Source organism: Pseudomonas sp. Leaf48 (assembly GCF_001421885.1).
In the GTDB taxonomy this organism is placed as follows: domain Bacteria; phylum Pseudomonadota; class Gammaproteobacteria; order Pseudomonadales; family Pseudomonadaceae; genus Aquipseudomonas.
In genome coordinates this window covers 1-53,986 of record NZ_LMLH01000007.1, presented here as the reverse complement: position 1 = coordinate 53,986, position 53,986 = coordinate 1, and the positions used below count along the sequence as shown (strand labels likewise).

Below are 53,986 nucleotides of genomic sequence, written 5' to 3'. Positions count from 1 at the left end.
GGCACCGGTGTCACCGATGAGTTCTGGACGCCCGGTGAAGAGGTCAGCGAATGGCATGAGGTGATGGTGGAGATCACCGGCCCGCTGGTCCTCGACTGGCAGTTGTTGTTCGACCGGCAGTGGATCGCCAACCGCCATCGCCGCGCGTGGAAACCGGCGTCGCATTTCGGCTTGCCGCGTCTGCCGCGAGTGCCGTCGGCGGGTGAGGGCATGGGCCGGGTGACCTATGCCGATGCCCGCCAGCACCGGGACATTCTGCAATCTTTGATTCGCGCGCTGAACAGCGGCCAGCAACGGATCTGGCTGGCCACACCGTATTTCCTGCCGACCTGGAAGGTTCGGCGCTCATTGCGCCGGGCCGCTTCCCGTGGCGTCGACGTGCGCCTGCTGCTGACCGGGCCGCGCACCGATCATCCGTCAGTGCGCTACGCCGGGCATCGTTATTACCCACGACTGCTTAAAGCCGGCGTGCAGATCTTCGAATACCAGCCGTGTTTCCTGCATTTGAAAATGGTCCTGATCGATGACTGGGTCAGCATTGGTTCGTGCAATTTCGATCACTGGAATCTGCGTTTCAACCTGGAGGCCAATCTTGAGGCACTGGACCCCGGGTTGACCCGGGCGGTGGCGGCAAGCTTCGAACGGGACTTTGCCTTGAGTCAGCAAGTCAGCCTGGAGGCATGGCAACGCCGGCCATTGTGGCGGCGGGTCAAGCAGCGGATGTGGGGGTGGGTGGATCGGCTGGTGGTCAATCTGCTGGATCGGCGCGGCTAGCGGGTACCCCGAAAACCAATGTGGGAGCGGGCTTGCTCGCGAAGACGGCCTGACATTCAACATCTTAGTTGACTGTCAGGCCGTCTTCGCGAGCAAGCCCGCTCCCACAGGTTTTAGCGGCGTTTGATTGATTACAGCAGCTCAAAGCTCTGCTGCGTCACGTCCTGGGAATCCAGGCCGATCTGCACGTTGAACTTGCCCGGCTCCGCGCCGTACTTGAGCTGGGTGTTGTAGAACTTCAGGTCATCTTCGGTGATGGTGAAGTGCACGACTTTCTGTTCGCCGGCCTTGATCATCACTTTCTGGAAGTTCTTCAGTTCCTTGATCGGACGGATCATCGAACCGGTCACGTCCTGGATGTACAGTTGCACCACGGTCTCGCCGTCACGCTTGCCGGTGTTTTTCACCGTGACGCTGGCGTCGAGCTTGCCGGTCTTGTTCAGGGTGGTCGACGACAGGGCCATGCCGCTCAGGCTGAAGTCGGTGTAGCTCAGGCCGTAACCGAACGGAAACAGCGGGCCGGTGGTGTCATCGAAATACTGCGAGGTGTAGTTGCCCGGTTTGCCCGGCGTGAACGGCCGGCCAATGCTCAGGTGGTTGTAGTAGGTCGGAATCTGCCCCACCGAACGCGGGAAGGTGATCGGCAGCTTGCCTGACGGGTTGTAGTCGCCGAACAGGACATCGGCGATGGCGTTGCCGCCTTCGGTGCCGCTGAACCAGGTTTCCAGGATCGCGTCAGCCTGTTCCTTCTCTTCGAGGATCGACAGCGGACGGCCGTTCATCAGCACCAGTACCAGCGGTTTGCCGGTGGCCTTCAGGGCGCGGATCAGCTCGCGCTGGTTTTGCGGGATGTTCAGGTCGGTGCGGCTCGACGACTCGTGGGACATGCCACGGGATTCGCCGACAGCAGCCACCACCACATCGGCATCCTTGGCGGCTTTCACCGCTTCGTCGATCAGCACGTTCGCCGGACGCGGGTCATCCACTACTTCCGGGGCGTCGAAGTTGAGGAAGTTCAGGTAACCGAGGATTTTCGGGTCGCTGGTGATGTTGGCGCCACGGGCGTAGATCAGTGTCGATTTGTCGCCCAAGGCGTTGGTCATGCCGTCGAACAGGGTCACCGATTGCGCAGGACGACCGGCGGCGGCCCAACTGCCCATCATGTCGATCGGTGCCTTGGCCAGCGGGCCGACCAGGGCGATTTTCGCGTTTTTCTTCAGTGGCAGGGTTTCGTTCTGGTTTTTCAGCAATACCAGGCTGCGGCGTGCAACATCCCGGGCCTCGGCGCGATGCAGGCGGCTGTCGGCGTAAGTGTCGACCGGATCATCCTCGGCCTTGCCGATGCGCAGGTACGGGTCCTTGAACAGGCCCATGTCGTACTTGGCGTCCAATACCGCACGCACGGCGTTATCGATGTCGCTCTGCTGGATCTCGCCAGCCTTGAGCAACCCCGGCAATTCCTTGCCGTACAGGGTGTCGTTCATGCTCATGTGGATGCCGGCCTTGATCGCCAGCTTCGCCGCTTCACGACCATCGGCGGCGACGCCATGCTTGATCAGTTCGAAAATCGCGCCGTGGTCGCTGACGGCCAGGCCCTTGAAGCCCCAATCCTTGCGCAACAGGTCGTTCATCAGCCAGGTGTTGGCCGTGGCAGGCACGCCATTGACCGAGTTCAACGCGACCATCACACCGCCGGCACCGGCGTCGATGGCGGCGCGGTACGGCGGCAGGTAGTCCTGGTACATCTTGACCGGGCTCATGTCGACCACGTTGTAGTCGCGCCCGCCCTCGACCGCGCCGTACAAGGCAAAGTGCTTGACGCTGGCCATGATGCTGTCGGCTGCGTTTGCGCCGCTGCCCTGGAAAGCCTTGACCATTACGCCGGCAATGCGCGACACCAGGTAGGTGTCTTCACCGAAGCCTTCGGAGGTGCGGCCCCAACGTGGGTCACGGGAGATGTCGACCATGGGCGCGAAGGTGATGTCGAGGCTGTCGGCCGCGGCTTCTTTGGCGGCGATGCGCCCGGACAGGCCAATGGCGTCCATGTCCCAGCTCGACGCCAGGGCCAGCGGGATCGGGAAAATGGTGCGGTGGCCGTGGATCACGTCGTAGGCGAAGAACATCGGGATCTTCAGGCGGCTGCGCATGGCCGCGTCCTGCATCGGACGGTTTTCCGGGCGGGTGATCGAGTTGAATGTGCCGCCGATGTTGCCCGCCGCGATTTCCTTGCGGATCATCTCCCGGGGCATTTCCGGGCCGATGCTGATCAGGCGCAACTGGCCGATTTTTTCATCGAGGGTCATTTGCTTCATCAGGTTGCTGACGAAGGCGTCCTTGTTTTCCAGGGGTGCGGGCGTCGTAGCGGCCAATACGTTATGACTGGCCAGGCTGACAAGCAGGCCCAGCAAACACAGCTTCTTCATGAATGTTTTTCTCAAGGGCTCAAACGGCGATACACACGCCGGCCAGCCAAAATTTAGGGAGCGACTATTGTTGTTCGGGTGCTGCTTGAAAAAACGACAGCCGAAACCCGCAGGCGTTTTCACGCAGGGCCTCTTTTTAGCCCATTGGCCCGTTGCAATCCAGAGGCGCGGCCGATTATGCCCCAAGAGCCGGTCGAGAGGGTCGCCGGTTGGTTTTTCCATGAAACAAGCAAGGGAGCGTCACTCAGATGAATCTACGAAAGTCCTACCGGTCGAGCCTGCAAGTTGCTGCGTTGCTGATGCTGGCCACGTTTCTGAGCGCCTGCGGCATCAACAACATCCCGACGCTCGATGAGCAGGCCAAGGCCGCCTGGGGTCAGGTACAGAATCAGTATCAGCGTCGCGCCGACCTTATTCCCAACCTGGTGGAAACCGTCAAGGGCTACGCCGCCCATGAGAAGGAAACCCTGACTGCCGTGATCGAGGCCAGGGCCAAGGCCACTTCGATCCAGGTGGACGCCTCGACCCTGGATAACCCGGAAAAGCTCAAGCAGTACCAGCAGGCCCAGGATCAGCTCAGCGGCGCCTTGAGTCGATTGATGGTGGTGTCCGAGCGTTACCCGGACCTCAAGGCCAACCAGAACTTCCTCGCCCTGCAATCGCAGCTTGAAGGTACCGAAAACCGCATCAGTGTTGCCCGGCGCGATTTCATCCTGGCGGTGCAGAAGTACAACACCGAGATTCGCACATTCCCCGGCCGCCTGTGGCACAGCGTGATGTACAGCAACCTGCCGGTGCGCGAGACCTTCGAGGCCACCCCGGGTTCGGAAAAGGCCCCTGAGGTCAAATTCTGAATCAACAGCTAACCAAGGAGCTGCCGCAGGGGGCGAAACCAGTGCACAGACGAGGTTGCCAATGCGAGCGTTGAAGATAGGCCTGGTGCTGTTGCTCTGGGCATTTACCCTGGCGGCCCGGGCCGAGCTGGTCTTCCCGGCGCTGACCGGGCGAGTGGTGGACAACGCCCAGATGATTGAGCCGGCGCTGCGCGAGCAGCTGACTCAACAGTTACAGGCCCATGAAGCGGCCACCGGTGAGCAACTGGTGGTGGTCACGGTGCCGGACCTGCAAGGTAGCGACATCGCCGACTTCGGTTATCAACTCGGCCGGCACTGGGGCATCGGGCAGAAGGACAAGAACAACGGCGCACTGCTGATCATTGCCCGTGACGAGCGAAAATTGCGCATCGAGGTCGGTTATGGCCTGGAAGATCGCCTGACCGATGCCCAGAGTTCAGTGATCATCCATCAGGTCATCACCCCGGCATTCAAGGCAGGTCAATACGGCAAAGGCATCAGCGACGGGGTGGCGGCGATGCTGGTGGTATTGGGTGGCAACTCCCTGGATGAGCCGTCGACTGTCTACGAGTCCAGCGGTGATCCAGGTGACGATTTCATTTCACGCCATCCCGGCCTGTTCGTGTTTTTGCTGCTGCTGTTCATCCTGACCGTTTTTGTTGGCCAGATGCTCGGTATTCTTCCTGCCGGCCGCGGCGGTTCCGGTGGTTCCGGCGGCGGGTTTGGTGGTGGAGGTTTCGGCGGCGGGGGAGGCGGTGGTTTCAGTGGTGGCGGGGGCAGTTTCGGGGGCGGTGGTTCGTCGGGCGGCTGGTGATGAAAAACAATAGCGCACAGGCATTTTCAAGACATGGCATTACTCACTGAACACGAGCAACGCAAAGTGGCCGAGGCCATCACCCGGGTCGAGCGCGATACCGACGCGGAACTGGTGACCGTACTGGCGGCCCGGGCCGACGACTATGCGTACATCCCGCTGCTGTGGGCCAGCCTCCTGGCGCTGGTAGTGCCGGGTGTCGTGCATTACCTGACGGGCTGGCTGACCCTGCACAGCTTGCTGCTGGTGCAGTGGGTCAGCTTCATCGTGCTGTGCCTGGTGTTTCGCTTGCCGAAAATCACCACCCATCTTGTCCCGCGTTCGGTGCGTCACTGGCGCGCTTCCAATCTCGCGCGTCGGCAATTCCTCGAGCAGAACCTGCACCATACGAAAGGCAGCACTGGCATGCTGATTTTCGTCTGTGAAGCCGAGCGCTATGTGGAAATTCTGGTGGATGAGGGCATCTCCAGTCGCCTGGACAACAAAAACTGGGACGAAATCGTCGCGGCGTTCACCCGGCAAGTGCGCCAGGGGCAGACATTGCAGGGCTTTGTCAGCTGCATCGAGGCATGCGGCGAGTTGCTCAAGGTGCATGTGCCGGTCACGCACGCGCGCAACGAGTTGCCCAATCGCCTGGTAGTGCTTGGGTAGGCCATTTCAGCGAATCTTTTGTAGCATTCGCCGGGACAACCCCCGCCGATTGTCCGGGCTCGGGCTTGTCTGCAACATCTCTCTCCAACAGCGAACGCTCTGCTACGGGCGTTCTGACGAGAGGGATAGCCTATGTCAAAGCATCAAACAATCGACGCTTCAGATGATGCCCCCGGCAATGCGGACACGCTGCCGGCGCAGCTGACCGCAAAAGAGACACAAACCTTGATGTGGTGTTCCAAGGGCAAAACTTCCTGGGAGATTGCCCGGATCCAGAATTGCTCGGAGTCCACGGTCAATTTCCATTTCTCCAATATCCGTCGCAAATTCGCCGTCAGGTCTCGCAGCGCGGCGTTGCTCAAAGCCATCGAGTCGGGAGCCATAAGCGTGGATCTCACGGAATCGCGAGGTACCGATGAGCCTGACTGATTCGGCCTACAACAGTATCAGCGGTCTCTTGTTGGGGCTGGGTATCGCGACACTACCCTCGATTGATGGCGAGGTCCTGTTCGGTGCATCGCTCGGGGCGTGGTTGGTAACCACAACCCGTAGCAATTTCAAGGCGTGGCAGCGTATCGGCTCCTGGTTGATGTCGGCGAGCGTAGGTTACCTCTTCACTCCGGTCGCTCAGCCGCTGGCTCCATTCCTGACGGCAGGGGTAACGGCATTTCTCTGTGCGCTCGTGGTTATTCCCATCAGCATCAAGCTGATGCAATGGATGGACGGTGCCGCCCTGGGTGACATCATTCGACATTTGAGAGGGCGAGGATGATGGGCAATCAAGCGTTTGCACTTGTCTTCATCACCGCTATTGCTCACTTGTTGAGTGCGTTCAGGTTGGCCTGTTATCAGCGCGACGAATTGCGTCATTGTTGGCGGGACAGGTTGCTGACCAGCCTGTGCGGAGGACTTTTTTGTGTTGCCGGCATGGATGTACTTCTGACATCTGTGCCGGTAAGTCCATGGCATTCAGTAGTGAGCATTTTGTTGTGCGTACTGATTATTCGAAATGACGGAAACATTGCTGTGCTGTGGCGTGCCCCGAAGTAACGTAATTCAGTTTAAATATGACTTCATATTTCTTTCGACTGTTTAAGTGTCGACAGAATTGATGCCATTTCTGACAGTTGCCGCTCCATGTCACGCAAGCGCCGTTTTTCCTCCAGAACATTTTGAATGGCACAGCGATCGTCTTCATCGAGCAATCGCCACATCGCGAGAATTGTGTTTTCTCGAGTTGCACTTTCCTGACTGTCCTCGACTGACTGGGCAGCAACAGGGCGCAAAACAGGGCCTTCACCGAGTAGCAGCCAGTCAAGAGAAACACCACGCGCTTGCGCAATGTCTACGCATAATGAGTATGGCGTGCTATCCCGACCTTTCCAGCTACTGAGGGTCTGTGGGCTGATCTGTAGCGCAGAGGATAAAGATGCGTCGCTTTTTGTGCCAGTAATTTGCTTTAAACGCGCCAAGACAGCTTGTGATTTTTTGCTACGCAATTTGAGCCTCTTCCTTTTGACATATGCTTTTTGAGTGCCTAACGTATGCGTAATGAGTACTTTTTTTCTTATGAGTAATCAATCATCAACTATGAGTCAGAAGAATACGATGTTGAAACTTCCTAATGGTAGCAGGGTGATTTCCTACGAGTTTGGTTCTTGCCTGACAGCTCTCTGCCCATTGCACTTGCGCTTGTCCGGCAAGCGTCATTCGCAAGGGCTGACCCTGTCGATCAACGCGTCAAGCAGTATTGCGTTTGATAATGTCGATTACCACCAGATCACCCGCAGGCACCCGGCATGAGCACTTACAAAATGGTGTGTCCGCACTGCCTGAGCCGGATGCGTATTCGAACCAGCGAAGGTCGCCATATTTTTCTTCGGGTGGCCTATTTGCAATGCACGTCGGAGCCTTGCGGCTGGTCGGTGCGCGCCGAGTTCGAAATGACCCATGAACTGTCTCCCAGTGGAATGCCCAACCCGGCCGTGCATTTACCCTGCGCCGGGCCAGACTTGCGACGTGCCGCCCGGCCTGTCAGCGAGTCATCGACTGATACGCAACAGGAGTCGTGAACATGATGGAGGTCGATGAAGGTCTGGAGATGAACGAGGACATGCTGGCCATGGCTCAGACATTTCTGGCTCGTCACGAGAGCGACGCTCTGCTCGATGACCAGGTGTTGTTCTGTCGTGCCGTAAAGCATTTGCAGAGTGTCGATGTACCCCTGCATGTCGCGGAAAGGCTGGTCAGCCATGCCTATGGAGTTCTCAAGTCAAGCAATGACCGTCGGCGTCTGGACGTCGCCGCGAGCTCTGAAACCGTTGCCGTGGTGACGGATCCGGTCAACGGACTTACCTGGGCGGTGCCAGTCGGTTTGATCGTCAAATACGTGATCAACTCGCCGAGCAATCGTAAACTTCGACTGGTAGAGCAGTGAAGTTTCAGCGCCTTTCTCAGGTCTTGGCCAGAGGCGCCAGGACCTGCCCAAAAATATCCCCGTGCCCAAAACTCCCGTCCAGCCTAAAATACCCGGCAATTCCTGATGCGCATTGCCCGAGGCCGTTTCTCCATGTCCGTTATCGCCACACCCGCCAGCCTCGCGCCGGATCACCACAGCCAGTTCATCGGCCTGCTGCAGTCGAGCCTTGAGCAACAGGCCTTCATTAAACTGGTGCTGGCCAAATACGTCGGTGATGAAGCGGATCTGCAGCGGATCATCATCAAGCCGGTGATCGTCAAGGCGCAGCCCTGCCTATCTTTCGTCTACCGCTACAAGACCCGCGACATTACCAAGAACCTGGCGCTGGCCGAAGGTGTGGCGAGCATTGCCGCGCTGTTGCCAGCGTCGTTCAAAAATGCGCATTTACTGGCGCTGACCGATGAAGCCCAGCTCGAATACAGCAAAAAGGGCAAGTCATCGCTATTCAAGAGCAAACCCCAGCAATTGCGTGAGGTGCCGTCAGCCGAACATAACCGCGAGAAAAACCGCTTTCTCGACCTGACCCGGCCGTTTCTGGCTGACCTTGGCGTGACCAACAAGCAGCATGAGCTGATCCCGGCCATGTCGCGCAAATGGAAACAGATCAACAAGTTCATCGAAGTCTTCAGCCATGCGCTGACCTCGTCGCCCCTGGCGCTGGACAAACCGGTACGCGTGGCGGACTTCGGTTCAGGCAAGGGTTACCTGACCTTCGCCATTCACGACTACCTGCGCAATACCCTGAAAGCCGAGGGTGAAGTGACCGGTGTCGAGCTGCGTGAAGATATGGTCACTCTCTGTAATGGTGCCGCCGCCAGGCTTGAGCATCCAGGGTTGGTGTTCAAGTGTGGCGACGTGCGCAGCGTGGCACCCAGCGAGCTGGAAGTGATGATCGCCCTGCACGCCTGCGATATTGCCACCGATTACGCGATTCACACCGGCATTCGTTCCGGCGCTTCGATCATCATGTGCTCACCGTGCTGCCACAAACAGATTCGCCTGCAGATACAGAGCCCGGCGTTGCTCAAGCCCATGCTGCAATACGGTTTGCACCTGGGGCAGCAGGCGGAGATGGTCACTGACAGTTTGCGTGCATTGTTCCTCGAAGCGTGCGGCTATGAGACCAAGGTGTTCGAGTTCATCTCGCTCGATCACACCAACAAGAACAAGATGATCCTGGCGGTCAAGCGCGCCGAGCCAGTGGACCCGGCTCAGCTGCTGGTGAAGATTGAGCAGTTGAAGGCGTTCTACCACATCAGCGAGCACTGCCTGGAAACCCTGCTGCGTTCCGACGGTTACCTGTGATTTTGTGGGAGCGAGCCTGCTCGCGATGGTGGCGGCACATTCAGCATAAATGTTGAATGTTATGGCCCCTTCGCGAGCAGGCTCACTCCCTCATGGGGTTTGACCGCCGTCTTGCGCCCAAGCATCACCGTCACAATCACCCCGCCAGCAAACAGCCAGGTAATCGGCTCGACGTGTTCGCCAAAGAACAACGCTGAAAAGGCAATGGTGAAGAAGATCTGCAGCAACTGGATCTGACTGACCCGGGCAATGCCGCCCATGGCCAGCCCGGCATACCAGGCGAAGAAACCAATGAACTGTGAAAACAGCGAGACGTAACCAAAGGCCCACCAGGTCCTGTTGGAAATTTCGCCCTGATGTTGCAGGGCCAGATACACCACGGGTCCGATCAGCAGTGGAGTCGACAGTACCAGCGCCCAGCAGATTACCTGCCAGCCGCCCATTTCCCTGGCCAGCCGACCGCCTTCGGCATAGCCAAGGCCGCCCACCGCAATGGCACCGAGCATTAGCAAATCACCGGCTTGAATGCTGCCGGCACCGCTGATCAGCGCATAGCCAAGTACCAGTGCACTGCCGAGGGCGGCGCAGGCCCAGAAGGCTTTCGATGGACGTTCGTGGGACAACCAGGCGGCATACAGCGCCACGCACAGCGGCTGCAATCCATTGACCAGTGCACCATGGGAAGCCGGCAAGGTTTGCATGGCCCAGGCTGACAACACCGGGAAGCCGAGTATCACCCCGGCAATCACCAGGGTCAGGCCCTTGATCTGCTTCCATGTGGGCCATTTTTCCCGTCGCCACAGCAATAGCAGCGCTGCCGGAATCGCAGCGAACAGCGCCCGGCCCAGGCCATTGAGTAATGGATGGATTTCCTGCACGACAATCCGCGTGAAGGGCAGGGTGAGGCTGAAGATCACAACACCAAGCAGGCCGAGGGCCATGCCGGTGTTTTCGCGCGAGGACATGATGGCAACCAGAATCGCAGGGGGAGAGATGTCGTCATCTAGCCATAAACCCGGGGCTTTGGCGCGTACAGCTGGCTACAGAAATATCCGTACAGTTTGAGGCTACCGTTCCTATGGCTGGCGCAAAACCTGTGGGAGCGTGGCTTGCCCGCGATGAACGATAACGCGGTCCATCAGGTAGTAGCCGGTTGTTACCCACCCCGCCGGATAAGGACTACCTTGAATACTCTTGCAGCCCACGCAATTCCCAGAGGAGTCCTCCCCATGGCGGCGAAAAAAATTCTCATGCTGGTCGGCGATTACGTTGAAGACTATGAAGTGATGGTACCGTTCCAGGCACTGTTGATGGTCGGCCATACGGTGCACGCCGTGTGCCCGGACAAAACCGCTGGTCAGACCGTGCGCACAGCGATCCATGACTTCGAAGGCGACCAGACCTACAGCGAAAAGCCCGGTCACCTGTTTGCCCTGAACTTCGACTTTGCCAAGGTCAAGTCCGCCGACTACGACGCCGTGCTGATCCCGGGTGGTCGTGCGCCGGAGTACCTGCGACTCAACGAAAAGGTCCTGGAACTGGTGCGTGAGTTCGACAAGGCCGGCAAGCCGATAGCCGCCGTATGCCATGGCGCGCAATTGCTCGCGGCGGCGGGGATTCTGGAAGGCCGCGAATGCAGCGCCTATCCGGCCTGCGCACCGGAAGTTCGTCTGGCGGGCGGGACGTTTATCGACATCCCGGTGACGGACGGCCATGTTCAGGGCAATCTGGCCACGGCACCGGCCTGGCCTGCGCACCCGAACTGGCTAGCCGGCTTCCTCGGGTTGCTGGGCACCAAAATCACGCTGTAACGAGGGATCTGTCCATGTGCGAGCTGTACGTCAAAGCCGACCCGATCCTCTACGAATCGCGCTCTCGCTCGCTGCGCATCCGCGGGGTGGTCACCACCCTGCGCCTGGAGAATCAGTTCTGGGACATCCTCAGCGAAATCGCCGAGGTCGACGGCATGAGCACCAACCAGTTGATCGCCAGGTTGTATGAAGAGGTGATGGATTATCGTGGTGAGGTGGTGAACTTCGCCTCGTTTCTAAGGGTGAGTTGTACGCGCTATTTGAGTCAGCGGCGGGGGCAGGCACCTGGGCTTTCGGTGGTTCGCGCAGCGGCGAAGTAGGCAAGTTTGTGTGGTCTGTGCCGGCCTCTTCGCGGGCTAGTCGAATCGGGGGATCACATCGAACCTGTGGGAGCGGCGGTGCGACGATTCGACTTGCCCGCGAAGAGGCCGGTACAGGCGACAAAAATCCTGGCCTGGTCTTTACTCTCAAGCGCGCAACTTCTCAATCGCCCAGGAGTAAGAGTATGTCCGGATGGTATGAAGTGAGTAAAAGCAGCAGTGGCCAGTTCAGGTTTGTCCTCAAGGCCGCCAACGCCGAAACCATTCTGACCAGCGAGCTGTACACCAGCCGCGCTGCCGCCGACAAAGGCATTGTCTCGGTCCAGGCCAACAGCCCGCTGGAAGAACGCTACGAGAAAAAAACCACCAAGGACGGCCATCCTTATTTCAATCTCAAGGCCGGCAACCACGAGATCATCGGTAGCAGCGAGGCCTACTCCTCAGAAGCGGCCATGGACAAAGGCATAGCCAGTGTGAAGGCCAACGGACCGAGCAAGGTGATCAAGGACAAGACGCTGCCGGTGCTCTGACCCCACGCCCACAGCTCATATCCCATACACACCCTTGTGGGAGCGAGCCTGCTCGCTCCCACAAGGGCGCCCGGTACACTCGGGGTAACGAAGTTGGCAGCGGACCCCGCAGCACTACACTTCGACCGGGACCGTCAGTTTCGGGCTACCCAGCGCATGGGTCTTCGAATCAAAGAACCGCAACTCGATCCCGGTCCCCTCAAACACCTTCGCGTAATGCCGCTTCTGGTGCTGGATGAACGCCTTGCTGCGCGGATAAATCGAGATCGCGACGAGCTGCGGTTTCGCCATGCGCAAGGCATGGATGATGTGACTGTCCTGCTCGCCCAGCGCATGGCCGAAGATGCACAAGCCGTCACCGTGGCCAAGTAACTGGTCGTAGCAGAACGACAGGTAATCCGAACTGCGAATGGTCTTGAGCTTGTCGGCACTCGGGCCCTCATTGACGAACAATGGCACGTCGTCGAGGGTCTTGATCGTGTTGTTGATGGCGAAGCTACCCAGCAGCGTGCCCTCGGTCGACAGCAGCTTGCGCGCCGTGCCGTCCTGATTGCGCACCAGGTGCAGACCACCATGCAGATACAGCAGGCGGGTTTTGTCGGTGGCGGTGGCGCTCAGGTCAAAACCCGGTTCGGCACCCTGGAACAGGTCGGTGATGGCCTCGGGCCGGTGCTGCACCGCCCAGTAGTTGAGCAGGTCGTAGTTGGTGGTAAACACCGTGCGATATTGGCCCAGTTCCTGATTGATCGTCGCCAGCGTCAAAGGCACTACCAGCCGCCACGGGATGTGCACTGCATGCACAGTGTTGATCAGCGCTTCCTTGATCGCGTAATAGCGATTGCGTGGAGCCGCAGAGCTGACAGCCAGGGCCTTGTTGACCCTGCTGGTGGTTTTCAGCGCACCGAGGACCTGCTCGAAACTGCGTGTCTGCAGCGCATCGAACACGCTCAGTTCGGATTGGCTCAGGGGCTTTTCTTCGACCGTGCGAGCGTTCTCGAACAGCGAGTCGTAGCCGAAGTCGTCCCACACTGCGCGGCTGGCGCCGTTACCCACCAGCAAGCCGCTGAACGACGCGCTGCTGCGCAAGGCGTTCCAGTCTTCAAGTTGGGCATCGACATCCTGGAAATCGGTCATTGCGTTTTTCATCTCACAGCAAAAGGTCCATGGGCGGCGACTTTATCACGAGGCGACGCCGGGACCACGGCACGGCTTGGGACGAAGAGCGGGGAGGGGATATGGCTCTGATGTCTGGATAACGATCAGAGCTTACCAAGCGCTGGGTGGAAGGCGCCGGGTATGAAAAATTCGCAGCACTTGCAGCCGACCTTGGCGGACTCGATAGGGAATCAGATAGGGGCGGTCGGGCATTGCCCATTCTCTAGTACCTGGTATGCGCCCTTCGCGGCCAGTTGCTGGAAAGCGAGCCAGGTGATCGACGCTGGCGAGAACGGCCTGGACGAAGTCAGCGGCCGGTCCGGGATTCTCCATCGAGATGCAAGCGGCTTCGTCATCCAGGTTTTTTAATGCGGTACGCAGCCACTCAACGCGCATTGGTCGTCCACTTGTCAGCGACGGCATTGACCTCCTCGGCGCTCGCAAAATCTCCTTCATCGGCTTCGATCAATGCTTTCTGTAACTCCTCGATTTGCCAGGCTTCCCTTGCCAGGTACTCACGTAATGCATCTACGGCGAGAAACGATTTGCTGCGGCCTGTGGCTTTGGAAAGGCTGGCGAGCGTATTGGCCATTTCGTCTGGCAGGCGCAAGGACATGACGGACATGATGATCTCGAAGTAGTGGTGTGTAATACAACATACTACAACGTATTAAGTGGTGCGGTCAGCCGCTGGTCCGGGGTTTGGGCCAGCAGCCCCGGAACTGGTGGCTGCACCGATGAAGTTTTCGGTGACCACGCAGTCGCCACCCGAAGACCTGAGATAGACTGGCGCCCATTCATCCGTCAACCGAACAGGAGTTCCCATGACCCCGTCGCTATTAATGGCCGTACTCGCCTCAGGCTTCATCTACGGGATCACCCCGGGACCTGGTGTGCTGGCGGTGTTCGGGATAGGCGCAGCCCACGGGCGGCGGGCCGGGGCGGGGTTTCTCTGCGGGCATTTGCTGGGGGATGTGGTGTGGTGCAGCACTGCGCTGATCGCAATCGTTGGCGCGCGGGAAATCGGCAGCACGGCCTTCGATGTGCTTGGCCTGCTCAGCGGGCTCTATCTATTCTGGCTCGGATTGCGTGCAGTGCGCGCACGACGCAGCAGTGCCCAGACGCCACAAGGCCCGGCGCGGCAGCCGTTCTGGCACGGCATCCTGTTCGGCCTGACCAACCCGAAGGCATATCCCGTTGCAGTGGCGACCTTCACCGCGTTGCTGTCCAGCCGTGCGGAACTGCTGCATTGGTCGATGTTGCCATGGTTGATCGTACTGAGTTTTATTGGTGGCCTTTTGGCATACGCTATTCTCATCGGTATAGTCGGGGCGCGGCAGGTGCGCACCTTGTATCAACGCCATGAACTGGCTATCACCCGCCTGTGCGGGATAATGTTCATCGGTTTCGCCATCAATGCCCTGGTGCATGCCTTGCCGGGGTTGGTCAGCAACAAGGCTTGACGCTGATTCAGGATGCATCAGCGCAACCGTCAACGCATGGGCGTTTGCGCGGTCAGGGATGGATTGGGTCGCTGTACTGTCCGGAATCGCTCACTGCACCATGGCAATCAGAAACTCCGCGCCGCTGGCGAGCTACATCGACCTCCTGCTGGACGCCGTCTGTGCGGTGGACAAACAAGGTCGCTTCGTCTTTGTCAGTGCGGCCTGCGAACGCATTTTCGGTTACAGCCCTGACGAACTGGTGGGCCAGCCGATGATAGAGCTGGTGCACCCGGCCGATCGCCAGCGCACCCTGGACGCCGCTGGGGAAATCATGGGTGGCGAGCCCAAGTTCAATTTCGAGAACCGCTACCTGCGCAAGGATGGTCGGGTCGTGCACATCCTCTGGTCCGCACGCTGGTCGGAAGTCGATCAGTTGCGCATTGCGGTTGCCCGCGACATCACCGAGCGCAAGCAGGCCGAGTCAAGGCAGGTGGCGCTGTTTGCGATTTCCGAAGCGGCCCACGCGGCAGAGGATCTGCTGGCATTGTTCAAACGAATCCACATGATCATCGGTGAGTGGCTGCCAGCACTGAATTTTTCCGTGGCGCTGTATGACGAGCACTGCGCGCAGCTGAATTTCCCCTATCACGTCGATGACCACGAGCCACAACCGGAGCACCCGGGGTCCATCACCGGGCGACTGTGTGCCGAGGTCATCCGGCGCGGCCAGCCGATCCTGCTGACCCCGGACCAGGAACAATTGCCTGTGGGATTCGAAATGATCGTGACCGGCCATGAATCACCCTGTTGGCTGGGCGTGCCGCTCAATTCGCAAAACGGCACCATCGGCGCGCTGATCGTCAAAAGCATGCCGGGCGGCGAGCGCTACACCGAACAGGACAAAGAATTGCTGCAATATGTTTGCGCCCAGGTCGCCACTGCGATCGAGCGCCAGCAATTACACGCGCGTCTGCAGCACATGGCGCAATACGACCAACTGACCCAACTACCCAACCGCGAACTGCTGCGTGACCGGCTCAATGCCTCGCTGGAAGTGGCGCGGGAGAACGGCGGGCGCATGGCGCTGCTGTACGTCGACCTCGACCGCTTCAAGCAAGTCAACGATACCCACGGCCATGCGGTCGGCGACCTGCTGCTGCAAGCAGTGGCCAACCGGCTCAAGGGCTGCGTACGCGAAACCGATACCGTGGCGCGCATTGGCGGCGATGAGTTCGTGGTGTTGCTGCACAGCATTCACGCCGCCGACGACACCGACATCGTGGTCGGGAAAATCCGTCAGGTTCTGGTCCAGCCCCTGCGGCTGGACGGGCACAGCCTGAATATCCAGCCGAGTATCGGCGTCGCCCGATACCCCGATCACGGCACCGAAGAAAAGCAGCTGTTCAGGCACGCCGACGAGGCCATGTATAGCGCTAAACGCGAACAGCACCTGCGACGGGTCTGAATCCAGGTCGCCGTTCGTCGCGGTGCGAAACTATTTTTCTAAACCTTTTGCATCGCACAAATTCAGATTCTATGCGGGCGCAAGTTCGCCGCGATCATCAAAAAGAGGAAGAGAATCATGCCTAACTCAAGAAACTCGAACTCGGGAAATTTCGCCAACGATCGAACCAAGGCGTCTGAAGCAGGTCGCAAAGGTGGGAAAACTACCACCACGACTGTCGATAAAGAGCCTGCGAAACCCGATATGGGCCGCAAAGGTGGCCAAAAATCCAAGTAGTGGTGAACGTAGTTTTGATTGAGAAGCGGGGGCGAAAGCTCCCGTTTAAATTTACTCGAGGAGGGCGCGACCATGCACCGGATGGCCACCCGAATACGATGTACCAGTTTTGCCACGTTACTGGGCCTGTGTGCCAGCAGTGCCTTCGCCCAGTCCCCCGTCGAATTCATCGATGATGCCTCGGCCAAAGGCATCGCGGATATCGAAGCCAGTCGCCTGGCGCACCAGAAGTCCGAATCCAAAGAGGTGAAGGACTACACCATTGTCGTCATCAACGACCGCACCACCGCCAACCAGCACCTGGCGAAAATTGCCAGACAACTGGATTTGCCGGTGGCCCCACGGGAACAAGTGGTGGAAAAGGCCAAGACCCTGATGCCCGAAGTCATGGAAGGCTCGAACTTCGATCAGGCCTATGCGGCCAGCCAGGTCAAGACCACCCAGGAAGCCATCGAGCAGCTTGAGCAAACGGCGCAAACCACCGATGTGCCGCAGATCAAAGCCTTTGCCGAGGAAACCCTGCCAAAGTTGCAAAATCACCTGCAAATGGCCAAGGCACTCCAGGCCAGTCGTTGATCGTCAGCGGGTGGCCCGGGGGCCACCCGCAAATCGCGATCAGCAGTTATTCAGGTCCTGCTTGCCTTCTTCCTGGACAACCATGCCGCCCACGGAAACGGTCTGGCCTTCACCCAGTTTGCGATACTGCTTTCTCAAGGCTTCGAGCTGCTTGAGGTCAAGCGCTTCCAGCCCCAGCATCGCGTTCTGCGCCTCCTTGGTCACCCGCAGTAACTCGTCGACCTTCAAGTGCAAGATGTCGGTATCGCGGTTTTGCGTGTTCTGAATCAGGAACACCATCAGGAAGGTAATGATGGTGGTCGAGGTGTTGATGATCAGTTGCCAGGTATCGTTGAAATCAAATATCGGACCGCTCAGGCCCCATAGAAAAATCAACAGGATCGCCCCCAGGAACGTCTTGGGACTGCCAGCCCACAGGGCGAGTTTTTGTGCGACTTTTGCGAACTTCATGGCCGTGTTTCCTTATGAGAGGGCGCCTGAAATTCAGACACTGGCGGCGGGATGAAAATTCGACTGTTTGTTACTGACTGTTGCATGGTCGCTTTTCGAAACCTTTGGCGGTGCCCGTAACGGTATCGTAGGGGTCCGCTGACATGGCATCGAAAAGGAGAACGCAATGAGTTGGTCCGCCAGACAATACGTCGCTTTTGAAGATGAGCGCACCCGTCCCGCCCGCGACTTGCTGGCGGCCATCCCGGCCGCGGACGTGCGCTCGGCCATCGACATCGGTTGCGGCCCGGGTAACTCGACCGAGTTGCTGGTGGAGCGCTTTGCCAACGCCACGGTGCGCGGTCTGGACAGTTCCACCGACATGATCGAGGCCGCCCGCAAGCGTTTGCCGCAATTGCAGTTCGATATCGCAGACATCGACACCTGGAGCGACAGCGGCCCGTTCGACGTCATTTTCGCCAACGCGGTATTGCAGTGGGTACCCGATCACGCAACGTTGTTGCCTGCGCTGGTGAGCAAGCTTGCACCGGGCGGCAGCCTGGCGATCCAGATGCCGGACAACCTCAATCAGCCTTCCCACCGCTTGATGCGTGAGGTGGCGGCTGATGGCCCTTGGGCCGCAAAACTGGCAAGCGCTGCCGGGCAACGCACGGAAATGGCCGATGCAGCAGGCTACTATTCGATGCTGAAATCTCACTGCAGTCGAGTCGATGTATGGCGCACCACCTACCACCATCCGCTCGCCGACGGAGCCTCGGGAGTGGTGGAGTGGTTCAAGGGCAGCGGCCTGCGGCCGTTTCTCGAGCCGCTGGATGAGGTGGAGCGGGCTGAGTATCTGAAACAGTATCAGGCGGCCATCGAGCGGGCTTATCCGGCACTGGCCGATGGCTCGGTGCTGTTGCCGTTTCCGCGGTTGTTCATCGTCGCGACCCGCTAATACCTGAAGGGGTAGGGCACGCCGAGCGTCGTCTGCCCCCTTGCCTCATCCATCAGCGCTGAACACTGAGCAACATCATCATGGGTCGCTCACGTTCTTCGGCCAGTGCCGGTTGCGCTGCTACCTCGGCATCCGTCGGTCCCCATTCGTCCACTCGCAGGATGTTGAAGCCCGCGCCAATCAGCAGGTTGAGCAAGGTGCCGAGGGTCCGGTGCTGCTTGATCACGCCGTCCGCCAGCCAGTTGGTCACGCGCTCACCTTCCAGTTGATAGCTATCCACGGGCCAGCTCTTGCGGCCCTCGGTATCGATGATCCAGCCTGGATTGCGCGGCGCCATGAAGATCGGATGCTCGATGGAGAACACGAAGCGCGAACCGGGCTTGAGGGCTGCGTGGATATTCGCCAATAGGCTCGGCAAGTCCTTGATGTAGTGCAGTGCCAAAGAGCTGTAGGCCAGGTCGAAACTGGCGGCCGGCAGATCGAGGTGCTCCATGTCCGCACGTTCGTAGCGCACGCTTGATGCCGAGGTGGTCTTGCGTGCCTGCTCCAGCATCTTTTGCGAAACGTCCAGGCCGAGTACGCTGCCGGCGCCTTGCTCGCTGGCCCAGCGACAGAACCAACCGTAGCCGCAGCCCAGATCCACGACCTTCAGGCCTTGCATGGGTGGCAACATCGCTCTGAGTGCAGGCCATTCGGGTGCTGCATCCAGGCCGCCGATGGAGCGGGCCATCTGGCTGTAGCCGTGGAAGAAATCGGGGTTGTCGTAGATGTTTTGAGTCATGCAAAAGTCCATGTTCCGGGAAACGAGGCAGGCCCGAACATAGTAGTGGATCAAGCCTTTGGCAGAGGTTCGTGCATGAGGTTAAGCCTTGGGCCTGAGTTACGTTGGTGAAATGTGAAAATCATTGCTTAGTGGGCGCTTCTGATTTTTTGGCCTGCCAGGATCGTTTCATCCACGAACTGCGTTGTTGTTAAATCACTCCATCGGGCGGTCACTCGTTCAGGGCGATTCAGTAGTGCCTCCTGATCTTCCGCAGCATGTGCATTGTGCACCGCAGGTTCGGGAGTCTGAGGAGCGCGTGTAGTTGCGTGAGTGGGAGCAATAGAGGGTTGAGCCATCGGTGACCTGTTAACTGTAACTGGTGGCGTGCTCAGGTTCGATCTTAGGAGTGATGAACGGGAAAGTGTAGAGGTATCGACAAGTGAAGCTACCGACGCACCCCGTAGGGTTACTCTTGCTGTTTCTGCTAATGCCCCCCTCAAGGCAAACGTCAAGCTGGCTGTCCCTGCTGCCACACTCGCAGCTGCCAGAACGGGGGAGGAAGTTGCAACCGCTGCCGTAGCGAGAAGCACGCCGGCTCCCCCCGACCCAAGCGCCAAAGCTCTCGCCCCGTTTAAATGAGCAAAGTTTTTCACTGAATTAGCTATGCCCATGAGCGAGAAATATCCACCTGCGGTCCCCGCAAGGTGAATCGCAATGGCCGGAACAGCGACGCGTCCTGTTGGATCGCGACGATTTATGGGGTCTGCGCCACAGTACATGTAGGGGTTTACTCCACCCGCCCCGAATGGGCTCAACCTGTCGGGACTGTGGAAACGCATCAGCGCCGGGTTATAGGCCCGATAGCCATTGCCCAGCATGTACCAGCTAGTACGAGATTCCCGCAACTCACCATTGAAACCCAGCTGGGTCGAAACTGGGCGGCCAGCTGAGAGGTGCCCGTAGGCGGTGTATGTTATCGCGTGTGCGTCACCCTGACTCACTTCTGCCTGAACGGATTGACTCTGGTTGGTGGCGAGTAGGATCGTATGTCGGCTTTTTATCGATTTGGGTGACATCATAGGGTTTGCACCTACGTGTTAAAGAGGATGGTGTGGTTGTTCTACAGTAATTGCTCTGACGTCTGTACTAGCAGAACTGATAGTGCTGGGTCCTGTAATGAGCTTTCCTGTTCGACATGTTTGGTCCAATCCACCAGATCCAGGCTCAAAAAACCGGCTATCACGACCGGTTTCTCGTATCTCTACACAACCCCCCGAGGGGCAGACGTGGCAGCTTGTGCCAGTAGAGCGAGCCACTCAGAAAAACCAGCTGCGATCATCTTCCAGTTTCTGGCTGCACTGCTTCAGTTGCGCCTGGTAGTTGCGCGATTGTAGTTCCACTTTGCGCGCCACTTGTATCAGCCAAGGCTTGCTGAGATGGGAGCCGCGACTATAGTCGCCACGACCTTCGTGGTAGGCCAGATACTGACTGTTCCTCGAACGCAGAGCGCACGGCCTCCACAACACGTTCTGCAACATGCTCATCTTCTAGCAGCGGATACGATTTCTTTAGTTTGCCGGACACTATCCAGCCGTTCTCCTTGATGGAGCGGATAATGCGGTTCGCGTCCTGGTCCGGCATTTCCACAACCTCTTTCAACTGCTCCTGAGCGCGCTGAAAAATCACCAATACTCTGGCTTCATCCGCCATTTCCTTTCGAATCGTATGTTCGACGACGCGAGCGGTGTACAGGACGTGTTCGGTCAGATCGGGATATCGCCAAGTGAAGCAGGCGTCCTCGTATTCATCGAAGATGAAGTTGCTGGGTGTCCCGTCCTCGTAGGTCACCAGTTCGCCGAACCGATAGGCCGTCGCGTAGCGTCGCATGAACGGTCGCGAAAACACTTCGAGTGTACGATCGTAGCCCGCCCTGAAGTCGATCGAGCTTGTGATGGTGGCTGATACCGGCAATATCACACCGTCAGGCACTGCCTTATCCCGAATCAGGGTGTCGTTGATCAGGAACCGATGAATCCGGCCATTGCCATCGCGCATCGGATGGATGTACACGAAACCAAATGCCAACACGGCGGCACGTGCTATTGACTCCGCGCCACGGGTTGCGACCTCAAACTCGTTGAGCCCTGCCAATAGCCCGGCAAGATCCGCAGAATGAGGAGCAATGTAATGCACGATGTCCTCGCGCATTGTGGCCTGCCCCACAAACTCAGGAGAGCGACGCAATCCCAGTCCGATCGCGTCACGTCCCAGGATGCCGGCTTGCATGGACGTCAGGCTGTCGTTGCTCAACGGGTTTTCTATATGGCCGCAGTGTTGAGCAATAACATGGGCAAACCGCTGGATGCGGTCGGCCTGGTCGGCTTCCTTTTCGATGAGGAAGCTTGCGCGCGATTCCTTGAATGTCAGCCAACTGGCCGTACGCATCAGGATATCTGGGCCAAAGGTTTGGTCCAACTCATCCAATGCCTCGCGCAGATCAAATTGCAGAGCTTCCTGCACTGGCGCTGTTCGACGAACCACGGGGCAAAAACCAGCTGTGCCTGGCAGGTTGTTATTGATCCGCCAACGCCGCGTTCGCAGTGCCTCACGTCGAGTCAGGTAGTTTTGGGGAGAAAGTGCCTGAACATAAGCGCCATTGGTCACGTCAGGCACATCCAGGCGTTCGCCTGTCAGCCATTCATAAAAGAAGCCCGTGCGCCGGGCGTACTGTCCGAAAGGTTCACGTCGACACCAGTCCTCGATAGGCTGCGGGCCTATGGCCGCAAACAGGCGAGCAAAGAACTCAAGATGAATCTCTTCGTACTTGAGGCCGAACTCGAAATGACCTGCGAAATCGTCCGTGGGGCGATACCTTGGTGGATACCGGTTCTCCACCTTCCCGCCACTTTCACGACTGACTCGCACAGTGCCTATTATCGACTCAACGCGCAGTGGCTGTGCCAGAGCGATGTTGTGACGGTTCGCGAGGGTCTGAAAACCGACTTGCATTGACGAAATCCTTTATCGAGGCAAGAAAAAGGCTAACAAGAAAGCGATTTTATGGCAAAACGTTAATTTCTTCAGTGTAAAATCACTAATGCTGAAGGAAATTTGATACTAAATATGGTGTCTGCGAGAAAAACGTTAACAGGATCTAAGGTAGTCGGTATCCGGCGCCAGCGCTCGGTCACCGATCAGCGGAAAATGGACGAAAATGCGGACGGGGATTTTTGTCGAAGAGTCGCCAATTTAGCCAACGGTCTAATTCCAGCAAATCCAAACAAAAAAAAGGCCTTCAAGACTAATGCCGATCAGTTAGGGACAATTCCTGAGGGAGTGAAACTTAGTGGCGGAACGCCGCATCGCCCCGTTGGGTCGCGAAGCGGCCCGAGAAAATGGGACTGCTGCGCAGTCCAGCGGGGCGATGCGGCGTTCCGACAAGCCCCCTCGCCACAAAGGTTCGCTCCCATAAGGGTTGCGGTGTTTGATGCCTTAACTGATCAGCATTAGGCCTTCAAGACCGGTTTTATATCTCTACACATCCACGAGGGGGGCAGCCCTTGAGCTTGCGCCCGTGGACGCGTTACTCAGAAAAACCAGCTGCGATCATTCTCCAGTTCCTGGCTGCACTGCTTCAACTGCGCCTGGTAGTTGCGCGATTGTTGCTCCACTTTGCGCGCCACTTGTATCAGCCATGGCTTGCTGAGATGGGAGCCGCGACTATAGCCGCCACGACCTTCGTGGTAGGCCAGATACTGGTTGTAAGCGTCCCATTTGGAGATCCCGAGTTGGCGCTGGGTGCCGGTGGTGTACCAGCCGATGAACATGATCGCGTCATCGAAGTTGTCCCGTGAGCCGCCATTGCCGGTGCCGTCCTTGTACTCGCCCCACACAGGATCCTGCGCTTGTGCGTAGCCGTATGCGGAACTGACCCGGCCCCAGGGGATGACCCACAGCAGGTAGTCGCGAGGGGGGAGGGCATCGGAAACAAAACTGCTTTCCTGCTTCATGATCGCCATCGCCACAGGTAGAGGCGTGCCCCATGCCTTCTGCATGTCCAGGGAGTCTTCGTACCAGTCCGGGTATTCACGATAAATGTTGCAGAGGTTGTTCTGGTCTTTGGGTGGCGCCGTTGCGCAGCCCGTCAAAATCATCAGAAACAGCAAAAATATCCACGTTCGCCTTTGCTTCATTCATAACATCTCTGAAAGGAGTAGGGCGCCGTCAGTCCATGTATGCGGCTCCTGATTCCTATGGACCAAAGCACCGACAGCAATGTCTGATGCCTTTCTGATCGACCGGGTCACCCGATACGCAAGATGGGTTTGTAACGTCTTGCTACCGTTGAGCCAACACACTTGCGCACAAAAAACCGGCCACTTGGGGCCCAGAGGTACATCACTGAAACAAAGTCATCCGCTCTGTTGCAACACCTTGAGCGCCGCCGAGGCGAGCGCCGGCGGAAAAGCACCCCGCAATGTCAGGGACTTCCACGCCCCAGGCGTGTTTTTCGTCGCCCATTGAAATCGCAATCGGGTAAAGCATGTTGATCGTCCTCCGAGGACTCAGCGCTTCGGGCCCGTCAGAGCCGCGCCGTTTCAATCGGCGCCGACATACCAGGATCGTCGATCCGGGTTCCCGCGCCGAGCTCGGCGAGGCGCCGTGCAATCTCGCTCGCCTGCCGCTGGGCGAGCGCCGCGCAGCCCTCGATATTGATCAATGCACGCCGTTCCACATCGAACACCAGGGCGATGGACCCCACCAGGCCCACAGGTGGCATCAGGATGGGAACTGCCAAGCCCATGGCGCCGGCCTCCAGTTCTTGTTCTGAGAGGTAGTACCCCCGCTTCCGTACGTCGGAGAAGTGGGCCTTCTGCGCAGGCCAGTCGGCACCCAGCCGTTGGAGGTCGGGGTCGTCCATATGCTTTTCACAGATCTTGCGCAGGCGCGCCGGTGGCAGGAAGGCGAGCATGGCTTGCGACGGCGCGCCGCGAAACATTGGCATCGGATGTCCTCGCGCGAAGGCCTCACCCGCAGGGTAGCGGCCGACCTGCTGGTGCACATTGACTACTTCATCGTTGTACATGCGGCAAAGGAAGCTGGTGAATCCGGTTTCCTCGGAGAGGTGCTGCAGGGGATCGCGTGCCGCTTTGAGCAGCGGGTCCGACTGACGAATCCGGTAGTCCAGCATGATGATCCGCGCTCCCAGCGAGTAGTGGCCGGAGTAATTGGCCAGGAAGCCGGCCGTCGACAGTTCGCGCAGGTAGCGGAAAGCCGTGGGGCGAGACAGTTGAAGGCGCGCAGCGACCATCTCTGCTGTCAGCAGGGTATCGCTCTCGGAAAATAGATCCAGCACATCGGTCATTCGGACAAATTTGCTCATCGAGCGGGGGACTCCAGGGTGATTGCCGTCGGTCGTATGTAAAATCTCAATATTTGACACTTTACGTTATTTTCCTCATATTCTCCAAAACAACAACATAGAGGCTTAGCCCATGCCCAAGACTTTTGAACCCATCCGGCGCCTTCATCATTTTGCATGGCGATGCCGCGACGCAGAGGAAACCCGCGCCTTCTACGAGGACATCCTGGGCTTGCCGCTGACCCACGTCGTTCTTGCCGACAGCGTGCCCAGCACGGGGGAGAACTACCCCTTCGCGCATCTTTTCTTCAGTCTGTGCGATGGCTCTTCTATCGCTTTCTTTGACCTTGGCGACGACACGGCGGCGCAGCCTTCCCCCAACACTCCGGCCTGGGTCAACCATCTTGCCCTGAAGGTCGACTCGATGGGCGCCATGGAGCGGGTTCGACAGAAACTCGAAAGTGTCGGCATCGAGGTCCTCGGCATTACCGACCACGGATTCGTACGTTCGATCTACTTCTTCGACCCCAATGGCGTTCGCCTGGAGTTGACGATCGACATGTCGGATGAGCCAGTCTCTAATTCTGATATTGAAACAGCTCATGTGGAACTGAGCAAGTGGATGTCCGAAAAGGCCGCCCGGCGCGCCGTAACGGTCTGAGTTGCTGAAGGAGACGTCGGATGACTCAAGATATTGAACACCAGTGGGTGCATGTGGGCTACCCCGAGTCCAGCCTGGTCACGGAGAGCTACGGCTTCGTCGGCAGTCAAGGCGTCGTCAATCTGGAGGGAGTGCTGATCCGGCCACGCGAGGGCGGGCGCCATACCGTCTTCTTGATGATGCACCCCAGTTCCACGCTGCAGCTGTTGCCACTGCCGGGCGCCATGGCACAAGCGGGTCACTCGGTGCTGTGCATGGGAAGCCGCTATGCCAAGAACGACACCGCGCTGATCTACGAAAAAGTCGCGCTGGATCTTGGCGCCTGCGTGCGTTATGCCAAAGAGGTCTTGGGCTACAAGAAGGTGATCCTGCTGGGCTGGTCCGGCGGCGGATCGCTGAGCCTGTTCTATCAGTCGCAGGCCCAGCAACCGACCATCACTCACACGCCTGCCGGCGATCCGGTGGACCTCACGGCAGCCCAGCTCTGGCCGGCGGACGGCTTGGTGCTGGAAGCGGCGCATCGTTCGCGAGCACGCTGCCTCGCCGACTGGATCGATCCTTCGGTACTCGACGAAGGCGACCCCACCCGCCGCGATCCGCGTCTGGACATCTACTCGTCAATCCAGCCGGTGCGCGCTCCTTACCCCGCTGACTGGCTCGCCGAGTACCGTGCGGCCCAGGTTGCCCGGATTCGGCGCATCACCGTGCGAGTGCGCGAAACCCTGGACGAACTGCGCCGCACGGGCGGGGCCGAAATGGAACGCGGCTTCGTGACCCATCGCACCATGGCCGACCCTCGCTTCCTCGATTTGCGCATCGATTCCAACGACCGGGCCCCCGGTTGCTACCTGGGCGTTCCGGAAACCGTTAACAGCGGACCGGTCGGCCTGGCGCGCTTCTCGATGCTGCGCTCCTGGTTGTCGCAATGGTCACTGGATGACTCGCAGGCCGACGGCGAAACCTGCGCCCGCGCAATAACTGTGCCGCTGCTGGCCATCGAACATGGTGGCGACGACGCCGTCCCGCAGCCCGACATGCGCCTGCTCTACGAGGCCTGCGCCAGCACCGACAAGCGCTTCGAGTTGCTGCCCGGTGCCAACCATTATTTCAAGGGTCAGCCGGAACACCTGAAAAAGGCTGTCGCCTTGATCGGCGGCTGGGCTGAACAGTACGAGAGGAGACTCCCATGACAACTCCACTTTCCGGTCTGCGCGTGATTGAAATGGGTACCCTGATTGCGGGTCCCTTTGCTGCCAAGACACTGGCGGATTTCGGTGCCGACGTCATCAAGATCGAACCGCCCGAAGGCGGAGATCCCTTGCGGACATGGCGCACGCCCGAGGGCGAGACTTCGGTGTGGTGGCATGTGCAGTCGCGCAACAAGCGCTCGCTGGCTCTGGACCTCAAGCACCCCGAGGGGCAAGCCCTGGTGCGTCGCCTGGCCATGGAGGCCGATGTGCTGATCGAGAATTTTCGACCAGGCACGCTGGAGGGCTGGGGGCTGGACTTCGAGACCCTCTCGCGGCTCAACCCACGCCTGATCATGCTGCGCATCTCCGGCTACGGACAGACCGGTCCGATGCGTGACCAGCCCGGCTTCGGTGTCATCGCAGAGGCGATGGGCGGCCTGCGCCACATTACCGGCGAGCCTGGCCGCGCACCGATACGGCCCGCCATCAGCATCGGTGATTCGCTGTCAGCTTTGCATGGCGTGATCGGCCTGCTGATGGCGCTCTACCACCGCGACGTGCGCGGCGGCCAGGGCCAAATGGTGGACGTCGCCCTCTACGAATCGGTGTTCAACATGATGGAGGGCGCCATTCCCGAATTCGATCGCTTCGGCATGATGAGGGAACCGGCGGGTAGCGCGTTACCTGGTGTGGCCCCCACCAATGCCTACCCCTGCGCAGACGGGCAGTTCGTGCTGATCGCCGGCAATGGCGACAGCATTTACCGCCGGCTCATGGCGCTGGTTGGACGCAATGATCTTGGCGTGGCCCCGGAACTCGCTAGCAATCCGGGACGAGTCAAGGCCATGACTGTGATCGACGAAGCCATTGCAACATGGACCCGGCAGCATTCGCTGGTCGATGCACTGCAGGCGCTCGCAGATGCCAAGGTCCCCGCCGGCCGAGTGTTCACAGTGGCCGACATGATCGACCACCCGCAGTTCCTGGCGCGCGAAATGGTGCCTGAGGTCTCCCTCGCCGACGGCTCCACTTTGCGCGTCCCCGGCATCACCCCAAAGCTCAGTGCCACGCCGGGGCAGATCACGAGCATGGGCCCTGACCTCGGTCAGCACACCACCGAGGTCCTGCGCGCTGCAGGTGTATCGGAAGAAGACATCCATCGGCTGCGCGAGTCAGCAGTGATTGCTTGAGGAAAACAACCACATGAAGAATCTACAAATCCTGGGTATCTGCGGCAGCTTGCGGCGTCAGTCCTACAACCGTAGTGGCCTGCTCGCGGCGGCAGAGAACATGCCCTCGCATATGCGAATGGTCGAAGGCAGCCTGCGGGGCATTCCTGTATATGACGGCGATGTCGAGGAGCAGGGCATTCCGGCAGAAGTCCTGCGTCTGGCCGAAGAAATCCGGTGCGCCGACGCGCTGCTGATCGCCAGCCCCGAGTACAACTTTTCGATCAGCGGCACCCTCAAGAACGCGATCGACTGGCTGTCCCGCACGACACCCCAGCCCTTCAAGAACAAGCCGGTAGCGCTGCTGTCGGTCACCCCCGGTCCTGTCGGCGGCGCGCGGCAGCAATACGAACTGCGCAAGGTCCTGGGCTGCCTGGAAGCCATCGTGCTGCCTCGTCCGGAGATCTTCATCGGTCTTTGCGCCCAGCGGTTCGACGCCGACGGCAGGCTCGTGGATGAAACGACCCGCGGGCTACTGGGCGCGCAGATGCACGCCTTGAACGAATGGATCACACAGGTCACCCCGCGCGATAGATAACTGCGATTCCCAAAACTGCGATCCCAATAACAACAATCCGGGACAAACCATGAACACATTCAGCAAAGCTATTCGAGCAGCCCTTGGCTGCACCCTCTTGGTGGCGCTGCCGGCCATGGCAGAGGACACCATCAAAATCGGCATGATCACCGACAAGGTCGGGCCGGCGAAACCGTATGCCGAGCCGGTCTCGGCCGGTGTCACCTTCGCGGTCAAGCAACTCAACGCCAATGGGGGCCTGCTCGGCCGCCAGATCGAACTGCTGGTGGAGGACGACCAGGGCCGTCCGGACATTTCGGCCACCGCCGCGCGCAAGCTCGTGGATGCTGGTGCGGTGTTCATCCTGTCCAATTCGCTGACTCCGGCGACGCAACAAGTGCAGACTGTGACGGTGGAAACGAAGACGCCCCAGTTGGCCCCGAGCAATAGCGGCGACACCTTGACGACCCAGCTCAGCAATCCCAACTTCTGGCAGACCGGCCCGCTGGGGTCGACCCAGATCGCCACGCTGCTGTCCTATGCGGCCAACAAGAAGTACGTCAAGGTGGCCGTGGTGTCTGACAACACGGAGCTGAGCCAGCTCACCACCAAGTCATTCAAGGCCGGTCTGGAGAAGGCCGGCATGCAGGTCGTCGCCGAGGAGATGATCTCGCGCGGTACCACCACGGCCGAGCCGCAGATGCAGAAAGTGCGCGCAGCCAATCCGGAGGCCATCTTTCTCACTGGCTTCCTGACGCCTGAAAACGCCCTCATCCTGCGTGCCTATCGCCAGTTGGGCATGAAGTCCGCCTTGCTGGGTAACTTCAACTTCTCGACGCCGCAAACCGCCGCAGTGGCCAAGGGCTTGCTAGACGAGCTTGTCTTCGTCGATGCATTTGATCCCGCCAAGCCAGAAGTCGCCCGCTTCGTCGAATCGTTCAAGAAGGAAGTCGGCAACGAGCCCTACAACCTCAATGGCTACGGATACGACGGGATGATGCTGGTCGCCGACGCGATCCAGCGCGCCGGCAGTACCGACAAGGAAAAGGTGCGCCAGGCCATGCAGGCAACCAGGGACTATGTCGGCGTGATGGGTGCAACCGGTACTGGCTATGGCTTCGCCGACGACAAGCGAACCGGCTTCGATCCCAATGGCATGGTCGTGCGCGTCTACACCGGCGACAAGCAGGGGCCGGTCGTTCACGCCGGTACCAAGTAAGCCCCCAGGCTACTGTAAGGAATCCTATGAACGACTTTCTGGAACTGCTTGTCAGCGCCGCCGCCAGCGGCTGCATATATGGTCTGGTGGCCCTGGCCTATCTGTTGATCAACCGGCCTACCGGCATCATCAATTTCGCGGTGGGTGAGTGGGCCATGGTGGCCGCCTTCGGGGCCTTCGTCGCGCTCTCGCTCATCGAGATACCCTATCCGCTGGCCATGGTCCTGGTGCTGCTGTTGATGCTGGTGATCGGCTGGCTCACCGAACGGCTGGCGGTGCGCCCGCTGGTGGAGAAAGGCGCGCCCCATGTGGCGCCCGTGCTTGCGCTGCTGGGCATGCTGGTGGTGTTTCGCGAGTTGATCTCCATCGGCTTCGGTGCCGATCCGCAACCGGTGCCGCCTGCGCTGGGCTTCGGACGATTCGAACTCGGGGTGCTCGCGGGTTCGTACCAGAGCTTCTTCATCATCGCGGCCACCGCACTGGTCTTCGTCGGCGTGTGGTACTTCTTCGAACGCACACTGACCGGCAAGTCCTTCGAGGCGGTAGCGATCGATCGTCGTGCCGCCGCGCTCATGGGCATTCGCCTCGGGCGCGTGACCGCCGCATCCTTCGCGGTGGGCGCGGCGGTTGCCGGGCTGGCTGGCATGTTGGTCTCACCCAACATTTCGGCCCACTACATGATGGGCATGCCGCTGGCGGTCCAAGGCTTCACCGCGTTGGTGATAGGCGGCGTCTGCCGCGTCGAAGGGGCTCTGCTGGGCGGACTCGTGCTGGCCCTGGTAGAGCAATTCACGGTGCGCTACGCCCCCATCCCGGCCGGCCTGGCAATGGGTGTCCCGCTGGTCCTGCTTATCCTCTTCCTACTGGTGCGCCCCACCGGATTGCTACAGGCCCGGGAGGCTCGTATATGAAATCCCTCGTACGCTACATCGTCGCCGCCCTCGTGCTATCTGGCCTGGCCTTTGTCCTGGGCAGCTATCAGATGGACGTGTACCGCAAGTTGCTGCTGTGGATCACGTTGGCCCTGAGCTACAACTTCCTGTTCGGCATCTGCGGTCAGGTTGCGTTCTCGCACATTGCCTTCTACGGCATCGGCGCCTACTCGGTGGTGATCTTCATCACCCAACTGGCCCTGCCTTTGCCGCTGGCTGTCATCGCCACGGTGGCGGTCTGCCTGGCGCTGGCGCTGATCGTCGCCATTCCGGCCACTCGCCTGGCCGGCTTCTACCTCTCGCTGGCCACGCTGGCCTTCGCTCAGCTATTCATCGTGGTGCTGAACGAAGGTGGAGCCGTGACCGGTGCCACCGGCGGCCTGACCAACTACAGCCTGCCAGCGATGTTCGGCGTCACCGTCACCGGCCCCTGGTATACGGTGGTGATCGTGTTGCTCCTGCTTGCAACCTTTGCCACGTTGTGGCGTCTGGACCGGTCCTGGTTTGGCCGTGCCTGCCGCGCAGCCCGTGACAACCCGGAAGCCGCCGTCGCCATGGGCGTGGACGTGCGCCGCACCAAGGTACTGGCCTACACCATCACCAGTGCGCTGGCCGGTGTGGCCGGGATGGTCTACGCCTTCGTGGATAACACCGTCAACCCGGCCATCTTCAGCCAGGAGGCCGTGTTCCAGTTGCTGTTCATGGTCGTCGTTGGCGGCGCCGGCCGGCCGGCCGGCGCCATCATCGGCACCACCGTGCTGTACCTCATGCCACTGCTGCTGTCGCCCCTGATCGGACATCATCATGCACTGGTGTTCGGTCTGTTCATGGTACTCGTCGTGATTTTCCAGCCGCGTGGCCTGATCGGCATATGGGATCGTGTCGCAGGGCAATGTCGTCAAGGGCAAGGTCGCCAAGGGCAAGTGCAACTTCGGAAGGTGCAGCCATGAGCGCCAACAATCCCCTCCTGCAGGTGCGCGGCCTGGGTCGGCGCTTCGGCGGCCTGCATGCGGTCGCCGACCTTGATCTTGACGTCTACCCGGGCGAAATCCTCGGTGTAATCGGGCCCAACGGGGCCGGCAAGAGCACCACTTTCTCAATGATCGCCGGGGCGCTGTCACCCACCAGCGGCGAGATCGTCTTTGATGGACAGCCCATGTGCAAGGTGCGTCCCCACGGCTTTGCGCCGCGCGGGATTGTGCGCACCTTTCAGCACAACAAGCCTTTCGAGAGCATGTCGGTACGCGAGAACGTGATGGTGGGCATGCACAGTCGTATGCCGTCGTCGCTCTGGCAGATCCTGGCAGGGACTGGTTCGTCCGCTCGTGCGGAGCGCCAAGCCGCGGCCAAGGCGGACTCCCTGATCGATTTCGTTGGCTTGTCGGAGTTTCGCGATGCCGACGTCGCCACACTGTCTTTCGGACAAGGCCGCCTGCTCGAGATCGCCCGCGCGCTGGCAGCGGAGCCCCGGCTGATGTTGTTCGATGAGCCCGCAGCCGGACTGACCGCTGCGGAGTGCCGCCGTCTGGAGGAGATCGTGCGCACGATTGCCAAACGCGGCATCTCGGTGTTGCTGATCGAGCACGACATGCGCTTCTTGATGTCCCTGGCGGACCGCGTGGCCGTACTGAACTTCGGGCGCAAGATCGCCGACGACACCGCAGCCGAGGTACAGCGGCACCCGGAAGTGGTACAGGCCTACCTGGGCAACTTAAAGGATCTGCAGAATGCTTGAAATACGCAACCTCTCAGCAGGCTACGGCCACGGCCCGGTGATCGACGATCTCAGCCTCTCGATTGCGCGAGGCGAAACAGTTGCCGTGCTGGGCCCCAATGGCGCCGGGAAGTCCACGCTCGTCAACGCGCTGTCCGCAACCTTGCCGGTGCGCAAGGGCCAGGTCCTGCTCGAGGGATCTGATCTGGTAGCACTCACCAGCGATGCGATTGTGCGACGCGGTCTGGTGCAAGTGCCGGAAGGGCGACGCATGTTCGCGCCGATGTCGGTGCTGGACAACCTCATGCTCGGTTCCATCACGCTGCCCGGCGGCAAGCAGGCGGCCGAGGAGCAGTTGCAGCGGGTCTACGAACTGTTCCCCAGGTTGGCGGAGCGCCGCCATCAGGCGGCAGGCACCCTGTCCGGGGGCGAGCAGCAGATGGTGGCCATCGGCCGCGCGCTGATGTCGAAACCGCGGCTGCTGTTACTCGACGAACCCTTCCTTGGGATCGCGCCCCGGGTGGTCGAAGAGATTCTGCAGTCGTTGGAGGTGTTGCGCGGCGACGGTCTGACTCTGTTGCTGGTGGAGCAGAAGCTGGACATTGCGCTGCCCTTCACGCAACGAGCCGTTGTACTGATCAAGGGCCGCATCGCCCTGGAGCAAACCAGTGCTGAGCTGGCGCGCCGCGACAACCTGGAAAGCCTTTACTTCGAGCTGGCCGACGAGGTCATGGCCTGACGCCGGCGCATCTGACCGCGCTGTCAACCGACTCCGAATGATCCGCTGCCCCCGCCGACGCCGACAGGTGTCGGACGGGCCTTTGCAACCTCCTAATGAGGAGCTGACTTCATGGAACGTCTTTTTATCACCGATGTGTGCATGCGCGACGGGCTGCAGAACCAGTGCGCCCAAGTGTCCACCGAGGCCAAGCTGGCGCTTGCGCAGCACCTCGTGGCAGCCGGCGTCGCCAGCGTGGAGGCGACGAGCTTTGTATCGCCCAAGGCTGTTCCCCAGATGGCCGATGCGGCCGACGTCGTTCTAGGTCTTCAGCAGCGCCTGCCGACACTCCGCACATCGGTCCTGGTGCCGAACCTCAAGGGTCTGCACCGAGCGCTGCAGGCGGGTTGCCGGGAAGTCGCGGTCGTCCTGTCGGCGACGGAGGAAATGAATCGCCGCAACATCAACATGAGCCTGACGCAGGCGCGCGAAGAGTCCGCGTTGGTGCTGCGCGAGGCGCGCGCGAGCGGGATCAAGACACGCGCCTATATCGCCGTGGCTTTCGACTGCCCGTTCGAGGGGGCCACGCCGCTTGACCGCGTGAAGGTACTGGCAGCCGAGATGTATGCGGCCGGTGCCGACGAGGTGGTGATCGCGGACACCATCGGGTCCGCGTTCCCCGCAGAGGTGCGTCGGCGCATGACCGAACTGGCGACCGTCGTACCGCTCGATCGCTTGTCGATTCACCTGCACGATACCCGCGGGATGGGCGTGGCCAATGCGTGGGCGGCAATCGAAGCCGGCGTGCGCCGCTTTGATGCCAGCGCCGGCGGCATCGGTGGCTGCCCGTTTGCGCCCGGCGCTGCCGGCAACCTCGCCACGGAGGACCTCGTCTTGCTGGCCGAGAACTCGGGCTTCGACACCGGCATCAACCCAGTTGCGCTGCTGAGTGCGATCGAGTTTGCCGAGTCCTTGCTCGGCCGAACGTTGGGCGGCCATTCGGCGCGCTGGCTGATCCGGCAGCGCGAGCGGGCCGCTCAAACCTCTACGGAGGGTATCGCGCGGGCTTAACGTACAAAATTCTCCGAATTCTGTGAGCTCCACTTAACCCACACAGCCTTGAAAGCTCTTCAACCACACCTTAGAGAACAATAAAAAAATGAACAGGTATCTATCTCTCGCCACCGCGGGACTGGTTTTGTGCGACCTCAATTTCGCCCAGGCAGGCTTCGTCGAAGACAGCAGCGCGACTTTGGCCACCCGTAACTTTTATTTGAATCGGGACTTTCGCCAAAGTGGCGCTCCCCAGGCCAAGGCCGAGGAATGGGCCCAAGGCTTCATCGCCCAATTTCAGTCTGGCTACACCGACGGCGCTGTGGGGTTCGGCTTCGACGCCTTGGGTACACTGGGCATAAAACTCGACTCCAGCCGAGATCGGCGTGGCACAGGCTTGCTAGCTTTCGGCCCGCAAAGCCACGAGCCAGTGGACGAATACAGCGCACTGGGCCCAACCGCAAAAATGCGCCTGTCCCAGACCCAGCTCAAAGTGGGAACCCTGATACCGACCCATCCGCTGGCGTACTACTCCGATACCCGATTGCTGCCCCAGACGTTCACTGGCGCCTACCTGACGTCGAAGGAAATCGACGACTTGACCTTCACCGCGGCGAGATTGACCGAAAGCAAGGACCGTAACTACTCGCACCGAGACGACATCAGCTTTGCCGGCCAGAGCAGCGATCATATGGACTTGCTCGGTGGTGACTATGCGTTTGGCAAAAACCTGACGCTGACTTACCACCACGGTGATCTACAGGACATCTATCGCCAGCAATACGCCGGGCTGGTTCATTTACTGCCGCTAGCAGAGGGAGTGAGCCTGCGTTCCGACCTGCGTTATTTCGACAGCAATGACATCGGCGCCAGCAAAGCCGGAAAAATTGATAACCGCAACTTCAACGGCATGTTCACCCTGTCGGTCGGGGCGCATCGAATCGGCGCCGCATTCCAGAGTCTGTCAGGCGACAGCGCATTCCCCTACATCGACACCAGCATGCCCTATTTGGTAAACCTGGTTACCTACAACTCCTTCTCCAGGGCCAATGAAAAATCGTGGCAACTACGCCATGATTATGACTTCGCAGCCCTCGGAATCCCGGGCCTGACGCTCATGAACCGTTATGTGAAAGGCGACGACATTCGCACCAGTACGGTACGCGATGGCACTGAGTGGGAGCGCGATACCGACCTCAGCTATGTCTTCCAGAGTGGAATGCTCGAAGGCGTGAACCTGCGCTGGCGCAACGTCACCTTCCGGTCCGGCAATGGCCTGACTCAGAAGATCGATGAGAATCGCCTGATCGCCGGTTACACCTGGAAATTGTGGTGAGTCCGGTGAGCCAGAATCTGCCGGTTTGTGTCTTGTTGTGGGGAGGGCAACTATGACCCAGTCATGCGCAACTGATGTATGCGCCCTGATAGAGGGACGCAAACTGTCGAGATTCCAATTGCGTGATGGTCTGTGTGTCGGTGTTGGCGTGCTCAAGCAAACAATAGTTGCTGGTTACGTGTAAGACAAAAAAGGGCTTGTATCACTACAAGCCCTTTTTTATGTGGTCCCGGTGTCGGGAGTTGACCCTGTGCGACTCACCGCCAAGCAGGGAGGGCCGCTAAAGAAAAAGCCATTGCGCAGAAAACCCAAGCGACCCTGGTCGAGACGGGCACTGCGCGGGAATTTTTCGTGCTGCGCGACGCAGAGGCCTGGCATCTGGAACTGCACCTCGGCGCCAAGTGGCTGACCATCACTCGGACACCATTGAGATGTAATATTCCTGGCTCGTCGGTTACTTGAAGAAGTCGCTCATATCTGTGGGTGCTGACACCGAATTAACCCGTTGGCCGAGATGTCACTGACCCAGTTTTATTCTTCGCGAACCATTGCCTATTGCTGAATTTCTGCCTACCTGGGGTGGGGCAGTCTTACGGCGGCACCTAGGTCAATTCGGCGTCAGCGTCTACATCCGTACCTCCTATGGCGCCGACCTGACCATGGACTGCCTGATGAACCCAGCAAGCGCGCGTTTCAACCTTCGCCGGATTCATCCGTGAATCACAGCGTCCTGACCTACGCGCAAGTGCGGATGTTGGAGCGCAAGGCCGGCTCCGCAGCAGGTGGCGTGTCGATGCATTTTCTTAAAGTCGCTGCTTCGGGCCAGCGGGCCCGGCTGATCTTCGTCGATAAGGAGATACCAGCATGATGAACAACTGCTTGTCGCATCCCATTCAAGTAAATATCCAGCAAGAGCCTGTTGATGCGGGGGATTTGAGATGGAATGTACTTTCACCCTGAAGTACCAACTGCCGTCTGACGACAACGATATGGATGCGATTATGGATCGCTTGGCGGTAGAAGGCTGTGATGATGCATTGGTCGGAGTCGGACAGCCAAGCCGCCTGGCGTTGGAATTTGTCCGTGAAGCACCCTCTGCACATGACGCTATAGCGGGCGCCATAGAAGACGTGCGCCGAGCTGTACCTAACGCCCGCTTGATCGAGGCAGCTCTAGCTCCATCACTTATTACAGGCGGCCTTCCGTGAGTGCGTCAAGGAAGGGCATTGCGACTGTCTCATTTCTCCTGGGCGTTACACAGCTGTCCGCTATCCCAAGCTTGAGAGAGTTCGTCTATTCGATCCGCAATCTGAGGCGTTTTTGATAGGACAAGGCAGCGCGTGTTGCCGACAAATTCTTCTATTAAGTACACAGCGTCGCCGACATCCAGTTCGAGCTCCTGCAATGCCTCATCGGGAATTCGAATCGCACCGTCACCATCCCATTCTTCGATCATGATTTTCATAGGTGGCTTTGTCACGTGTAGTCTCCACTGTTTCTGAGTCAACGTCAGGTGGGCTTACCGGTCGGCTGGTTATTAGTACTGATGCGCAAAGGGGTGCCCGACCTGATCAGGTCGGGCGAGGTGAATCAGTATTCCCAGAACATCCGTTGCAGTTCTTTGCTGTCCTGAGTCTTGGTCAGAGCAACCATCGCCAGGATGCGGGCTTTTTGCGGGTTCAGGTCATGGGCAACGACCCAGTCGTATTTGTCATCAGGCTGCTCTGCGTTACGCAGTACAAAACCACCGGCATTGACGTGGGAAGAACGAATGATCTGTACGCCGTCCTTACGCAACGCCTGCAAGGATGGGACGACGCGCGAAGAGACCGAGCCATTGCCAGTGCCAGCATGGATGATGGCTTTAGCGCCAGATTGAGCCAGGGCCTTGTAAGCGGTGTCGCTGACATTGCCATAGGAGTAAGCAATTTCGACGTCAGGCAGGCTCTTGATGGTTTTGATGTCGAATTCAGAGTCCATGGTGTGACGCTTGGCTGGCAGGCGGAACCAATAGGATTTGCCTTCGACCACCATACCCAGCGGGCCCCAGGCGCTTTTGAAGGCTTCAGTCTTGATGTTGATCATCTTGCTCACATCTCGACCCGACTGAATCTCGTCGTTCATGGTGACCAGTACACCTTTGCCATGCGCATCTTTGCTGCTGGCGACCGCGACGGCGTTGTAGAGGTTCAGCATACCGTCGGCAGACATGGCGGTGCCTGGGCGCATCGAGCCAACGACCACGATTGGCTTGTCGGTTTTTTCCACCAGGTTAAGGAAGTATGCGGTCTCTTCCAGGGTGTCGGTACCGTGAGTAATCACGATGCCATCGACGTCTTTGCTGTCGGCCAGTTCCGCGACGCGGCGACCCAGTTGCAGCAGGTTTTCGTTGGTGATGCTTTCCGACGCGATTTGCATGACTTGTTCGCCACGCACATTGGCCAATTGACTCAGCTCGGGCACGCCAGCAATCAACTGATCGATACCCACTTTGGCCGCTTGATAAGTGGCGCTGTTGGCGGCGCTGGCACCAGCCCCGGCGATAGTCCCGCCGGTAGCGAGGATCACAACGTTAGCCAGTTTTTGTTTGGTTTCGACTTCTTTTGCTTGAAGTGCGGTAGGGAGTAGCAGCAGGAGGGCCAAGGCGCCCGGAACAAAGGTATTGAAAGCAGATTTCATTATTTTTCTCTCTAGTTGTAATGACGATGCTGATGCAGGTTCATCTAGAAACACCCCGGGCAGATCTGAATGCCGTGGGAGCTTGGAGGAGAGCAGGATCTGTACCAGCTGCACTTTGTCTGGATAATTATTGTAACTATTTGATATATAACAATTTATTATAAGATTTTGTTTCGCAATACAGATCGACGTCCGGTTTTCCGACGATGTGGAGGCTTTGTGTTCGGCAGTCCGAAAATGATCACGATAAAAACCGCTTGGCCCTACGAAAGTGGGAGAAGGCTGGCAGGGCTCGCCAATGCGCCGGAAGAGGTGCAGAAGGAGCATCAGGCGGCGCTGAAAGCTTTGGAAAAAACGCGCTGGCGAGCTCGATCAGGAGCTTCAGTTCATCGAACGTTGCCTTGCGAGCGATGCCCAGCGCGTGCAGGCCAGGGAGCAATCCAGTCAGGTGCCGCCCCCGTAGGTACCGTTAACGGCCTAACTTGATTTCGAAATCGGACAGCCGAACCCGTCGAGGATTTCACCCGAGTTCTGACCGACCTCACTCCCTCTCCATCATCCAGTCACTCACATGCATGATCAATGGCTAATCTGACCCTGGCTGGCAAGGTGGCACAACGAGTGTGTAGGTATTTATTGAAGGGCTGCTGAGTGAGGCCGGTCTGTCTAGGCGTCAGAGTGGCCGGCATCGCTAGTGCACCAATTTTTTTGGCTTTTGAGGGAGTTGGGCGTGGGGGGCTGCGAGTTGATTTGGCGGCTGGAAAGTGGGGGGGGCGGCTGGAAGGCCCGGAAATACTGGGGGAGGTGGAGCGGGTAGAGGGAATCGAACCCTCAACTAAAGCTTGGGAAGCTTTCGTTTTGCCACTAAACTATACCCGCTTAATTCTGTTTCTTTATGCACCTAGCGCAAGGGCCGAATAAGAACCCTCGTTATCAGCTTGGGAAGCTGGAGTAATGCCATTAGACGACACCCGCTCAGAGCGGTGACTTTGTACCAGATGTGCGCGGGGAAATGAAGTTTTTCTTTACGCCAGATAGCTTTAGCGCAGGCGAAACAAGACACGGACCGCGTGGCGGTCGTCGCGGGCAGGCTTCGCTCCTGCAGCAATGGGTTCATTACTGTAGAGCGAAGCTTGCTCGCGATGACTCTGTTTCAGAATGCCAGTGCATGTTGGTCCTGGACGTAGTGGTACCGCGGTCGGCTTTCGTGCAGTGCCGGTTTCAGGAAGCCCATCAGTGCGTTGCGGCTGTCTCGGCAGGCGGCTTTGTGTTCCATGTCGAGAAAGTGGCCGGTGGCCTCAAGGGTGGTGAAGGTGGCTTGCTGTACGTGGTTGGCGAACAACCGGGCGCCATCGGCGGCGGTGTATTCGTCCCATTCGCCGTTCATGAACAGTACCGGCACGTTGATTTTCTGCGCAGCCTTGAAGAAGCACTGACGATCGCTGTGCAACAGGTCGCTGATGTGGAAATGCATCTGCCCGTATTCATGTTCGGCCAGGGAACTGACGTGCCGATAGTTGAAGCGCTTGAACAACGTCGGCAGGTGTTTGCCGATGGTGCTGTTCACCAGATTGCCGACCCGGTCGCCGTCCCGGCTGCCGAGGTAGTCGACGCCGCGTTCGAGGTAGTCGAGCATGTGCGCGTTGATCTCCGGAGAGAACGAGCTGATCACGGCCTTTTCGATGCGTCGTGGCCGTTGCGACAACGCGACCAGTGTCGCGGCGCCGCCCCAGGAAAATGACAGCACGTGTTCGGCCCCGAAGTGGTCGATCAGCTCCAGGAGAATTTGCCCTTCGATTTCCTTGGTGAGCATTTTTTCATGCAGGTTGTGCGCCTTGGACTTGCCCGCGTAGGGCTGGTCGTAGCAGACCACATTGAACTGCGGATGAAGGTTTTTCACGGTTTGTGCAAACGACGCAGTCGTGGCCATCGAGCCGTTGACCAGAATGATGGTCTTCTCTGCGGCGTCTGCGCGATAGAACTCCGTGTAAACCCGATACTGACCTTGTATATCCAGCACAGCGATTTCTGGCCTCATGTCATATGACTCCTGGCAAGCGGGTATGCGCGCAAATGAGATTGCACGAGCTTTGTGACAGGTAGGCATACGCCTGGAATTTGAGGGGCCCATGTCGATCCATTGCAGTCCGGTCGACGGGTATTGTTATTGGCGGGCAGTTTGCCGGTACCACGCGGAACCTTGGGTTCCAACCGACAAAAAGTTTCTTAGAAGTATGGGGTGACTCGTCGGTCACATTTCGGCCGACGTCCTGATTCAAGCAGGGGTCACATCAATGTGCAAGTGCCTTTGGTAAATTGTTGGACAACTTCTGCTCAGCGGTAGGCTGCTTAGATCAATTCGATCTCTTGAGCGGTCAGCGGGCGGTATTCGCCCGGTTTCAACGCATCGTCGAGGACCAGCGGGCCCATGCGTTCGCGGTGCAGGCGCAGCACTTTGTTGTCGAAGTGGCCGAACATCCGCTTCACCTGATGGTAGCGGCCTTCGACGATGCTCAGGCGTGCGGACCTGGCGGCGAGCAACTCCAACTCGGCGGGTTGGGTGGTGAGGTCTTCGAAAGCGAAGTACAACCCTTGGCTGAACGTGATGGCGTATTCGGGGCCGATGTCCTGTTCGGTTTCGACGTAGTAGACCTTGGGCAGCTTCGTCTGGGGTTGGGTCAGGCGGCGTGACCAGCTGCCGTCGTTGGTGATCAGCATCAGGCCGGTGGTGTTGAAGTCCAGGCGACCGGCGATGTGCAGTTCGTGCTTGTCCGGCTCATGGATCAGATCGAGCACGGTCGGGTGCTGCGGGTCGCGGGTGGCGCTGACGCATCCGGCGGGCTTGTGCAGCATGAAGTGGCGCAGGGGCTTGCCGACCTGCAGCACATCGCCGTCGACTTCGACGCGGCTGAACTCGCGGACTTCACTGTGCGGATCGCTGACGATTTCTCCGTCAACCCGCACGCGCTTTTCCACCAGCAACAGGCGCACCTGCTTGCGGTTGAAGCACGGCAGATTGCTGAGGAAGCGGTCAACGCGCATGACTAAGGGCCGGTGAAGAAAGGGCCGCGCATCTTACTTCAATGGCTGGGTCGCTGCTTGCAACTGCGCCTCGACCTCGGCGCAGCGCGGGCACAGGCAGGCCGCGTTGCGCAGTTCGGCGGGCAGCGCCTGGAGCACCGCCGTGTCGATGCTGACGCCGTAGCACCAGCAAGCCCGGTCGGCGGTTCGCGGGTCGGCCAGGGCGCAATCGTTGGATGCACCGCAGGCCGGGCAGAGGTCAGGCTGGTTCATAAGTAGTGTGAGGCATTTCCACGCAGGTTCGATTGCGGCCGCTTTGCTTGGCCCGATACATCCCATGATCCGCCCGCGACAGCAGGCTGTGCAAGGTGTCATCGGGCTGCAGGGCGGTGAGGCCGATGCTGACGGTGACTTGCATCATGTGTTCGTTGTACGCATAACGCTGATGCGCCACGTATTGGCGGATTTTCTCGGCGATCTCGTGGCCGGTCTCGGCGTCGGTATCCTTGAGCAGGACGATGAATTCTTCACCGCCCCAGCGGCAGACGATGTCGCAGTGGCGCAGGCAACTCTGCAGGTCGCGGGCAAAACCGCTCAGCACCTGATCACCGGCCAGGTGACCGTAGGTGTCGTTCAGGGCCTTGAAGTGGTCCAGATCGAGCAGCAGCGCGGTCAGTGGGTTCAGTTCACGTTGGGCTTCGAGAATGGCCTGCACGGCCAGCAGGTCGAAACCGCGCCGGTTGGGCAGTTCGGTCAGGCTGTCGAGCGTCGCCTGGGCCTGGATCCTGTCCTGAAAGCGTTTGATCACGCGATTGAGCAAAACCATCACGACCAGCGTGACCACCAGGCAAATCAGCAGGTTGAGGTACAGCGACTGACGAATGTCATTGAGCGCGCCGTCTTCGAGCTTGTCGACGAACAGGTACCAGTTCAGTTCCGGGATGAACCGTACGTTGAGGAAATGCCCTTGACCCTGGACGGAGTATTCATAGCTGCCGATGTGGGGTTTGGGTAACTGGCTGACGAGGTCCTTCATGCTCGACAGTTGGCTGAGGCTCTGGCCGATCTGTGCGCCTTGCGGGCCACCCTCGGCACCGGTGAGTACCAGGCGCGCGAAGTTGTCGACGAAGTACACGCTGCGCTGGTAGCGCTGCTGGTACTTGTCGATCAGCTTGATTACCGCATCGACTGTCAGGCCGACACCCGCCGCACCGATGAAACGGTTGTTGTAGTCGTAGACCTTGTAGTTGATGAAGAAGGTCAGGTTGTCCTTGTTGGCGAGGTCCGGATCGAGGTTGATCTCGTAAGGATCGTTCATGTCTCGCACGCGAAAGTACCAGGCGTCGCGAGGCTCCGTGGCCTTGACCTGCTTGAGCACGCCCTTGGCGTGGTAGTAGGTCAGGCTGGTGTTGGAGACGAAGAACGCGGTGTAGGCGCCGTAGTGGGTCATGACCTCGTTGAGGTAGCGGGTCATCTGGTCGGAGTCTTTTTCACCGTTGACCACCCAGTCACGCATGAAGGTGTCGCGGGACATCATCGAGGAAATGAGGATGGGCCTGACGAGGTCTTTCTGGATTTCCGAATAGACCGTGTCCGATGTCAGCGGCAGCTCAGTGTTGACGATGTTGTCGCGGATCGACGCCCGCGAGGCGTAGTAGCTGAGGAGGGAGGTCGCGAGAAACCCGGCGCCCAGCAGCGCGACCAGCGTGAGTACCAACCAGCGTTGAGCATACAGAGGCGAGCGGGGCGGCATGACAATTCCATTGGCAGAGGACCGATGGGTAGCATTCTAGTGGCACTTTGCCGAAATAACTGCTGCATTTGTTGGGGGAATGGGGGGTGATAGAAGGTGATTGAACGAACATTGTGGTGTCAGACAGGGCCAACCCCCTCACCCCAGCCCTCTCCCCAGAGGGGAGAGGGGGAAAGGGAGCCGATCTTTGTTGTTCTCAAGTGATGCGTTCGACGCGTTTTCCGGGATCAATGCGATTCGAAAGTCGCTTGGCTCATTCCCCTCTCTCCACGGGGGGAAAGGGAGCCGGTCTTTGTTGTTTTCAAGTGATGCGTTCGACTCGTTTTCCGGGATCAATGCAATTCGAAATCGCCTGGCTCATTCCCCTCTCCCTACGGGGGAAAGGGGGCCGATCTCTGTTGTCTTCAAGTGATGAGTTCGACCCGGTTTCCGGGATCATTGCGATTCGACAGTCGCCTCGGTCAGTCCCCTCTCCTCCGGGAGAGGGTTAGGGTGAGGGCGGCGATCCCGGATCAGCCCCGAGTTTCCAGATACGCCCGCCACCCTCCCAAATGACTGATATCCACCGCCCCCTCCAACCCGTACGTCTCACAAATGAACCCGCTCTCCCAGCGTCCATCCGCCAGTTGCACCTTGCCCAACCCCAGCGGTGCCGGAATCCCGGTCAGGAATGAACCCAGTTCGCTGCTCGGCAGTTCCCAGACTTCCACCGCAATCGCCACGCCACCTTCCTTGACGCGGACCATGCCCGGCCGAAACGGCGGGCCTCCTGCCAGGGCGTACAGTTGGTAGTCCGGTGAGCTGCACGTTGTTTCAACCAGGCGGGCGCCACGCTGTTTGAGCTGCCAGTTCAAGGCCAGCCCATCCAGATGCGCACCGCAGACCACCAAGCGCGCCCGGTCATTGCGCGCGACGGTGGTCGGGGCGCTCGTGGTCGCGCTTTGCTGGCGCTGCAAGGCATCCGCCACGCTCAACAGATATTGATCGGTAAATGCCCGGCCAAACAGCGTCACACCCCACGGCAAGCCGTTGTCCATGAACCCGCTGGGCACGGCGACGGCGGCGTAGTCGAGCAGGTTCATGAAGTTGGTGTAGTAACCCAGTTGCGAGTTGCGCAGCACCGGTTCGGCTTCCAGTTCAGCCAGGGTGACCGGGCGGCCGATGGTCGGGGTGAGGACGCAATCGAGGCCGTCCAGCGCTTTGTCGCACAGGGCCTTGAGCGCTTGCAGGCGATATTGGGCGCGGAAGGTTTGCACGCCGCTGACCGCCGGGGCCTTGGCCAACACCGCGCGAATCACCGGCAGCACAGCCTCGGGATTTTGCTCCATCAACTCGCCGGCCACGCTGTAGCGCTCGGCCACCCATGGGCCCTCATACAGCAGGCGCGCGGCTTCCAGGAACGGCGACAGATCCAGTTCCACGGCTTCACCGCCCAGGGCCTTGAGTTGATCTATGGCCTTGGTGAACAACTGCGGTCCTTCGGGACAGCCGAAGAACTGCAGGTCCTCGACACGGGGTATGCCGAAGCGAAACGGACGGATTGCGCCGAACGCCGAGCCGTCATTCCACAGCGGATTGCTGCGGCTGTAGGCGTCCCGTGGGTCCAGGCGCGCGGTGAGCGCCAGCAACTGGCTGGCTTCCCTGGCGGTGGCGGTGAAGGTGGTGACGCAATCGAGCGTGCGACAGGCCGGCACCACACCCGCTGTAGAGATCAAGCCCTTGGTGGCTTTCAAACCGACCAGATTGTTCAATGCCGCTGGTACGCGTCCGGAGCCTGCGGTATCAGTGCCCAGCGCAAAGCTCGCCACACCCAGCGCCACCGCCAAGGACGACCCGGCACTGGAGCCACCCGACGGATATTCCGGCAATACGCTGTTGGGGCAGGCGCCATAGGGCGAGCGGCTGCCATTGAGTCCGGTGGCGAACTGGTCGAGGTTGGTCTTGCCCAGTGGAATCGCTCCGAGGGCCAGCAGTTGCTCGACGATGGTGGCCGAGCGCTCCGGCACATAGGCAAACGCCGGGCACGCTGCCGTGGTTGGAATGCCCGCCAGATCGATGTTGTCCTTGATCGCGAACGGCACGCCATACAGCGGCAGGCTGTCGATGTCGCGTCCATCGAGGTTGGCCAGGTAGGGTTCCAGTTCATCGACGCTGAGCAAGTGGATGAACAGGTGGTAATCCGGGTTCAGCGCGGCCGCTTTATCGCGCAGATTGCGCAGCAGCTGCCGGGGCGTGGTACTGCCGTCGCGGTAAGCGTTGCGCAGGGCGTCGAGTTGCAGATTGATGTTCATGGCATTGGTCCTTTTCAAATGGGTTCAGTCGAGTTCCAGCACCACGACGCGCTGTCCGGCACGCACCGCCGAACCCGGTTGCACGCGAATCTCGCGAACCACGCCGGCCATCGGTGCGAGCAGGGGTATTTCCATCTTCATCGACTCCAGGATCACCAGCACATCGCCGGCCTCGACCCGCTTGCCGCAAGCCACCTGAACCTGCCAGAGGTTGCCGGCGATGTGGCTGTCGACGCTCAGTTCTCCACTGCCCAGCGGTGCGTCTTCGCTGGCTTGCGGGGCCGGTTCCTCGCTGTCGAAATGCGCCTGGCCGCTGGCGATCCAGCGCTCGCGTTCGGCGTTGAACGCGCCTTGTTGCTGCTCGCGAAACGCGGCGATGGTCTCGGCTTCTTTCGCCAGGAACGCCTGGTAATCCGCCAGGTTCAGCTGACTGTGTTCGATGTTCAGATCGAAGCGCCCGAGGGGGAAGTCGCGACGAATGCGCAGCAGTTCATCGGCGCTCACCGGGTAGAAACGGATCTGGTCGAAGAAGCGCAGCAGCCAGGGTTTGCCATCGAACGCGGCGACTTCGCGGTAGCGGTTCCACATCTGCAAGGTACGCCCGACGAACTGGTATCCGCCCGGACCTTCCATGCCGTACACGCACATGTAGGCACCACCGATGCCCACCGAGTTTTCCGCGGTCCAGGTGCGGGCCGGGTTGTACTTGGTGGTCACCAGGCGGTGACGCGGGTCCAGCGGGGTAGCGACCGGGGCGCCGAGGTAAACGTCGCCCAGGCCCATCACCAGATAACTGGCGTCGAACACCGTACGCTGCACTTCATCGAGGTTCGGCAGGTCGTTGATGCGGCGGATGAACTCCAGGTTGCTTGGGCACCAGGGGGCATCCTTGCGCACGGTGGTCATGTATTTTTCGATCGCCAGCTGGCACGCCGGGTCGTCCCAGGACAGCGGCAGGTGGACGATGCGCGACGGTACTTGCAGGTCCTTGGCGGCGCACACGGCGTCCCATTCGCCGGCGACGATGCCGAGCAGATCCGCCAGCGACAGTTGCTCGGGCTGGTAGTGCACCTGCAGCGAGCGGATGCCCGGCGTCAGATCGATCACGCCGTGCAGGTTTTTGCTTTCCAGGGCTTGCATCAGGGCGTGGGCGCGAAAGCGCAGGACCAGATCGAGTTCGGGGGCGCCAATCTCGAGGAGAAGGTGCGTATCCCCCGACAACCTTGCGACCAGTCGTGTGTCCCCCTGACCCAGATCCATTACCACCGGCGACACCATCCCCTGTGGGAGCGGGCTTGCTCGCGAAAGCGGTGCTTCAGGCACATCAATGTTGACTGACACACCCTCTTCGCGAGCAAGCCCGCTCCCACAGTGATCCCATTTCAGGGCGAGGGTACGGGCGGTTTTGAGATCGACGGGATGGAACTGGACTTTGTCCCCGGCCTTGAGCTGTCCCAGCTGCCAAAGATCCGCCTCGATCACAGTCACCGGGCAGACGAACCCGCCGAGGCTCGGGCCATCCGGGCCGAGGATCACCGGCATGTCGCCGGTGAAATCCACCGCGCCGATGGCGTACGGATTGTCATGAATGTTCGACGGATGCAGCCCGGCCTCGCCGCCATCGGCGCGTACCCATTCAGGCTTGGGTCCGATCAGGCGCACGCCGGTGCGGCTGGAGTTGAAGTGCACTTCCCACTGCGTGGAGAAGAAAGTGGCGATGTAGTTTTCGGTGAAATACTCCGGCGCACCGTGGGGGCCGTAGATCACCCGGATCTGCCGCACCCCGGGCAACGCGCAGACCTGTTCTTCAGCCAGTTGTTGACCGGCGCTGTGGTCGCCCAGGGCGGGTACATGCAGCACGTCGCCGGTACGCAGGGCGCGACCGCCATGACCGCCGAACTGGCCGAGGGTGAAGGTGCTTTTACTGCCCAGATAATCCGGCACCTGCAGGCCGCCGCGCAGGCACAGATAGCTGCGCGCGCCGGCACCGGCAATCGTGCCCAGGCTCAAGGTGGCACCGGCCGGAACTAGCAGGGTGGTGTTCATCGACACCGCTTCACCGTTCAAACTCAGCGGGATCTGCGCGCCGGTGACGGCAACAACGGCCGCGCAATTGAAGCGCAATAACGGCCCGCTCATGGTGATTTCCAGCGCCGCCGCTCCTTCGTCATTGCCCAGCAAGCGGTTACCCAGGCGCAACGCACGACTGTCCATCGGTCCCGACGGCGGCACGCCGACCGCCCAGTACCCGAGGCGACCGGGGTAATCCTGAACGCTGGTCTGGGTCCCGGCGCTGAGCACCTCGAACGTGTTGGCCTGATACACCAGGCCTTCCAGGCAACGGGTCCACGGCTGGCCGCTGGCGAAAGGCGTATCGAGCAGGATCTGCCGCAGGTAATCGCGGTTGGTTTCCACGCCATACAGCAGGCTGGCACCCAGGGCCTGATGCAGATCGGCGCGCGCCTGTTCACGGCTCGGCGCCCAACAGATGACCTTGGCGATCATCGGGTCGAAAAACGGCGGAATCTCGCAGCCGGCTTCGACCCAGGTGTCGATGCGCAGTTGTATGCCATTGGCCGCAGGGAAATCCACGGCGGTGAGCAGGCCGGGGCTCGGTTGAAAATCGCGGCCCGGATCCTCGGCATACAAGCGCGCCTGAATCGCGTGGCCCTCGGGTTGCAGACCCTGACTCAACTCACCCAGCGGCGGCAGGTCACCGGCGGCCAGTTGCACCATCCAGCGCACCAGGTCGACGCCCCACACTTGCTCGGTGACGCCATGCTCGACCTGCAGTCGGGTGTTCACTTCCAGAAAATAGAAGCGCTGGTCTTCGCTGTCGAAGACGAATTCCACGGTACCGGCGCTGCGGTAGTTCACCGCCTTGGCCAGCTTGATCGCCGCCGCGCAGAGTTCTTCGGCCATGCCCTCGGGCAGGTTCGGCGCCGGGGTTTCTTCGAGCACTTTCTGGTTGCGCCGCTGCACCGAGCAATCGCGCACGCCGAGGGCAATCACTTCGCCTCGGCCATCGCCGAATACCTGCACTTCCAGATGCCGGGCGCGCTGGATGTACTTCTCGATGAACACCCCGGCGTCGCTGAAGTTGTTCTGGCCGAGGCGTTTGACCGCCTCGAAGGATTCGCTCAATTCGGTCGCGTTGCGGCATACACGCATGCCGATGCCGCCACCGCCGGCGGTGCTTTTGAGCATCACCGGGTAGCCGACCTGATCGCCGGCCGCCAAGGCAGCGTCGAGGCTGTCGAGCAGCTCGGTACCTTCGAGCATCGGCACGCCGTGTTGTTTGGCCAGGGCGCGGGCGGTGTGCTTGAGGCCGAATACCCGCAGCTGCTGCGCGGTCGGGCCGATGAAGGCGATGCCGGCGGCTTCGCAGGCTTCGGCGAACGCGGCGTTTTCCGAGAGGAAACCGTAGCCCGGATGGATTGCGCTGGCGCCGCTTGCGCGGGCGATGGCGAGAATCTTGTCGACCGCCAGATAAGTGCCAGCCGCCGCGCCTTCACCAAGGCTGTGGGCCTCGTCGGCTTGCAGGATGTGCAGGCTGGCGGCATCGGCTTCGGAGTACACCGCGACGCCTTGCACACGCAGTTCGCGCAGGGTGCGCAGGATGCGACAGGCAATGGCACCACGGTTGGCAATCAGGACTTTTTCGAACATGGCATAACCCCTGGAGGGGATGCGGGCCGTCCCGCAGTTTTTCTTGAGGCATCCGGGCCGTCCCGGATGAAAAATCAGAGTTCTTCAAACACCGCCGTCCCCTGTGGGAGCGGGCTTGCTCGCGAAAGCGCAGTGTCAGTCGACATCGATGTTGGATGTGACGGCCCCTTCGCGAGCAAGCCCGCTCCCACATTGGGAGTTGTGGTGGTTTTACTTTTTGAGGCACTGCCCAGAGCGGGCCTGGCACAGGGCAAAAAACCATTTACGCAACCGCGCTAATTTCAGTTCCATACCAGCAGCTCCGCAGGGGTGGGGTTGTAGGCGTTGCACGGGTTGTTCAGTTGCGGGCAGTTGGAGATCAGCACGATCACGTCCATCTCGGCACGCAAGTCGACGTATTTGCCCGGGGCGGATATCCCGTCTTCGAAGGTCAACCCGCCATCAGCGGTGACCGGCACGTTCATGAAGAAGTTGATGTTCGGCCCGATATCGCCCTTGCCCAGGCGACCGTCGTGGACACAGGCACGCAGGTAGTTGTCGCGGCAGCTGTGCATGTAGCGTTTTTCCAGGGCGTAGCGCACGGTGTTGCTCTCTTGCGCGCAGGCACCGCCGAGGGTGTCGTGACGGCCGCAGGTGTCGGCGACTATGGTCAGCATCGGCTTGCCGAGGTTGGAATACAGCACGCTGCCGGTGCTCAGGTACACGCTGTTCTGCCGGCGCAAGGTGCGCTGCACGTCATAGCGTTCCTTCGGGTTGGCGACGCTGTAGAACAGGGTGTCGACGGCCTGGTTGCCCTCCAGGTCGAGGATGCGCAAGGTCTGGCCGGCCTTGACCTCCATCAGCCAGGGTTCGCCGGCGGGGATGGTGGCGCGGTAGATCGCGGTTTCAGGCTGCTTGTGAACAGTGGCGATAGCGAGTGACATGGCAGCGATCCTCAGGCGAACAGACGGTCGGTGTTGATGAAGCCGCGCTCGTTTTCCGGGCGCGAAGTGCGGCAGTGTTCGGCGACGCTGGCGTCAGCGTTCATCCAGCTGAGCTTCAAGGGTTTGGGGGCGTATTGCGGTGACGGGGCCATCGGATGTTGCAGGGCGGTGAGCACCACCAGGGTGTCCATCGGCGCGTACAGCTCGATGTAGTCGCCGGCCCTGGAGTTGCCCTCGACGAAGTGAAAACGTCCGGCCTCATCGACGTTCACCCGGCTGAACAGGTTGAGTGTCATCAGCAGGTCGGACAGGCCCAGCCCCCACTTGCCCAGTTCCACCAGCAGGTTGTCGGTGCCGTTGCGGAAGAAGCCGTTGCGCAGTTCCTGATAGCGCCCTGCGCCGTATTTTTGCGCGACTTCTTCAGCGCAGAGCACGCCGCCCAGGCTGTCACTCCAACCGCAGGTGTCGGCCGTGATGGCAGCCAGCACGCGGCCCATGTCCGAGTACAGGCAATGGCCTGTCGTCAGCTTGGCGGTGTGTTGGCATTTGAGGCTGTCGGGCAGGTTCAGGCGCTCGGTTTTCTCGTTGGCATTGAGCAGCGTCAGGCTGACGTTGGCACCGCCGCGCAGGTCGGTCAGGCGCAATAGCTGGCCGCGTTTCAACACGAACGAACGGTGGCCGCCGCCGGGCAGCATTTCTTCGGCGAAGGGCGGGAACAGTTGGGTCGAATCAGTCATGGGCAAATTCCTCTCAAGCGATACGAAGCGTGCCCGCCAGCGGTGCCGGCAGGGCGTCGACGGCGGCACGGGTGGTGCGGCGGTCGCTGTTCAAAGGGATGTCGTAGGTGATGCGTGCGCCATAGGCGCCCGGGGCGTGCGGGTCGACGCGGACCTTGTCGAATACCATCAGGCGCGTGCCGAGGCTGAAGCCTTCGGACAGGTCATGGGTGACCATGAACACCGTCAGTCGGGTCTCGCGCCACAGCTCCAGCAGCAGGCTGTGCATGTCTTTGCGGATACCCGGGTCGAGGGCGCCGAACGGCTCGTCGAGCAGCAGTACCCGTGGTTTCATGATCAGCGCCTGGGCGATGGCCAGCCGTTGCTGCATGCCGCCGGAGAGCTGTGCCGGGTACTTGTCCAGCGAGTGGCCGAGGCCGACTTTGTGCAGCAGCACCGAAGCCTGTTCCCGGGCGTCACGTTTGGCGCTGCCGAACAGACGTCCAAGCAGCGGCGAGCGTGGCAGTTCCAGGCCGAGGGCGACGTTGTCCAGCACGCTCAGGTGCGGGAACACCGAATAGCGCTGGAACACCACGCCACGGCTGGCATCCGGTTCACCGGCCAGGGGCTGGCCGTCCAGCAGGATCTCGCCGCGACTGGCGCGCTCCTGCCCCAGCAGCAGGCGCAGAAAGGTCGATTTGCCACAACCGGACGCGCCGACCAGGGTGCAGAACTCACCCTCGCTGACGCTCAGATTCAAGCCTTCGAGCACTACCTGATCGGCGTATTGCTGCCAGACGTTTTTCACGGTGATAAAGCTCATGCCCGCGCTCCTTCGTACCAGGGGAACGCACGTTGGGTCAGGCGCTTGAGCCCCCAGTCCATCAACCAGGCGAGCAGGGTGATCCACACCACGTAGGGCACAATCACGTCCATCGCCAGGTAGCGACGCACCAGGAAAATCCGGTAGCCGAGGCCGTCGGTTGAGGCAATGGCTTCTGCGGCAATCAGGAACAACCACGCCGAGCCCAGCATCAGCCGCAGCGAGATCAGCAGGCGTGGCAGCAACTGCGGCAAGACCACCCGCAGCATCAGGGTCCAGGTCGAAGCGCCGAGGGTCTGGGCCTTGATCAGCAACTCGACGGGAATTTCCCGGGCGCGTTGCTCCAGGTCACGGGCGAGGCACGGGGTGATGCCGATCACGATCAGCATCACTTTCGACAACTCCCCGAGGCCGAAGACGATGAACAGGATCGGCAGAATCGCCAGCGGCGGCACCATCGACAGCACCGTCAGCAACGGCGACAACGGCGCGCCGAATAGCGGCAGCGTGCCGGCGGCCATGCCCAGGCACAGCCCGGCCAAAGCGCTGATGCCAAGGCCGATGGCCAGGCGGCGCAGACTGGAGGCGGTGTCCTGCCAGAGCAGGTATTCACCGGTGCGGCTGTCGGCGACAAAGGCCAGGCGTTTCACCGCGTCGGTCATCTGCACGGCGCTGGGCAGCAGCTTGTCGTTGGGGTTGTCCGCCAGTCGCTCGGCCGAGCCCAGGAAGTAGGCGAACAGCACGAGGGCGAACGGCAGGATCACCAACAGCAGGCGACTCGGGCGATCCGGGTGGCGATTGATCAGGCGCATGGCCAGGTCCTCTTCTTACAGCTTGGCGTCAGCGGCCATCTGCACGTAAGTCGGATCGAAGCGCAGCTTGAGGTTGCCCTTGTCGCCGCTGGTCACGCCGTTGGCGAAGGCCATGCCGACCGCGCTGGTGTCCTTGGCGCCTTCACCCAGCAAGCCGTGCTGGAAGGAAAATTCGGCGACCTTGCGCATGGTTTCCGGCAGTTGCTTGCTGGTGGAGAACGCGAGGGCTTCCTGGGGGGTGGCGAACAATTTGGTGGTGTCCAGTTGCGCCTGGAAACCGGCCAGGTCGGTGCCCGAGGCTTTGGCCATGTGTTCCAGGGCGGCTTGGCTGGCGGCGTTTTTCGCGTTCATCAACTCGACCACTTCGAACCAGGCGCCGGTCAGGGCTTTGCCCAGGGCCGGGTTGTCTTTGAGGGTGGCGCTGTTGACCACCATCATGTCCATGATTTCGCCGGGGATCTGGCTGGAGTTGAACACCTCGGTCACCGCAGGTTTGGCCTTGATATCCGAGAGCATCGGGTTCCAGGTAGTGACGGCGTTGACCTGATCGGTGTTGAAGGCGGCCGAGATATCGGCGTCGGAGGTGTTGACCACTTTCAGGTCTTTCTCGGTGAGGTCCACCGAATCCAGGGCCCGGGCCAGCAGGTAGTGGGAGACCGACAGCTCGACGAGGTTGACGTCCATGCCCTTGAGGTCGGTGATTTTCTTGCCTTCGCCCTTGAGCACGATGCCGTCGTTGCCGTTGGAGAAGTCGCTGACGATCAGCGCGGTGCTGTCGACGCCGCCGGCTGCGGGGATGGTCAGCGCGTCCATGTTGGTCATGGTGCAGCCATCGAACTGGCCGGCGGTGTACTGGTTGATCGATTCGACGTAGTCGTTGAGCTGCACGACATCGATCTTGATGCCGTACTTTTTCGCCCATTTGTCGACGATGCCCTGGCTGCCGGCATATTCCCAGGGCATCCAGCCGGCATAGATCGTCCAGCAGACGCTGAAGTGATCTTTCTGTGCGGCCTGGGACGAGAAGCTCACGATGGCGGCGAAGGCCGCGGCGAGCAGGGCGGGTAAACGAAGCTGGGACATGGTGGTTCTCCAGTTGATCAAGGGCGGACAGGAAGGCAGCGGCACCGCTAACGGTGGCTTTTCTCCCGGGCTTTTGTCCCGCCGTGTAACCTCAACTGGAGGTCGCCAACTCTCGGACCAGTCACTCGCGAAGCGAGCCGGAACCCTAGTCAGCCATTGCAAATTGTGGTGCCGCGAACCTGTGTGACTCCTGCACTGGCTTTGTTTAAGCGAGAGCCGTGCCAAGTCCGGTGGAAGGCTCTGGGACGGGCGGTGCGGGCATCAACGTGTTTAAGTGCCGGGGCGGCTTGCCTTGGAATGGTGCGTCAGTGCACTGAGATGCGGCGTGGCTGGCCGCTGATCCGAAACCTGCATGGATGAAAAACCTTTCATCGGCGAGGTGTTTCAACTTGTTGCGAGGGCGCACCAGGTCTCGAATTCGATGTCTGATATTTCGACAGTCACAGAACTATTGACTGCCGCCTGCCAGCGTCGCTGGTATGGCTCACTCGCGGTCCAGGAGGCCGCCATGCTCTGTCAAAAAAAGCTGCGCCGAATTCTACTGCTTGCAGTGTTGGGTTTGTCCCTGGGCGGATGCGTGCCTTATTACGATGGAGGAGACGGTTACTACAGGTCAGAGGTCTATACCTCGTCAGCGCCAAACTATTACACCGGCGGTAGCTATTACTCCAATGGTGGCGGCTACTACTCGCCGCCTGCCCGGTACTACGCTCCACCTGCACGGTATTACCAGCCCACGCCGCGCTACTACTCGCAGCCACGGGTCTATCAACCGGCTGGGCACTACTACCAGTCGCCGCGTCATACCCAACAGTCGCCGCGTTATTACCAGCAGCCGTCGCGGAGCGACTACCGGGCGCATCAGAATCGTGGGTGGGACGGCCATAACCGGAGTGGCTGGAACAATGATTCCGGAAGTCATGGCGCGGGCAATAATCACAGTAGTCGTGGCGGCCGCGCGGGCCGCGGCGGTAACCGTTAACTAACTGTTATAGCGATCCATTTGTGGGAGATTCTATGTTTGGGGGGAACCCCCAAGCATAGAATTTGGCTTGTATTCGCTTTGGTTTTTCATCAAGGCAAACAATACCCGAGCTAATTTTCTGGCAAGTATCACCAGCGCCTCAGTTCCTTTCAGACCTCGCGCCAAATAGCTTTGGTAGTAAGGTTTCCAGGTCGCAGAACGGCTTGCGGCCATGGCACTGTTATGAAATAGACGTCGAAACTCCGAGTCACCTCGTTTGGATAAGCAGCGTC

58 protein-coding genes, 1 tRNA gene, 4 pseudogenes and 1 riboswitch (1 of these 64 cut by a window edge) are annotated in these 53,986 nt (G+C 59.9%); of the genes and pseudogenes, 34 read left to right on the top strand and 29 right to left on the bottom strand.

The features are described 5' to 3' along the window. Positions 1–774, top strand: the 3' portion of a protein-coding gene (locus ASE98_RS07330) for a phospholipase D-like domain-containing protein (protein WP_060540723.1). 384 nt of this gene lie to the left of the window's left edge; the window shows 774 of its 1,158 coding nt (coding positions 385–1,158); its start codon lies off the left edge, out of view; the stop codon is at positions 772–774. Between the two features lie 131 nt (positions 775–905). On the opposite strand, the gene bglX is transcribed toward ASE98_RS07330, so the two are convergent. Continuing rightward, the gene (gene bglX / locus ASE98_RS07325) at positions 906–3,197 is read right to left on the bottom strand and encodes a beta-glucosidase BglX (RefSeq protein WP_060540722.1); all 2,292 of its coding nucleotides are present in this window, start codon (positions 3,195–3,197) and stop codon (positions 906–908) included. 248 nt (positions 3,198–3,445) lie between these two features. On the opposite strand from bglX, the gene ASE98_RS07320 reads away from it, so the two are divergent. From ASE98_RS07320 to ASE98_RS25660, 6 genes are all read left to right on the top strand, one after another. Continuing rightward, positions 3,446–4,051, top strand: coding sequence for a LemA family protein (locus tag ASE98_RS07320; RefSeq protein ID WP_060540721.1), 606 nt, complete (start codon positions 3,446–3,448; stop codon positions 4,049–4,051). 61 nt (positions 4,052–4,112) lie between these two features. Beyond that, positions 4,113–4,865, top strand: a complete 753-nt coding sequence (locus ASE98_RS07315; RefSeq protein WP_060540720.1) for a TPM domain-containing protein — start codon at positions 4,113–4,115, stop codon at positions 4,863–4,865. Between the two features lie 33 nt (positions 4,866–4,898). Then, positions 4,899–5,516, top strand: coding sequence for a TPM domain-containing protein (locus tag ASE98_RS07310; protein ID WP_060540719.1), 618 nt, complete (start codon positions 4,899–4,901; stop codon positions 5,514–5,516). A 132-nt stretch (positions 5,517–5,648) separates the two neighbouring features. Then, positions 5,649–5,945 (top strand): helix-turn-helix domain-containing protein, encoded by a 297-nt coding sequence (locus ASE98_RS07305; protein ID WP_060540718.1) that lies wholly within the window; start codon positions 5,649–5,651, stop codon positions 5,943–5,945. Next, positions 5,932–6,288, top strand: coding sequence for a putative holin (locus ASE98_RS07300; RefSeq protein WP_060540717.1), 357 nt, complete (start codon positions 5,932–5,934; stop codon positions 6,286–6,288). The genes ASE98_RS07305 and ASE98_RS07300 overlap by 14 nt, the downstream gene beginning before the upstream one ends. Continuing rightward, positions 6,285–6,566 carry a phage holin family protein gene (locus ASE98_RS25660; RefSeq protein ID WP_330219610.1) on the top strand — a complete coding sequence of 94 codons (282 nt, stop codon included), beginning with the start codon at positions 6,285–6,287 and terminating at the stop codon, positions 6,564–6,566. Before ASE98_RS07300 ends, ASE98_RS25660 begins: the two co-directional genes overlap by 4 nt. Before the next feature lie 23 nt (positions 6,567–6,589). Here the strand turns inward: ASE98_RS25660 and ASE98_RS25655 are convergent, their stop codons facing one another. Beyond that, entirely contained in the window at positions 6,590–7,015 is a 426-nt protein-coding gene (locus ASE98_RS25655; protein WP_082457497.1) for a helix-turn-helix domain-containing protein, read from the bottom strand. Positions 7,016–7,067: 52 nt separating this feature from the next. On the opposite strand from ASE98_RS25655, the gene ASE98_RS26490 reads away from it, so the two are divergent. The 4 genes from ASE98_RS26490 to ASE98_RS07290 all read left to right on the top strand — a co-directional run bounded on the left by ASE98_RS26490 (position 7,068) and on the right by ASE98_RS07290 (position 9,300). Beyond that, positions 7,068–7,319: a hypothetical protein gene (locus ASE98_RS26490; protein WP_236707786.1), complete on the top strand. Its 252-nt coding sequence runs from the start codon at positions 7,068–7,070 to the stop codon at positions 7,317–7,319. Beyond that, positions 7,316–7,588 (top strand): ogr/Delta-like zinc finger family protein, encoded by a 273-nt coding sequence (locus ASE98_RS25650; RefSeq protein ID WP_082457496.1) that lies wholly within the window; start codon positions 7,316–7,318, stop codon positions 7,586–7,588. The genes ASE98_RS26490 and ASE98_RS25650 overlap by 4 nt, the downstream gene beginning before the upstream one ends. A 2-nt stretch (positions 7,589–7,590) precedes the next feature. After that, entirely contained in the window at positions 7,591–7,953 is a 363-nt protein-coding gene (locus tag ASE98_RS07295) for a hypothetical protein (protein WP_060540716.1), read from the top strand. Between the two features lie 132 nt (positions 7,954–8,085). Continuing rightward, positions 8,086–9,300: a class I SAM-dependent methyltransferase gene (locus tag ASE98_RS07290; RefSeq protein ID WP_060540796.1), complete on the top strand. Its 1,215-nt coding sequence runs from the start codon at positions 8,086–8,088 to the stop codon at positions 9,298–9,300. Between the two features lie 59 nt (positions 9,301–9,359). On the opposite strand, the gene ASE98_RS07285 is transcribed toward ASE98_RS07290, so the two are convergent. Continuing rightward, positions 9,360–10,265 (bottom strand): DMT family transporter, encoded by a 906-nt coding sequence (locus ASE98_RS07285; protein ID WP_060540715.1) that lies wholly within the window; start codon positions 10,263–10,265, stop codon positions 9,360–9,362. Between the two features lie 264 nt (positions 10,266–10,529). Here ASE98_RS07285 and ASE98_RS07280 point away from each other — a divergent pair, with 264 nt between their 5' ends. The 3 genes from ASE98_RS07280 (at position 10,530) to ASE98_RS07270 (ending at position 11,961) form a co-directional block, all read left to right on the top strand. Next, a complete protein-coding gene (locus ASE98_RS07280) occupies positions 10,530–11,111 on the top strand; it encodes a DJ-1/PfpI family protein (RefSeq protein WP_060540714.1) in 582 nt (193 codons plus the stop codon). 14 nt (positions 11,112–11,125) lie between these two features. After that, positions 11,126–11,431, top strand: a complete 306-nt coding sequence (locus ASE98_RS07275) for a ribbon-helix-helix domain-containing protein (protein ID WP_060540713.1) — start codon at positions 11,126–11,128, stop codon at positions 11,429–11,431. A gap of 185 nt (positions 11,432–11,616) precedes the next feature. Next, positions 11,617–11,961 carry a YegP family protein gene (locus ASE98_RS07270; RefSeq protein ID WP_060540712.1) on the top strand — a complete coding sequence of 115 codons (345 nt, stop codon included), beginning with the start codon at positions 11,617–11,619 and terminating at the stop codon, positions 11,959–11,961. Positions 11,962–12,075: 114 nt separating this feature from the next. On the opposite strand, the gene ASE98_RS07265 is transcribed toward ASE98_RS07270, so the two are convergent. The 3 genes from ASE98_RS07265 to ASE98_RS07255 form a co-directional block, all read right to left on the bottom strand. Beyond that, positions 12,076–13,095 (bottom strand): DUF4917 family protein, encoded by a 1,020-nt coding sequence (locus ASE98_RS07265; protein ID WP_060540711.1) that lies wholly within the window; start codon positions 13,093–13,095, stop codon positions 12,076–12,078. Positions 13,096–13,227: 132 nt separating this feature from the next. After that, entirely contained in the window at positions 13,228–13,512 is a 285-nt protein-coding gene (locus ASE98_RS25645; RefSeq protein WP_082457495.1) for a type II toxin-antitoxin system RelE/ParE family toxin, read from the bottom strand. Beyond that, a complete protein-coding gene (locus tag ASE98_RS07255) occupies positions 13,502–13,741 on the bottom strand; it encodes a CopG family ribbon-helix-helix protein (RefSeq protein WP_060540709.1) in 240 nt (79 codons plus the stop codon). Before ASE98_RS07255 ends, ASE98_RS25645 begins: the two co-directional genes overlap by 11 nt. A gap of 199 nt (positions 13,742–13,940) precedes the next feature. Here ASE98_RS07255 and ASE98_RS07250 point away from each other — a divergent pair, with 199 nt between their 5' ends. From ASE98_RS07250 to ASE98_RS07240, 4 genes are all read left to right on the top strand, one after another. Next, positions 13,941–14,579: a LysE family translocator gene (locus tag ASE98_RS07250; protein ID WP_060540708.1), complete on the top strand. Its 639-nt coding sequence runs from the start codon at positions 13,941–13,943 to the stop codon at positions 14,577–14,579. Between the two features lie 100 nt (positions 14,580–14,679). Continuing rightward, entirely contained in the window at positions 14,680–16,026 is a 1,347-nt protein-coding gene (locus ASE98_RS07245) for a sensor domain-containing protein (protein ID WP_060540707.1), read from the top strand. Between the two features lie 117 nt (positions 16,027–16,143). Then, the gene (locus ASE98_RS25640) at positions 16,144–16,302 is read left to right on the top strand and encodes a KGG domain-containing protein (protein ID WP_080995118.1); all 159 of its coding nucleotides are present in this window, start codon (positions 16,144–16,146) and stop codon (positions 16,300–16,302) included. Between the two features lie 72 nt (positions 16,303–16,374). Continuing rightward, entirely contained in the window at positions 16,375–16,878 is a 504-nt protein-coding gene (locus tag ASE98_RS07240; protein WP_060540706.1) for a DUF4142 domain-containing protein, read from the top strand. A 39-nt stretch (positions 16,879–16,917) separates the two neighbouring features. Here the strand turns inward: ASE98_RS07240 and ASE98_RS07235 are convergent, their stop codons facing one another. Further along, positions 16,918–17,328: a low affinity iron permease family protein gene (locus ASE98_RS07235; RefSeq protein WP_060540705.1), complete on the bottom strand. Its 411-nt coding sequence runs from the start codon at positions 17,326–17,328 to the stop codon at positions 16,918–16,920. Positions 17,329–17,494: 166 nt separating this feature from the next. Between ASE98_RS07235 and tam the strand changes: the two genes are divergently transcribed. Then, positions 17,495–18,265 (top strand): trans-aconitate 2-methyltransferase, encoded by a 771-nt coding sequence (gene tam / locus ASE98_RS07230; protein WP_060540704.1) that lies wholly within the window; start codon positions 17,495–17,497, stop codon positions 18,263–18,265. A 52-nt stretch (positions 18,266–18,317) separates the two neighbouring features. Here the strand turns inward: tam and ASE98_RS07225 are convergent, their stop codons facing one another. From ASE98_RS07225 to ASE98_RS07210, 7 genes and pseudogenes are all read right to left on the bottom strand, one after another. Beyond that, positions 18,318–19,046, bottom strand: a complete 729-nt coding sequence (locus tag ASE98_RS07225; protein ID WP_060540703.1) for a class I SAM-dependent methyltransferase — start codon at positions 19,044–19,046, stop codon at positions 18,318–18,320. Positions 19,047–19,174: 128 nt separating this feature from the next. Beyond that, positions 19,175–20,104 carry an RHS repeat-associated core domain-containing protein gene (locus ASE98_RS27690; RefSeq protein ID WP_442962701.1) on the bottom strand — a complete coding sequence of 310 codons (930 nt, stop codon included), beginning with the start codon at positions 20,102–20,104 and terminating at the stop codon, positions 19,175–19,177. Between the two features lie 240 nt (positions 20,105–20,344). Continuing rightward, positions 20,345–20,518 (bottom strand): annotated as a pseudogene (locus ASE98_RS27135) (transglycosylase SLT domain-containing protein); the annotation flags it as partial. Beyond that, on the bottom strand, positions 20,478–22,037 hold the full coding sequence (locus tag ASE98_RS07220) for a Fic family protein (RefSeq protein ID WP_060540702.1): 1,560 nt from the start codon (positions 22,035–22,037) through the stop codon (positions 20,478–20,480). The gene ASE98_RS07220 and the pseudogene ASE98_RS27135, both read right to left, overlap by 41 nt. 578 nt (positions 22,038–22,615) lie before the next feature. Next, positions 22,616–23,221, bottom strand: a complete 606-nt coding sequence (locus ASE98_RS07215) for a transglycosylase SLT domain-containing protein (RefSeq protein WP_060540701.1) — start codon at positions 23,219–23,221, stop codon at positions 22,616–22,618. Between the two features lie 226 nt (positions 23,222–23,447). Beyond that, positions 23,448–23,573, bottom strand: a pseudogene (locus ASE98_RS27460) (type II toxin-antitoxin system HicB family antitoxin); the annotation flags it as partial. 37 nt (positions 23,574–23,610) lie between these two features. Then, a complete protein-coding gene (locus ASE98_RS07210; protein WP_060540700.1) occupies positions 23,611–24,411 on the bottom strand; it encodes an IclR family transcriptional regulator in 801 nt (266 codons plus the stop codon). A gap of 112 nt (positions 24,412–24,523) precedes the next feature. Between ASE98_RS07210 and ASE98_RS07205 the strand changes: the two genes are divergently transcribed. The 13 genes from ASE98_RS07205 (at position 24,524) to ASE98_RS07150 (ending at position 36,167) form a co-directional block, all read left to right on the top strand. Next, complete coding sequence (locus ASE98_RS07205) at positions 24,524–25,051, top strand: VOC family protein (RefSeq protein ID WP_060540699.1); 528 nt, start codon at positions 24,524–24,526, stop codon at positions 25,049–25,051. A 20-nt stretch (positions 25,052–25,071) separates the two neighbouring features. Next, on the top strand, positions 25,072–26,241 hold the full coding sequence (locus ASE98_RS07200) for an alpha/beta hydrolase family protein (protein WP_060540698.1): 1,170 nt from the start codon (positions 25,072–25,074) through the stop codon (positions 26,239–26,241). Beyond that, positions 26,238–27,431 (top strand): CaiB/BaiF CoA transferase family protein, encoded by a 1,194-nt coding sequence (locus ASE98_RS07195; RefSeq protein WP_060540697.1) that lies wholly within the window; start codon positions 26,238–26,240, stop codon positions 27,429–27,431. The genes ASE98_RS07200 and ASE98_RS07195 overlap by 4 nt, the downstream gene beginning before the upstream one ends. 13 nt (positions 27,432–27,444) lie before the next feature. Further along, a complete protein-coding gene (locus ASE98_RS07190) occupies positions 27,445–28,008 on the top strand; it encodes an NADPH-dependent FMN reductase (protein ID WP_060540696.1) in 564 nt (187 codons plus the stop codon). Positions 28,009–28,057: 49 nt separating this feature from the next. Beyond that, positions 28,058–29,206 carry an ABC transporter substrate-binding protein gene (locus tag ASE98_RS07185; protein ID WP_060540695.1) on the top strand — a complete coding sequence of 383 codons (1,149 nt, stop codon included), beginning with the start codon at positions 28,058–28,060 and terminating at the stop codon, positions 29,204–29,206. 26 nt (positions 29,207–29,232) lie between these two features. After that, positions 29,233–30,117 (top strand): branched-chain amino acid ABC transporter permease, encoded by an 885-nt coding sequence (locus tag ASE98_RS07180; protein ID WP_060540694.1) that lies wholly within the window; start codon positions 29,233–29,235, stop codon positions 30,115–30,117. Further along, positions 30,114–31,088: a branched-chain amino acid ABC transporter permease gene (locus tag ASE98_RS07175; protein WP_060540693.1), complete on the top strand. Its 975-nt coding sequence runs from the start codon at positions 30,114–30,116 to the stop codon at positions 31,086–31,088. Before ASE98_RS07180 ends, ASE98_RS07175 begins: the two co-directional genes overlap by 4 nt. Beyond that, complete coding sequence (locus tag ASE98_RS07170; protein WP_060540692.1) at positions 31,085–31,873, top strand: ABC transporter ATP-binding protein; 789 nt, start codon at positions 31,085–31,087, stop codon at positions 31,871–31,873. Before ASE98_RS07175 ends, ASE98_RS07170 begins: the two co-directional genes overlap by 4 nt. Further along, positions 31,866–32,591 carry an ABC transporter ATP-binding protein gene (locus tag ASE98_RS07165; RefSeq protein ID WP_060540691.1) on the top strand — a complete coding sequence of 242 codons (726 nt, stop codon included), beginning with the start codon at positions 31,866–31,868 and terminating at the stop codon, positions 32,589–32,591. The genes ASE98_RS07170 and ASE98_RS07165 overlap by 8 nt, the downstream gene beginning before the upstream one ends. A gap of 111 nt (positions 32,592–32,702) precedes the next feature. Continuing rightward, positions 32,703–33,641 carry a hydroxymethylglutaryl-CoA lyase gene (locus tag ASE98_RS07160; protein WP_060540690.1) on the top strand — a complete coding sequence of 313 codons (939 nt, stop codon included), beginning with the start codon at positions 32,703–32,705 and terminating at the stop codon, positions 33,639–33,641. An 88-nt stretch (positions 33,642–33,729) separates the two neighbouring features. Continuing rightward, positions 33,730–34,959: an OprD family porin gene (locus ASE98_RS07155; RefSeq protein ID WP_060540689.1), complete on the top strand. Its 1,230-nt coding sequence runs from the start codon at positions 33,730–33,732 to the stop codon at positions 34,957–34,959. A gap of 715 nt (positions 34,960–35,674) precedes the next feature. Then, positions 35,675–35,827 (top strand): hypothetical protein, encoded by a 153-nt coding sequence (locus ASE98_RS26480; protein ID WP_156465480.1) that lies wholly within the window; start codon positions 35,675–35,677, stop codon positions 35,825–35,827. A 70-nt stretch (positions 35,828–35,897) separates the two neighbouring features. After that, positions 35,898–36,167 (top strand): hypothetical protein, encoded by a 270-nt coding sequence (locus ASE98_RS07150; protein WP_060540688.1) that lies wholly within the window; start codon positions 35,898–35,900, stop codon positions 36,165–36,167. Between the two features lie 29 nt (positions 36,168–36,196). Here the strand turns inward: ASE98_RS07150 and ASE98_RS07145 are convergent, their stop codons facing one another. Both ASE98_RS07145 and ASE98_RS07140 read right to left on the bottom strand, forming a co-directional pair. After that, positions 36,197–36,424 carry an AbrB/MazE/SpoVT family DNA-binding domain-containing protein gene (locus ASE98_RS07145; protein ID WP_236707785.1) on the bottom strand — a complete coding sequence of 76 codons (228 nt, stop codon included), beginning with the start codon at positions 36,422–36,424 and terminating at the stop codon, positions 36,197–36,199. 125 nt (positions 36,425–36,549) lie between these two features. Beyond that, positions 36,550–37,638 carry an asparaginase gene (locus ASE98_RS07140; RefSeq protein WP_060540686.1) on the bottom strand — a complete coding sequence of 363 codons (1,089 nt, stop codon included), beginning with the start codon at positions 37,636–37,638 and terminating at the stop codon, positions 36,550–36,552. A gap of 267 nt (positions 37,639–37,905) precedes the next feature. Here ASE98_RS07140 and ASE98_RS27540 point away from each other — a divergent pair. Beyond that, positions 37,906–38,101: pseudogene (locus tag ASE98_RS27540) on the top strand (hypothetical protein); the annotation flags it as partial. Between the two features lie 342 nt (positions 38,102–38,443). On the opposite strand, the gene ASE98_RS07135 reads toward ASE98_RS27540, so the two are convergent. The 12 genes from ASE98_RS07135 to ASE98_RS07080 form a co-directional block, all read right to left on the bottom strand. After that, positions 38,444–38,517: transfer RNA gene (locus ASE98_RS07135), tRNA-Gly, on the bottom strand. Between the two features lie 274 nt (positions 38,518–38,791). Next, positions 38,792–39,676: an alpha/beta fold hydrolase gene (locus ASE98_RS07130; protein ID WP_060540685.1), complete on the bottom strand. Its 885-nt coding sequence runs from the start codon at positions 39,674–39,676 to the stop codon at positions 38,792–38,794. Between the two features lie 311 nt (positions 39,677–39,987). Continuing rightward, positions 39,988–40,680: a pseudouridine synthase gene (locus ASE98_RS07125; protein WP_060540684.1), complete on the bottom strand. Its 693-nt coding sequence runs from the start codon at positions 40,678–40,680 to the stop codon at positions 39,988–39,990. 33 nt (positions 40,681–40,713) lie between these two features. Then, positions 40,714–40,932, bottom strand: coding sequence for a cysteine-rich CWC family protein (locus ASE98_RS07120; protein ID WP_060540683.1), 219 nt, complete (start codon positions 40,930–40,932; stop codon positions 40,714–40,716). Further along, entirely contained in the window at positions 40,919–42,412 is a 1,494-nt protein-coding gene (locus ASE98_RS07115) for a sensor domain-containing diguanylate cyclase (RefSeq protein WP_060540682.1), read from the bottom strand. Before ASE98_RS07115 ends, ASE98_RS07120 begins: the two co-directional genes overlap by 14 nt. Positions 42,413–42,924: 512 nt before the next feature. After that, positions 42,925–44,703, bottom strand: coding sequence for an allophanate hydrolase (atzF, locus tag ASE98_RS07110; RefSeq protein ID WP_060540681.1), 1,779 nt, complete (start codon positions 44,701–44,703; stop codon positions 42,925–42,927). A 24-nt stretch (positions 44,704–44,727) separates the two neighbouring features. After that, the gene (gene uca, locus ASE98_RS07105; RefSeq protein ID WP_060540680.1) at positions 44,728–48,372 is read right to left on the bottom strand and encodes an urea carboxylase; all 3,645 of its coding nucleotides are present in this window, start codon (positions 48,370–48,372) and stop codon (positions 44,728–44,730) included. A gap of 281 nt (positions 48,373–48,653) precedes the next feature. Beyond that, a complete protein-coding gene (locus tag ASE98_RS07100) occupies positions 48,654–49,295 on the bottom strand; it encodes an urea amidolyase associated protein UAAP2 (RefSeq protein WP_060540679.1) in 642 nt (213 codons plus the stop codon). An 11-nt stretch (positions 49,296–49,306) separates the two neighbouring features. Further along, positions 49,307–50,032 carry an urea amidolyase associated protein UAAP1 gene (locus tag ASE98_RS07095; protein WP_060540678.1) on the bottom strand — a complete coding sequence of 242 codons (726 nt, stop codon included), beginning with the start codon at positions 50,030–50,032 and terminating at the stop codon, positions 49,307–49,309. A 13-nt stretch (positions 50,033–50,045) separates the two neighbouring features. After that, a complete protein-coding gene (locus tag ASE98_RS07090; protein ID WP_060540677.1) occupies positions 50,046–50,834 on the bottom strand; it encodes an ABC transporter ATP-binding protein in 789 nt (262 codons plus the stop codon). Next, a complete protein-coding gene (locus ASE98_RS07085) occupies positions 50,831–51,646 on the bottom strand; it encodes an ABC transporter permease (protein ID WP_060540676.1) in 816 nt (271 codons plus the stop codon). Before ASE98_RS07085 ends, ASE98_RS07090 begins: the two co-directional genes overlap by 4 nt. Before the next feature lie 15 nt (positions 51,647–51,661). Beyond that, complete coding sequence (locus ASE98_RS07080; RefSeq protein ID WP_060540675.1) at positions 51,662–52,729, bottom strand: putative urea ABC transporter substrate-binding protein; 1,068 nt, start codon at positions 52,727–52,729, stop codon at positions 51,662–51,664. Positions 52,730–52,789: 60 nt separating this feature from the next. Then, a riboswitch (guanidine-I (ykkC/yxkD leader) is annotated at positions 52,790–52,889 on the bottom strand. A gap of 348 nt (positions 52,890–53,237) precedes the next feature. Here ASE98_RS07080 and ASE98_RS25620 point away from each other — a divergent pair. Continuing rightward, positions 53,238–53,711: a hypothetical protein gene (locus ASE98_RS25620; protein WP_082457492.1), complete on the top strand. Its 474-nt coding sequence runs from the start codon at positions 53,238–53,240 to the stop codon at positions 53,709–53,711. Positions 53,712–53,744: 33 nt separating this feature from the next. Here the strand turns inward: ASE98_RS25620 and ASE98_RS27130 are convergent. Further along, a pseudogene (locus tag ASE98_RS27130) lies at positions 53,745–53,986 on the bottom strand (IS110 family transposase); the annotation flags it as partial.

Bases quoted from the DNA above. Each gene is read 5' to 3' on its own strand.
- bglX (WP_060540722.1), bottom strand. From the start codon at position 3,197: ATGAAGAAGCTGTGTTTGCTGGGCCTGCTTGTCAGCCTGGCCAGTCAT.
- ASE98_RS07320 (WP_060540721.1), top strand. From the start codon at position 3,446: ATGAATCTACGAAAGTCCTACCGGTCGAGCCTGCAAGTTGCTGCGTTG.
- ASE98_RS07315 (WP_060540720.1), top strand. From the start codon at position 4,113: ATGCGAGCGTTGAAGATAGGCCTGGTGCTGTTGCTCTGGGCATTTACC.
- ASE98_RS07310 (WP_060540719.1), top strand. From the start codon at position 4,899: ATGGCATTACTCACTGAACACGAGCAACGCAAAGTGGCCGAGGCCATC.
- ASE98_RS07305 (WP_060540718.1), top strand. From the start codon at position 5,649: ATGTCAAAGCATCAAACAATCGACGCTTCAGATGATGCCCCCGGCAAT.
- ASE98_RS07300 (WP_060540717.1), top strand. From the start codon at position 5,932: ATGAGCCTGACTGATTCGGCCTACAACAGTATCAGCGGTCTCTTGTTG.
- ASE98_RS25660 (WP_330219610.1), top strand. From the start codon at position 6,285: ATGATGGGCAATCAAGCGTTTGCACTTGTCTTCATCACCGCTATTGCT.
- ASE98_RS26490 (WP_236707786.1), top strand. From the start codon at position 7,068: ATGAGTACTTTTTTTCTTATGAGTAATCAATCATCAACTATGAGTCAG.
- ASE98_RS25650 (WP_082457496.1), top strand. From the start codon at position 7,316: ATGAGCACTTACAAAATGGTGTGTCCGCACTGCCTGAGCCGGATGCGT.
- ASE98_RS07295 (WP_060540716.1), top strand. From the start codon at position 7,591: ATGATGGAGGTCGATGAAGGTCTGGAGATGAACGAGGACATGCTGGCC.
- ASE98_RS07290 (WP_060540796.1), top strand. From the start codon at position 8,086: ATGTCCGTTATCGCCACACCCGCCAGCCTCGCGCCGGATCACCACAGC.
- ASE98_RS07285 (WP_060540715.1), bottom strand. From the start codon at position 10,265: ATGTCCTCGCGCGAAAACACCGGCATGGCCCTCGGCCTGCTTGGTGTT.
- ASE98_RS07280 (WP_060540714.1), top strand. From the start codon at position 10,530: ATGGCGGCGAAAAAAATTCTCATGCTGGTCGGCGATTACGTTGAAGAC.
- ASE98_RS07275 (WP_060540713.1), top strand. From the start codon at position 11,126: ATGTGCGAGCTGTACGTCAAAGCCGACCCGATCCTCTACGAATCGCGC.
- ASE98_RS07270 (WP_060540712.1), top strand. From the start codon at position 11,617: ATGTCCGGATGGTATGAAGTGAGTAAAAGCAGCAGTGGCCAGTTCAGG.
- ASE98_RS07265 (WP_060540711.1), bottom strand. From the start codon at position 13,095: ATGACCGATTTCCAGGATGTCGATGCCCAACTTGAAGACTGGAACGCC.
- ASE98_RS25645 (WP_082457495.1), bottom strand. From the start codon at position 13,512: ATGCGCGTTGAGTGGCTGCGTACCGCATTAAAAAACCTGGATGACGAA.
- ASE98_RS07255 (WP_060540709.1), bottom strand. From the start codon at position 13,741: ATGTCCGTCATGTCCTTGCGCCTGCCAGACGAAATGGCCAATACGCTC.
- ASE98_RS07250 (WP_060540708.1), top strand. From the start codon at position 13,941: ATGACCCCGTCGCTATTAATGGCCGTACTCGCCTCAGGCTTCATCTAC.
- ASE98_RS07245 (WP_060540707.1), top strand. From the start codon at position 14,680: ATGGCAATCAGAAACTCCGCGCCGCTGGCGAGCTACATCGACCTCCTG.
- ASE98_RS25640 (WP_080995118.1), top strand. From the start codon at position 16,144: ATGCCTAACTCAAGAAACTCGAACTCGGGAAATTTCGCCAACGATCGA.
- ASE98_RS07240 (WP_060540706.1), top strand. From the start codon at position 16,375: ATGCACCGGATGGCCACCCGAATACGATGTACCAGTTTTGCCACGTTA.
- ASE98_RS07235 (WP_060540705.1), bottom strand. From the start codon at position 17,328: ATGAAGTTCGCAAAAGTCGCACAAAAACTCGCCCTGTGGGCTGGCAGT.
- tam (WP_060540704.1), top strand. From the start codon at position 17,495: ATGAGTTGGTCCGCCAGACAATACGTCGCTTTTGAAGATGAGCGCACC.
- ASE98_RS07225 (WP_060540703.1), bottom strand. From the start codon at position 19,046: ATGACTCAAAACATCTACGACAACCCCGATTTCTTCCACGGCTACAGC.
- ASE98_RS27690 (WP_442962701.1), bottom strand. From the start codon at position 20,104: ATGTCACCCAAATCGATAAAAAGCCGACATACGATCCTACTCGCCACC.
- ASE98_RS07220 (WP_060540702.1), bottom strand. From the start codon at position 22,037: ATGCAAGTCGGTTTTCAGACCCTCGCGAACCGTCACAACATCGCTCTG.
- ASE98_RS07215 (WP_060540701.1), bottom strand. From the start codon at position 23,221: ATGAAGCAAAGGCGAACGTGGATATTTTTGCTGTTTCTGATGATTTTG.
- ASE98_RS07210 (WP_060540700.1), bottom strand. From the start codon at position 24,411: ATGAGCAAATTTGTCCGAATGACCGATGTGCTGGATCTATTTTCCGAG.
- ASE98_RS07205 (WP_060540699.1), top strand. From the start codon at position 24,524: ATGCCCAAGACTTTTGAACCCATCCGGCGCCTTCATCATTTTGCATGG.
- ASE98_RS07200 (WP_060540698.1), top strand. From the start codon at position 25,072: ATGACTCAAGATATTGAACACCAGTGGGTGCATGTGGGCTACCCCGAG.
- ASE98_RS07195 (WP_060540697.1), top strand. From the start codon at position 26,238: ATGACAACTCCACTTTCCGGTCTGCGCGTGATTGAAATGGGTACCCTG.
- ASE98_RS07190 (WP_060540696.1), top strand. From the start codon at position 27,445: ATGAAGAATCTACAAATCCTGGGTATCTGCGGCAGCTTGCGGCGTCAG.
- ASE98_RS07185 (WP_060540695.1), top strand. From the start codon at position 28,058: ATGAACACATTCAGCAAAGCTATTCGAGCAGCCCTTGGCTGCACCCTC.
- ASE98_RS07180 (WP_060540694.1), top strand. From the start codon at position 29,233: ATGAACGACTTTCTGGAACTGCTTGTCAGCGCCGCCGCCAGCGGCTGC.
- ASE98_RS07175 (WP_060540693.1), top strand. From the start codon at position 30,114: ATGAAATCCCTCGTACGCTACATCGTCGCCGCCCTCGTGCTATCTGGC.
- ASE98_RS07170 (WP_060540692.1), top strand. From the start codon at position 31,085: ATGAGCGCCAACAATCCCCTCCTGCAGGTGCGCGGCCTGGGTCGGCGC.
- ASE98_RS07165 (WP_060540691.1), top strand. From the start codon at position 31,866: ATGCTTGAAATACGCAACCTCTCAGCAGGCTACGGCCACGGCCCGGTG.
- ASE98_RS07160 (WP_060540690.1), top strand. From the start codon at position 32,703: ATGGAACGTCTTTTTATCACCGATGTGTGCATGCGCGACGGGCTGCAG.
- ASE98_RS07155 (WP_060540689.1), top strand. From the start codon at position 33,730: ATGAACAGGTATCTATCTCTCGCCACCGCGGGACTGGTTTTGTGCGAC.
- ASE98_RS07150 (WP_060540688.1), top strand. From the start codon at position 35,898: ATGGAATGTACTTTCACCCTGAAGTACCAACTGCCGTCTGACGACAAC.
- ASE98_RS07145 (WP_236707785.1), bottom strand. From the start codon at position 36,424: ATGAAAATCATGATCGAAGAATGGGATGGTGACGGTGCGATTCGAATT.
- ASE98_RS07140 (WP_060540686.1), bottom strand. From the start codon at position 37,638: ATGAAATCTGCTTTCAATACCTTTGTTCCGGGCGCCTTGGCCCTCCTG.
- ASE98_RS07130 (WP_060540685.1), bottom strand. From the start codon at position 39,676: ATGAGGCCAGAAATCGCTGTGCTGGATATACAAGGTCAGTATCGGGTT.
- ASE98_RS07125 (WP_060540684.1), bottom strand. From the start codon at position 40,680: ATGCGCGTTGACCGCTTCCTCAGCAATCTGCCGTGCTTCAACCGCAAG.
- ASE98_RS07120 (WP_060540683.1), bottom strand. From the start codon at position 40,932: ATGAACCAGCCTGACCTCTGCCCGGCCTGCGGTGCATCCAACGATTGC.
- ASE98_RS07115 (WP_060540682.1), bottom strand. From the start codon at position 42,412: ATGCCGCCCCGCTCGCCTCTGTATGCTCAACGCTGGTTGGTACTCACG.
- atzF (WP_060540681.1), bottom strand. From the start codon at position 44,703: ATGAACATCAATCTGCAACTCGACGCCCTGCGCAACGCTTACCGCGAC.
- uca (WP_060540680.1), bottom strand. From the start codon at position 48,372: ATGTTCGAAAAAGTCCTGATTGCCAACCGTGGTGCCATTGCCTGTCGC.
- ASE98_RS07100 (WP_060540679.1), bottom strand. From the start codon at position 49,295: ATGTCACTCGCTATCGCCACTGTTCACAAGCAGCCTGAAACCGCGATC.
- ASE98_RS07095 (WP_060540678.1), bottom strand. From the start codon at position 50,032: ATGACTGATTCGACCCAACTGTTCCCGCCCTTCGCCGAAGAAATGCTG.
- ASE98_RS07090 (WP_060540677.1), bottom strand. From the start codon at position 50,834: ATGAGCTTTATCACCGTGAAAAACGTCTGGCAGCAATACGCCGATCAG.
- ASE98_RS07085 (WP_060540676.1), bottom strand. From the start codon at position 51,646: ATGCGCCTGATCAATCGCCACCCGGATCGCCCGAGTCGCCTGCTGTTG.
- ASE98_RS07080 (WP_060540675.1), bottom strand. From the start codon at position 52,729: ATGTCCCAGCTTCGTTTACCCGCCCTGCTCGCCGCGGCCTTCGCCGCC.
- ASE98_RS25620 (WP_082457492.1), top strand. From the start codon at position 53,238: ATGCTCTGTCAAAAAAAGCTGCGCCGAATTCTACTGCTTGCAGTGTTG.